The 56,529-nt window shown below is 63.9% G+C and carries 53 protein-coding genes and 2 tRNA genes (1 of these 55 running past the window's edge); 28 read left to right on the plus strand and 27 right to left on the minus strand.

The genetic code is table 11. The annotated features are described in order from the left end of the window. Positions 1-7: 7 nt before the first annotated feature. Together F0Q04_RS21205 and hrcA are read right to left on the minus strand one after the other, a co-directional pair. Positions 8-84: transfer RNA gene (locus tag F0Q04_RS21205), tRNA-Ile, on the minus strand. A 52-nt stretch (positions 85-136) separates the two neighbouring features. Then, positions 137-1,138 carry a heat-inducible transcriptional repressor HrcA gene (hrcA, locus tag F0Q04_RS21210; protein WP_116927030.1) on the minus strand — a complete coding sequence of 334 codons (1,002 nt, stop codon included), beginning with the start codon at positions 1,136-1,138 and terminating at the stop codon, positions 137-139. Positions 1,139-1,438: 300 nt separating this feature from the next. Between hrcA and F0Q04_RS21215 the strand changes: the two genes are divergently transcribed. Genes F0Q04_RS21215 through rapZ form a run of 3 tightly spaced genes read left to right on the plus strand, consistent with a single transcriptional unit; the run spans position 1,439 to position 4,879 of the window. Then, complete coding sequence (locus F0Q04_RS21215) at positions 1,439-2,341, plus strand: NAD kinase (RefSeq protein WP_116927031.1); 903 nt, start codon at positions 1,439-1,441, stop codon at positions 2,339-2,341. Next, entirely contained in the window at positions 2,338-3,996 is a 1,659-nt protein-coding gene (recN, locus tag F0Q04_RS21220; protein WP_116927032.1) for a DNA repair protein RecN, read from the plus strand. The genes F0Q04_RS21215 and recN overlap by 4 nt, the downstream gene beginning before the upstream one ends. Then, the gene (gene rapZ, locus F0Q04_RS21225) at positions 3,986-4,879 is read left to right on the plus strand and encodes an RNase adapter RapZ (protein ID WP_182343421.1); all 894 of its coding nucleotides are present in this window, start codon (positions 3,986-3,988) and stop codon (positions 4,877-4,879) included. Before recN ends, rapZ begins: the two co-directional genes overlap by 11 nt. Positions 4,880-4,891: 12 nt before the next feature. Here the strand turns inward: rapZ and F0Q04_RS21230 are convergent, their stop codons facing one another. The 3 genes from F0Q04_RS21230 to mutM all read right to left on the minus strand — a co-directional run bounded on the left by F0Q04_RS21230 (position 4,892) and on the right by mutM (position 7,156). Next, on the minus strand, positions 4,892-5,128 hold the full coding sequence (locus F0Q04_RS21230; RefSeq protein ID WP_182343423.1) for a DUF2789 domain-containing protein: 237 nt from the start codon (positions 5,126-5,128) through the stop codon (positions 4,892-4,894). 107 nt (positions 5,129-5,235) lie between these two features. Further along, positions 5,236-6,276 carry an A/G-specific adenine glycosylase gene (mutY, locus tag F0Q04_RS21235; protein WP_182345838.1) on the minus strand — a complete coding sequence of 347 codons (1,041 nt, stop codon included), beginning with the start codon at positions 6,274-6,276 and terminating at the stop codon, positions 5,236-5,238. A 67-nt stretch (positions 6,277-6,343) separates the two neighbouring features. Beyond that, positions 6,344-7,156 (minus strand): bifunctional DNA-formamidopyrimidine glycosylase/DNA-(apurinic or apyrimidinic site) lyase, encoded by an 813-nt coding sequence (gene mutM, locus F0Q04_RS21240; protein ID WP_182343425.1) that lies wholly within the window; start codon positions 7,154-7,156, stop codon positions 6,344-6,346. Between the two features lie 45 nt (positions 7,157-7,201). On the opposite strand from mutM, the gene F0Q04_RS21245 reads away from it, so the two are divergent. From F0Q04_RS21245 to pth, 7 genes are all read left to right on the plus strand, one after another. Next, complete coding sequence (locus F0Q04_RS21245; RefSeq protein WP_182343427.1) at positions 7,202-8,977, plus strand: tetratricopeptide repeat protein; 1,776 nt, start codon at positions 7,202-7,204, stop codon at positions 8,975-8,977. Further along, on the plus strand, positions 8,974-9,483 hold the full coding sequence (locus F0Q04_RS21250; RefSeq protein WP_116927038.1) for an outer membrane lipoprotein LolB: 510 nt from the start codon (positions 8,974-8,976) through the stop codon (positions 9,481-9,483). Before F0Q04_RS21245 ends, F0Q04_RS21250 begins: the two co-directional genes overlap by 4 nt. A gap of 19 nt (positions 9,484-9,502) precedes the next feature. Continuing rightward, the gene (ispE, locus tag F0Q04_RS21255) at positions 9,503-10,360 is read left to right on the plus strand and encodes a 4-(cytidine 5'-diphospho)-2-C-methyl-D-erythritol kinase (protein ID WP_116927039.1); all 858 of its coding nucleotides are present in this window, start codon (positions 9,503-9,505) and stop codon (positions 10,358-10,360) included. A 40-nt stretch (positions 10,361-10,400) separates the two neighbouring features. Beyond that, a tRNA-Gln gene (locus F0Q04_RS21260) sits at positions 10,401-10,477 on the plus strand. Between the two features lie 56 nt (positions 10,478-10,533). Continuing rightward, positions 10,534-11,499 (plus strand): ribose-phosphate pyrophosphokinase, encoded by a 966-nt coding sequence (locus F0Q04_RS21265; protein WP_021025016.1) that lies wholly within the window; start codon positions 10,534-10,536, stop codon positions 11,497-11,499. Positions 11,500-11,628: 129 nt separating this feature from the next. Then, complete coding sequence (locus tag F0Q04_RS21270; protein ID WP_116927040.1) at positions 11,629-12,219, plus strand: 50S ribosomal protein L25/general stress protein Ctc; 591 nt, start codon at positions 11,629-11,631, stop codon at positions 12,217-12,219. 104 nt (positions 12,220-12,323) lie between these two features. Beyond that, positions 12,324-12,932 (plus strand): aminoacyl-tRNA hydrolase, encoded by a 609-nt coding sequence (gene pth, locus F0Q04_RS21275; protein WP_116927041.1) that lies wholly within the window; start codon positions 12,324-12,326, stop codon positions 12,930-12,932. 41 nt (positions 12,933-12,973) lie between these two features. Here the strand turns inward: pth and F0Q04_RS21280 are convergent, their stop codons facing one another. Next, positions 12,974-13,231 carry a YfhL family 4Fe-4S dicluster ferredoxin gene (locus tag F0Q04_RS21280; protein WP_021025013.1) on the minus strand — a complete coding sequence of 86 codons (258 nt, stop codon included), beginning with the start codon at positions 13,229-13,231 and terminating at the stop codon, positions 12,974-12,976. A 200-nt stretch (positions 13,232-13,431) separates the two neighbouring features. On the opposite strand from F0Q04_RS21280, the gene F0Q04_RS21285 reads away from it, so the two are divergent. From F0Q04_RS21285 to F0Q04_RS21315, 7 genes are all read left to right on the plus strand, one after another. After that, complete coding sequence (locus tag F0Q04_RS21285; protein WP_116927042.1) at positions 13,432-14,394, plus strand: ABC transporter permease; 963 nt, start codon at positions 13,432-13,434, stop codon at positions 14,392-14,394. Between the two features lie 7 nt (positions 14,395-14,401). Beyond that, on the plus strand, positions 14,402-15,313 hold the full coding sequence (locus F0Q04_RS21290) for an ABC transporter permease (protein ID WP_116927043.1): 912 nt from the start codon (positions 14,402-14,404) through the stop codon (positions 15,311-15,313). Between the two features lie 9 nt (positions 15,314-15,322). After that, positions 15,323-16,348 (plus strand): ABC transporter ATP-binding protein, encoded by a 1,026-nt coding sequence (locus tag F0Q04_RS21295; protein WP_182343429.1) that lies wholly within the window; start codon positions 15,323-15,325, stop codon positions 16,346-16,348. Continuing rightward, a complete protein-coding gene (locus F0Q04_RS21300) occupies positions 16,345-17,196 on the plus strand; it encodes an ATP-binding cassette domain-containing protein (RefSeq protein WP_116927045.1) in 852 nt (283 codons plus the stop codon). The genes F0Q04_RS21295 and F0Q04_RS21300 overlap by 4 nt, the downstream gene beginning before the upstream one ends. Positions 17,197-17,291: 95 nt before the next feature. Further along, on the plus strand, positions 17,292-18,782 hold the full coding sequence (locus F0Q04_RS21305) for an ABC transporter substrate-binding protein (protein WP_182343431.1): 1,491 nt from the start codon (positions 17,292-17,294) through the stop codon (positions 18,780-18,782). A 106-nt stretch (positions 18,783-18,888) separates the two neighbouring features. Beyond that, positions 18,889-20,295 carry an amidase gene (locus F0Q04_RS21310; RefSeq protein ID WP_116927047.1) on the plus strand — a complete coding sequence of 469 codons (1,407 nt, stop codon included), beginning with the start codon at positions 18,889-18,891 and terminating at the stop codon, positions 20,293-20,295. Positions 20,296-20,312: 17 nt separating this feature from the next. Further along, positions 20,313-21,653, plus strand: coding sequence for a tetratricopeptide repeat protein (locus tag F0Q04_RS21315; protein WP_182343433.1), 1,341 nt, complete (start codon positions 20,313-20,315; stop codon positions 21,651-21,653). Between the two features lie 27 nt (positions 21,654-21,680). Here F0Q04_RS21315 and F0Q04_RS21320 read toward each other — a convergent pair whose 3' ends face one another. The 18 genes from F0Q04_RS21320 to F0Q04_RS21405 all read right to left on the minus strand — a co-directional run bounded on the left by F0Q04_RS21320 (position 21,681) and on the right by F0Q04_RS21405 (position 41,320). Further along, the gene (locus F0Q04_RS21320; RefSeq protein WP_116927049.1) at positions 21,681-22,340 is read right to left on the minus strand and encodes a LysE family translocator; all 660 of its coding nucleotides are present in this window, start codon (positions 22,338-22,340) and stop codon (positions 21,681-21,683) included. 68 nt (positions 22,341-22,408) lie between these two features. Further along, entirely contained in the window at positions 22,409-23,266 is an 858-nt protein-coding gene (locus F0Q04_RS21325) for a DUF429 domain-containing protein (protein WP_182343435.1), read from the minus strand. A 3-nt stretch (positions 23,267-23,269) separates the two neighbouring features. Then, entirely contained in the window at positions 23,270-24,160 is an 891-nt protein-coding gene (locus F0Q04_RS21330) for a DMT family transporter (protein WP_182343437.1), read from the minus strand. 91 nt (positions 24,161-24,251) lie between these two features. Beyond that, the gene (gene folE, locus F0Q04_RS21335; protein WP_116927052.1) at positions 24,252-24,983 is read right to left on the minus strand and encodes a GTP cyclohydrolase I; all 732 of its coding nucleotides are present in this window, start codon (positions 24,981-24,983) and stop codon (positions 24,252-24,254) included. Positions 24,984-25,439: 456 nt separating this feature from the next. Beyond that, on the minus strand, positions 25,440-26,195 hold the full coding sequence (locus F0Q04_RS21340; protein ID WP_116927053.1) for an endonuclease/exonuclease/phosphatase family protein: 756 nt from the start codon (positions 26,193-26,195) through the stop codon (positions 25,440-25,442). Further along, positions 26,192-26,677 (minus strand): dihydroneopterin triphosphate diphosphatase, encoded by a 486-nt coding sequence (gene nudB / locus F0Q04_RS21345; protein ID WP_116927054.1) that lies wholly within the window; start codon positions 26,675-26,677, stop codon positions 26,192-26,194. Before nudB ends, F0Q04_RS21340 begins: the two co-directional genes overlap by 4 nt. A 2-nt stretch (positions 26,678-26,679) precedes the next feature. Further along, complete coding sequence (locus tag F0Q04_RS21350; RefSeq protein ID WP_116927107.1) at positions 26,680-27,513, minus strand: CsgG/HfaB family protein; 834 nt, start codon at positions 27,511-27,513, stop codon at positions 26,680-26,682. 140 nt (positions 27,514-27,653) lie between these two features. After that, positions 27,654-29,462: an aspartate--tRNA ligase gene (gene aspS / locus F0Q04_RS21355; protein WP_116927055.1), complete on the minus strand. Its 1,809-nt coding sequence runs from the start codon at positions 29,460-29,462 to the stop codon at positions 27,654-27,656. A gap of 41 nt (positions 29,463-29,503) precedes the next feature. Further along, complete coding sequence (locus tag F0Q04_RS21360; RefSeq protein WP_116927056.1) at positions 29,504-30,142, minus strand: DUF502 domain-containing protein; 639 nt, start codon at positions 30,140-30,142, stop codon at positions 29,504-29,506. Positions 30,143-30,155: 13 nt separating this feature from the next. Beyond that, positions 30,156-30,458 carry an FmdB family zinc ribbon protein gene (locus F0Q04_RS21365; protein WP_182343439.1) on the minus strand — a complete coding sequence of 101 codons (303 nt, stop codon included), beginning with the start codon at positions 30,456-30,458 and terminating at the stop codon, positions 30,156-30,158. 103 nt (positions 30,459-30,561) lie between these two features. Beyond that, positions 30,562-32,043 (minus strand): sodium:solute symporter family protein, encoded by a 1,482-nt coding sequence (locus tag F0Q04_RS21370; RefSeq protein WP_116927058.1) that lies wholly within the window; start codon positions 32,041-32,043, stop codon positions 30,562-30,564. Between the two features lie 34 nt (positions 32,044-32,077). Beyond that, positions 32,078-33,649: a ubiquinone biosynthesis regulatory protein kinase UbiB gene (ubiB, locus tag F0Q04_RS21375; protein WP_116927059.1), complete on the minus strand. Its 1,572-nt coding sequence runs from the start codon at positions 33,647-33,649 to the stop codon at positions 32,078-32,080. Beyond that, positions 33,646-34,284: a hypothetical protein gene (locus tag F0Q04_RS21380; protein ID WP_232539429.1), complete on the minus strand. Its 639-nt coding sequence runs from the start codon at positions 34,282-34,284 to the stop codon at positions 33,646-33,648. The genes ubiB and F0Q04_RS21380 overlap by 4 nt, the downstream gene beginning before the upstream one ends. A 75-nt stretch (positions 34,285-34,359) precedes the next feature. Next, entirely contained in the window at positions 34,360-35,349 is a 990-nt protein-coding gene (locus F0Q04_RS21385) for a Tim44 domain-containing protein (protein ID WP_182343442.1), read from the minus strand. Positions 35,350-35,496: 147 nt separating this feature from the next. Then, complete coding sequence (ubiE, locus tag F0Q04_RS21390) at positions 35,497-36,228, minus strand: bifunctional demethylmenaquinone methyltransferase/2-methoxy-6-polyprenyl-1,4-benzoquinol methylase UbiE (RefSeq protein WP_116927061.1); 732 nt, start codon at positions 36,226-36,228, stop codon at positions 35,497-35,499. A 190-nt stretch (positions 36,229-36,418) separates the two neighbouring features. Continuing rightward, positions 36,419-36,835, minus strand: coding sequence for a gamma-butyrobetaine hydroxylase-like domain-containing protein (locus F0Q04_RS21395; RefSeq protein ID WP_116927062.1), 417 nt, complete (start codon positions 36,833-36,835; stop codon positions 36,419-36,421). A 103-nt stretch (positions 36,836-36,938) separates the two neighbouring features. Next, positions 36,939-37,412 (minus strand): HIT family protein, encoded by a 474-nt coding sequence (locus F0Q04_RS21400; RefSeq protein ID WP_116927063.1) that lies wholly within the window; start codon positions 37,410-37,412, stop codon positions 36,939-36,941. Continuing rightward, on the minus strand, positions 37,409-41,320 hold the full coding sequence (locus F0Q04_RS21405; protein ID WP_182343443.1) for a DUF3683 domain-containing protein: 3,912 nt from the start codon (positions 41,318-41,320) through the stop codon (positions 37,409-37,411). The genes F0Q04_RS21400 and F0Q04_RS21405 overlap by 4 nt, the downstream gene beginning before the upstream one ends. 503 nt (positions 41,321-41,823) lie before the next feature. On the opposite strand from F0Q04_RS21405, the gene ugpB reads away from it, so the two are divergent. From ugpB to ugpQ, 5 genes are all read left to right on the plus strand, one after another. Continuing rightward, positions 41,824-43,140 carry a sn-glycerol-3-phosphate ABC transporter substrate-binding protein UgpB gene (ugpB, locus tag F0Q04_RS21410; RefSeq protein WP_116927065.1) on the plus strand — a complete coding sequence of 439 codons (1,317 nt, stop codon included), beginning with the start codon at positions 41,824-41,826 and terminating at the stop codon, positions 43,138-43,140. Positions 43,141-43,250: 110 nt separating this feature from the next. Then, positions 43,251-44,132, plus strand: coding sequence for a sn-glycerol-3-phosphate ABC transporter permease UgpA (ugpA, locus tag F0Q04_RS21415; protein WP_116927108.1), 882 nt, complete (start codon positions 43,251-43,253; stop codon positions 44,130-44,132). Positions 44,133-44,134: 2 nt separating this feature from the next. Next, a complete protein-coding gene (ugpE, locus tag F0Q04_RS21420; protein WP_116927066.1) occupies positions 44,135-44,983 on the plus strand; it encodes a sn-glycerol-3-phosphate ABC transporter permease UgpE in 849 nt (282 codons plus the stop codon). Positions 44,984-45,037: 54 nt separating this feature from the next. Beyond that, positions 45,038-46,045, plus strand: a complete 1,008-nt coding sequence (locus F0Q04_RS21425) for a sn-glycerol-3-phosphate import ATP-binding protein UgpC (RefSeq protein WP_116927067.1) — start codon at positions 45,038-45,040, stop codon at positions 46,043-46,045. 114 nt (positions 46,046-46,159) lie between these two features. Then, on the plus strand, positions 46,160-46,933 hold the full coding sequence (gene ugpQ, locus F0Q04_RS21430; protein WP_182343445.1) for a glycerophosphodiester phosphodiesterase: 774 nt from the start codon (positions 46,160-46,162) through the stop codon (positions 46,931-46,933). 84 nt (positions 46,934-47,017) lie between these two features. On the opposite strand, the gene F0Q04_RS21435 is transcribed toward ugpQ, so the two are convergent. The 3 genes from F0Q04_RS21435 to F0Q04_RS21445 form a co-directional block, all read right to left on the minus strand. Beyond that, positions 47,018-47,992, minus strand: coding sequence for a Bug family tripartite tricarboxylate transporter substrate binding protein (locus F0Q04_RS21435; protein WP_182343447.1), 975 nt, complete (start codon positions 47,990-47,992; stop codon positions 47,018-47,020). 137 nt (positions 47,993-48,129) lie between these two features. After that, positions 48,130-49,569: a hypothetical protein gene (locus F0Q04_RS21440; protein ID WP_182343449.1), complete on the minus strand. Its 1,440-nt coding sequence runs from the start codon at positions 49,567-49,569 to the stop codon at positions 48,130-48,132. A 69-nt stretch (positions 49,570-49,638) separates the two neighbouring features. Next, the gene (locus tag F0Q04_RS21445; RefSeq protein WP_116927070.1) at positions 49,639-49,917 is read right to left on the minus strand and encodes a hypothetical protein; all 279 of its coding nucleotides are present in this window, start codon (positions 49,915-49,917) and stop codon (positions 49,639-49,641) included. Positions 49,918-49,996: 79 nt separating this feature from the next. Here F0Q04_RS21445 and hemA point away from each other — a divergent pair, with 79 nt between their 5' ends. From hemA to F0Q04_RS21475, 6 genes are all read left to right on the plus strand, one after another. Then, entirely contained in the window at positions 49,997-51,313 is a 1,317-nt protein-coding gene (hemA, locus tag F0Q04_RS21450) for a glutamyl-tRNA reductase (RefSeq protein WP_021027824.1), read from the plus strand. Positions 51,314-51,439: 126 nt separating this feature from the next. Continuing rightward, positions 51,440-52,525: a peptide chain release factor 1 gene (prfA, locus tag F0Q04_RS21455; RefSeq protein WP_116927072.1), complete on the plus strand. Its 1,086-nt coding sequence runs from the start codon at positions 51,440-51,442 to the stop codon at positions 52,523-52,525. 8 nt (positions 52,526-52,533) lie between these two features. Beyond that, the gene (locus F0Q04_RS21460; protein WP_232539430.1) at positions 52,534-54,558 is read left to right on the plus strand and encodes a PEP/pyruvate-binding domain-containing protein; all 2,025 of its coding nucleotides are present in this window, start codon (positions 52,534-52,536) and stop codon (positions 54,556-54,558) included. A gap of 29 nt (positions 54,559-54,587) precedes the next feature. Then, a complete protein-coding gene (gene prmC / locus F0Q04_RS21465) occupies positions 54,588-55,454 on the plus strand; it encodes a peptide chain release factor N(5)-glutamine methyltransferase (protein WP_182343451.1) in 867 nt (288 codons plus the stop codon). 109 nt (positions 55,455-55,563) lie between these two features. Further along, complete coding sequence (gene grxD, locus F0Q04_RS21470) at positions 55,564-55,884, plus strand: Grx4 family monothiol glutaredoxin (RefSeq protein ID WP_021027821.1); 321 nt, start codon at positions 55,564-55,566, stop codon at positions 55,882-55,884. A 348-nt stretch (positions 55,885-56,232) separates the two neighbouring features. Further along, positions 56,233-56,529, plus strand: the start of a protein-coding gene (locus F0Q04_RS21475; RefSeq protein WP_182343453.1) for a hemolysin family protein. It continues 1,044 nt past the right edge of the window; the window shows 297 of its 1,341 coding nt (coding positions 1-297); its start codon is at positions 56,233-56,235; its stop codon lies off the right edge, out of view.

Below are 56,529 nucleotides of genomic sequence, written 5' to 3' on the forward strand. Positions count from 1 at the left end.
ATGAATCTGGTAGGGCGTGAGGGACTTGAACCCGCGACCAAAGGATTATGAGTCCTCTGCTCTAACCAACTGAGCTAACGCCCCGGTACCACCACCTGCCAGAAGCCCTGGCGAGTGAAGCTGTGCATTCTAGCGTCTATTTCGGATGGCTCAGTGCGTTGGATACGAGCTTGGAGGTGATTCCAACGATCTGGATCATCTTCTCGTAGGGCATGCGTTTGGGGCCGATGACGCCCAGGGTGCCGACCACCTTGCCGTTGACCTGGTACGGCGTGCTGACGACCGACAGCTCCTCGACGGACAGCAGCTGGCTCTCGCCACCGATGTAGATTTGCACACCTTCTGCGCGGTTGGAGTTCTCCAGCAGGTGCAGGATCTGGGTCTTTTGCTCGAACAGGTCAAAGGCCCGGCGCAGGTTGGTCATGTCGTTGCTGAAATCGCTGACGGCCAGCAGGTTGCGCTCGCCAGCAATCACCAGTTCATGCGGCGCTTCTTGGGCGCCTTCATCCACATTCACGGCCGCCAGCATCAGTGCGGCGATCTCGTCGCGCAGGCTGTCCACTTCCTTGCGCAGCAGCTGGCGCACCTGCTCCATCGCCAAACCGGCGTAATGGGCGTTGAGGTAGTTGGCCGTCTCAATCAGCTGGCTTTGCGAGTAGTCCGACTCAGTGAAGATCACCCGGTTCTGCACATCGCCTTCGGGCGAGACCAGGATCAGCAGGATGCGCTTTTCCGACAGGCGCAAAAACTCGATATGGCGGAACGACGAGCTTTTGCGCGGCGCCTGCACCACGCCCACGTACTGCGACAGCTCCGAGAGCACGCCAGCAGCGCTGGTGATGACCTTTTGCGGCTGCTCGGGTGCAATCTCGGCCGACACCACCTGGTCCGGGTCTACGGTCAGCATGGTGTCGACAAACAGGCGGTAGCCCTTGGCCGTGGGGATGCGGCCGGCGGACGTATAGGGGCTGGCGATCAGGCCCAGGCCTTCGAGGTCGGCCATCACATTGCGGATGGTGGCCGGCGAAAAGTCCAGCCCGGGCGCCTGCGTGAGCGCGCGCGAGCCCACTGGGTGGCCATCCGCTATATAGCGTTCCACCAAGGTTTTGAGCAGCAGCCGGGCGCGGTCATCGAGCATGGGCGCATTTTATCCGTGTCCTTGGCGCCAGCAGCCGCGTTCGGGCCAGAACCAGGGATACCCAGAGGATTCCAGCCAGCAGCCGGACGCCAGAGATGGCTACCACGTACCCGACTTATGGCGCCCATGCAACAATGAAGCCGTAGCTACCCCGCGTGCCTGCCTGCAGGCGCCCGGCCAGCTCCAGGCCCAGTCCCGGCCACCGGCGCAGCCCGCCTTTGCAGGGCAGGCGGCAGCCGCCAACTGGGGCTGCTCAAGAAATTCAAAAAGATTACGCCACTTTGGTGATGTAATTTGCGTATGCAGTCTCGCTTCCAACACATTGCCCTGATCGGCAAACACCATGCGCCGCCCACTGCCGAGGTGCGCCAGCAGTCCTATGCGGCTTTCAGCCAGATCGCCTGCTATATCGAGGCCCAGGGCGGCACTGCATTCCTGGAGAAGGAAACCGCCGCCTTCACCGGCATGGAACACTACCCGACGCTCAGCATGCAGGAGATCGGTGAGCGCTGCGACCTGGTCATTGTGCTGGGCGGTGACGGCACCATGCTGGGCGTGGGACGCGAGCTGGCGCAGTACAACACGCCCCTGGTCGGCATCAACCAGGGGCGACTGGGCTTTGTGACCGATGTCCCGCTGCAGACCTTCATGGGACCGCTCTCGGCGATTCTGGCCGGCGAGTACGAAGAAGAAGTGCGCTCGATGATCCATGCCCGCGTGATGCGCGAAGGCCAATGCGTCTTCGAGGCGCTGGCCTTCAACGATGTGGTGGTCAACCGGGGCGGCACCTCGGGCATGGTCGAGCTGCGGGTCGAGGTCGATGGCCAGCTGGTGGCCAACCAGCGCGCAGACGGTTTGATCATTGCAACGCCGACGGGCTCGACGGCCTATGCGTTGTCGGTCGGCGGGCCCATCGTGCACCCGACGGTGCCCTGCTGGGTGATGGCGCCGATTGCGCCGCATATGCTGTCCAACCGGCCCAGTGTGATTCCTGACTCGCAGGAAATTTCGATCGAGGTGATTGGCGGGCGCGATGTGGCCGCCAATTTCGACATGCAGTCGCTCGCCTCCATCCTGCGTGGTGACAAGATTTTGGTGCGCAGCGCGCCGCACAAGGCGCGCTTTCTGCACCCCCGGGGCTGGAACTACTACGCCACTCTGCGCAAAAAGCTGGGCTGGAACGAAGGGGGCATTACGCCATGAGCCTCAGACGCATTGGCTTGCGTGATTTCGTCATCGTCGAGCAGCTGGAGGTGGATTTCCAGCCCGGCTTCACGGCACTGACCGGCGAGACGGGTGCCGGCAAATCGATCCTGATCGATGCTTTGCAGCTGGTGCTGGGACACCGTGCCGACACCGGTTTTGTGCGCCAGGGCGCCAGCCGCGCCGAGCTGATGGCCGAGTTCGATACGCCCGCCACGCTCGAAGGCTTTCTGGCCGACAACGACATGCCCGGCGAAGAAACGCTGCTGCTGCGCCGCGTGATCGACGCGCAGGGCAAGAGCAAGTTCTGGATCAATGGCGTGCCCGCCACCGCCACGCAGCTGCGCAGCATTGCGGGCGACTTGGTCGATATCCATGGCCAGCATGCCTGGCAGGGGCTGACCCAGCCCGAGTCGGTGCGCCAGCTGCTGGACGCCTACGCCGGTACCGACAGCACTCCCACGCAGCGCGCCTATGCGCTCTGGCGCAGTGCCGACAAGGCCTTGCAGCAAGCGCGCAGCATGGAAGAAACCCACCAGCGCGAGCGCGAACGCCTGCTCTGGCAGATCGCCGAAATCGACAAGCTCGCGCCCGGACCGCAGGAATGGGAAGAGCTCAACACCCAGCATGGGCGCCTGTCCAATGCCCAGGCCTTGATGGATGCGGCCAACAACGCGATTGCCAGCCTGGAAGGCGAAGACGGCGGCGCGCTCACCCATGTCAACCGCAGCCTGCATGCGCTGCAGGCCCAGGCCCATGTGGAGCCCGGTTTCTCCGCGATGGCCGAGTCGCTGGAATCGTGCCTGGCCCAGCTCGAGGATGTGGTGCGCTCGCTCAACGGCTACCTGCGCCATGCCGAGCTGGACCCGGACAAGCTCGAGCAGCTGGACCAGCGCCTGGGCAGCTGGATATCGCTGGCACGTCGCTACAAGCGTGCGCCCGAAGACCTACCCGCACTGCTGCAGGGCTGGCATGCCGAGCTGCTGGCGCTCGAAGCCTCCTCCGATATGGTGCAGCTGGCCAAGAACGCCCAGCAGGCGCAGGAGGCCTACCAAAAGGTCGCCACGACGCTCAGCCAGGCGCGCCAGCAGGCGGCCAAACGCTTGTCCAAAGCGATCACCGCAGCGATGCAGGACCTGGGCATGGCCGGCGGCCGTTTTGTCGCGCAGGTCAGCCCCGCACGTGAGCCGCGCAGCGATGGTATCGACGATGTGGAACTGCTGGTCGCTGGCCACCCGGGCACCGACCCCAAGCCAATCGCCAAGGTGGCCTCGGGCGGCGAGCTCTCGCGCATCTCGCTGGCCATTGCAATATCGACCAGCCAGCTCGGCCAGGCGCCCACCCTGATCTTTGACGAGATCGACTCGGGCATTGGTGGCGCGGTGGCCGATGCGGTGGGCCGCGTGATGCGGGCACTGGGGCGGGACCGCCAGGTGCTGGCCGTCACCCACCTGGCCCAGGTGGCCGCACGTGGCGACCACCACCTGCTGGTGGCCAAGCAGCGCAGCAAAAGCGGCACCACGAGCCATATCTGTACCGTGGCCGATGACGAGCGGGTCAATGAAATTGCCCGCATGCTGGGCGGCGAAAACCTCTCGGCCACGAGCCGCGCCCACGCCCAAGAGATGATTGCCGGAGGAATGAATGACCGATAAGACATCCGCCCCGCAGCCACTGGAAGTGGTGGTCATCACCGGCATGGCCGGCTCGGGCAAATCCGTGGCGCTGCATGCGCTCGAAGACGTGGGCTACTACTGTGTGGATAACTTTCCGCCTGAACTGCTGCAGGCACTCGTATCACTGGAGCACTGGCAGCACGGCAGCCGCGTGGCCATTGCGATGGATGCACGCAGCGCCAAGGGCCTGTACCTGGTGCCCGAGCAGCTCGAGCGGCTGCGCGACGCCGGGGCCCAGGTGCGACTTATCTACATGGATGCGCAGCGCGACACGCTGATGCGCCGTTTTTCGGAAACCCGCAGGCGCCACCCGCTGACCAACGAAAAACTGCAGCAAGGCCCCCGCGCGCTGGCGCAGATGATTGATGAAGAACGCGCGCTGCTGGCCGACCTGCGCGAGCAGGCCCATGTGATCGACACCAGCAACCTGCGCGGCTCCCAGCTGCAGGCCTCTATCAAGGAGTGGATCCAGGCGCCGCAATCGAGCCTGACCCTGCTGTTCCAGTCCTTTGGCTTCAAGCACGGCATCCCCATCGACAGCGACTACATGTTCGATGTGCGCATGCTGCCCAACCCCTACTACGAGCCCGAGTTGCGCCCGCACACCGGGCTGGAAGCACCGATCGCCCACTTCCTGGCGCAGCAGCCCAAAGTGCTGCAGATGCAAAACGACATCATCCGTTTTCTGGACAACTGGTTGCCCGAGCTGGTGAAGAATCACCGCAGCTATGCCACGGTGTCGGTGGGCTGCACCGGCGGCCAGCACCGCTCGGTCTACCTGGTCAATGCACTGGCCCAGCACTTTCAAGGCCGCTGGACCACCTTGCAGCGCCACCGCGAGCTGAGCGCCAAAAAAAGCTGATGCCCGCGCTGATTACTCGGCGCGCAAGGCGACGCTGAGCTGGTCGACCACGTTCGCCCAATCGGCATCGGCGGTAATGCTTTCACGCAAGAAGCGCGCTTGCGCGGGCGACCAGAATGCGGCATCTGCCAGCAGCACCTTGTGGGGCAGCGGGCGGTGGGATTCTATGAACTGGCGGATCGACGCATCATCATCGGGCAGGCCCAGTTGCTGGAAGAGCGACGAGAAGGAGTGAACCGTGGGCTCCATGGCGTACTTTCAAAGCAAGAAGATGGCTGCAGTCTAAGCGCCGTGCAGCGGCGCCCTTTGCAGGACAAGCCCGGTAAAGGACGCCAGTGCCGGTAGCCGAGCCCGCCTCAAAACCCGCGCTGCAGCAGGCTGCGAATCGGCGCGGGCAGCCCCAGATCGGGCCACTGCGCAGGCAGGCACCACTGGCCCGAAGGCGTGGGCACACCATCGCCCGAAACGGACACCCGCACCGGGTGCAGGTGCAGATCCTTGTGGGTGAGCACATGCAGGAATGGCTGGGCATGCACCGCCTCCGAGGTATCACCGTGCTGTGCCGACTGCGCAAGCAGCGCCTCTTCACTGTCGTAGACCGGCAGGCAGAACAGGCCGGCCCAGATGCCGGGCGCGGGGCGCTTTTCCAGCCAGATGGCACCGTCGGGCCGCTGCCAGCACAGCAGCCACCAGCTGGCGGCGCTGCGCTTGAGTTTCTTGGTCTTGACCGGATAGCGCTCGGGCTGGCCCTGGCGGTGGGCCACGCAATCGCCGTGCACCGGGCACAGCAGGCAGCTGGGCTTTTTGGCGGTGCAGATGGTGGCGCCCATGTCCATCATGCCCTGGGTGTAGCGCGGCATATTGCGCGCCAGGTCGGTGGTGGGCAGCAGCTCTTCGGCCAGCGCCCAGAGCTTTTTCTCGGCGGCGCTGCTGGCCAGGTCGTCCTCAAAGCCCAGCACGCGGGTGAGCACCCGTTTGACGTTGGCATCAAGTATGGCGGCGCGCTGCGCAAAGCAGAACGAGGCGATCGCGCCGGCGGTCGAACGGCCAATGCCGGGCAAGGACGAGAGTTCTTCGACCGTGTGCGGGAACGCGCCGCCAAAGCGTTCCATCACCTCCTGGGCACAGCGGTGCAGGTTGCGCGCGCGGCTGTAGTAGCCCAGGCCACTCCACAAGGCCATCACCTCTTCATCGCTGGCCGCAGCCAGATCGGCCACGGTGGGGCAGCGCTGCAAAAAGCGCTCGTAGTAGCCCAGCACGGTGCTGACCTGGGTTTGCTGCAGCATGATCTCGGACAGCCAGACGCGGTAGGCATCCTGGGTGTTCTGCCACGGCAGATGGTGTCTTCCGTGGACTGTCTGCCAGGCCACGATCTGTTCGGAAAATCGACTCACAATCGCTGTTCTCGGGGGGAGTAGTTATCGGTGGGCCTGGCCGCTCTGGGGCGGCCCGCCAGGCCCGCGTTTATTTCTGGCAGCGCTTGCAGTAATAGGTGCTGCGCTGCCCTTGCTTGATGAGCTGCACCGGCTGGCCGCATTGCGGGCAGGGCTCTCCGGCCCGGCCATAGACGCTGGCCTGCGCCTGGAAGGCACCGGCATAGCCATTGACCTGGACAAAATCGCGCAAGGTGCTGCCACCCAGCGCAATGGAGCGGGTCAGCACCTCCACAATCGCCGCATGCAGGCGTTTCGCCTGGGGCCGCGTGGTCTGGTTGGCCGGTTTGGTCGGCGAGATGCCGGCCAGGAACAGCACCTCGCTGGCGTAGATATTGCCCACGCCCACGACCACCTGGCCGCCCAGCAGCAGCTGCTTGATCGGCGTGCGCGACTTTTGCAGCCCGGCCCAGAGGTGCTCCACGTTGAAGCCGGCGCCCAAGGGCTCCACGCCCAGATTGGACAACAGCTTGGCGGCCATGCCGGAGTCGGCATCGGGCGACCAGACCACCGCCCCAAAACGGCGCGGGTCATGCAGGCGCAGCAGGTGCTGGTCGGTGAGCAAGTCAAAATGGTCATGCGGGCCCGCTGGCGCATCCATGGGGCTGACCTGCAGGCTGCCGGACATGCCAAGGTGGATCAGCACCACGCCCTGGTCCAGCACCAGCACAATGTATTTGCCCCGGCGCTGCACCTCGGTGATGGTGCGCCCGGCCAAGGCGGCGGTATCGATGCCCAGCGGCCAGCGCAAAGGTTTTCCCATGCGCACGGAGGCAATGCGCGCGCCTTGCAGCGGCGCAACCAATCCCCGCCGCGTGACTTCCACTTCTGGTAACTCTGGCACTTTCTTCCTTCTGCAAGGCCCTTGGGCATCGTTTATTATGGGCCGATGACGCAAAAACTTCGTTTACTGGCTTATTTTCTGGCCGCTGGCCTGATGACACCCGCCTTTGCAGCGCCTGCCAAAGCACCGCAGCAAGGTGCAGCCCATCGTCAGCTGTCTCTGGCGGCGGCCGAGCGGGCCGATGATGCCAGAGTGGAGCTGGATGCGGAGCTTTTTTACGAGCTGCTTCTGGGCGAAATGTATGCCTACCGCGGCGATGCGGCCACCAGCGTGGAGTTGCTGCTCGACGCCGCGCGCCGCTCGGGCGATGAGAAGGTCTACCAGCGCAGCGCGCAGCTGGCGCTGCTGTCGCGCTCGGCCACCCGTGCCACCCAAGTGGCCCAGGCCTGGAAAAGCGCCTTTCCGCAATCGCGCGCGGCCAGCCGCTACATGCTGCAGGTGATGCTCTCGACCAACCAGGGCGAGGAAACCGGCCCGCTGCTCAAGCAAGAGATCGCGCTGGCCAAGCCCGATGAAAAACTCGACTGGATCCGCGCCATCCCCAGCATCTACCGGCGCCTGAGCGACCAGGAGCTGGCCGCCCGCATTGTGCGCGAAGCGCTGACCCCCGAGCTGGAAAACCCCGCCACCGGCCCCGAATCCTGGGCTGCCATTGGCCGTATGGAGCTGGCCGCCGACCAGAAGAGCCAGGCGCTCGCGTCCGCCCGCCGGTCGCTGCAACTCAATCCCGACAATGAAAGCGCAGCCAAGCTGGCCGCAGACCTGGTCAACGCCGGCGTGCCCGGGGCTGAGGCGCTGGTGGTGGATTTTTTGGACAAGTCCAAGAGCGGCGAGGCCCACCTGGCCTATGCACGCAGCCTGATGAACGCCGAGCGCTTTACCGAGGCCAAGGCCCAGCTGGACAATGCCACGCGCCTGAGCCCCGAATCTGCCGACGCCTGGATGCTGAAGGCCGCGCTGGAGGCCCAGCTCAAGCAGTACACCGAGGCCGATGTCTCGCTGCTCAAGCTCGACACCTTGATCGACAAATTCCCCTCGGCCGTGCTGCAGCGCGAAGTGCGCATCCAAAGCCTGATGCTGCGCGAGCAGATGGCCGAGGCCCAGCAGAAATGGGCCGAGGCCGACCGCTGGGCCGATGAGATCGCCAAGGCCGGCAATATCGCGCTGGCCACCTTGCGCAAGGCCTCCATCCAGATGCAGCAAGGCAACTACGACGCCGCAGCGGCCCTGCTGGAGCAACTGCCCGAGGGCAATGCCGGCGAGGCGCGCGCCAAGCTGGCCGCGCAGGTGCAGCTGCAAAAGACGGCCAAGAACTATGCGAAAGCGCTGGAGCTGCAAGGGCGCCTGGTTGCGCTGCAGCCGCAAGACCCCGATGCACTGTATGAGCAGGCCATGCTGGCTGAACGCATGAACAACATGGAACTGGCCGAGACCCAGCTGCGCCGGCTGATCGAGCTGCGGCCCGATTTTCACCATGCCTACAACGCGCTGGGCTACTCGCTGGCCGACCGCGGCCTCAAGCTCGATGAGGCCAAAAGCCTGATCGAGAAAGCGCTGAGCATGTCGCCCGGTGATCCCTTCATCACCGACAGCCTCGGCTGGGTGGAGTTCAAGCTGGGCAACCTCGAGCGCGCCGCCGAGCTGCTGGAGCAGGCCTACACCAAGCAACCCGATGCCGAGATTGGCGCCCACCTGGCCGAAGTCTGGTGGAAACAGGGCAAGACCCGGCCCGCCGAAGAGCTGCTGCGCACGGTTCTGAAGACCGCACCCAATAACGACATGGTCAAGAAGACCTTTGAGCGCCTGGGAATCAAGCCATGATAGGTGTGCAGCGCAGGCAGCTCTGCCTGGCCACCATCGGCGCCGGCCTGCTGCCCCTCCTCTCGGCCTGCAGCACGGCTGCGCGCCAGCTCGAAGCGGCCCCGGGCAAGACCTACTGGTCAGGCCGCATGTCGGTGCAGGTGCTGGACAGCCCTCCGCAAACCACCAGCGGCAGCTTTGAGCTGTCGGGCAGCCCCGACTCGGGCGAGCTGGTGCTGCTCAACCCGCTGGGCAATATCGTTGCGCGCGTGCAATGGTCACCCGGCCAGGCGAGCGCACAGCAAGGCACGCAAACCCGCCAGGCCAGCTCGCTCGATGAGTTGACGCAGACCTTGCTGGGCACCAGCTTGCCGATTGCCGCGCTGTTTGACTGGCTGCAGGGCCAGCCCACGGTGGCCGCGGGCTGGCAGGCCGATCTGGAAGCGCGCAGCGAAGGCAAGATTCTGGCCCGCCGCCTCGACCCGCTACCCGAAGCCAACCTGCGCATCGTGCTCGACGCGCCATGATTTTTTTGTGAGACGATCCATGCGTACGCTGTACGACGTTCCTGCGCCTGCCAAGCTCAACCTGTTCCTGCACATCACCGGCAGACGCGCGGATGGCTACCACCTGCTGCAGTCGGTCTTCATGCTGATCGACTGGGCCGACACGCTGCACCTGGAGCTGCGCAGCGGCGGCCAGATCAGCCGCGAAGACCTGAACACCCCCCTGCCCGCCGATGACCTGATCACCCGCGCCGCGCGGGCCTTGCAGCAGGCCACCGGCTGCAGCCAGGGCGTACACATTGGCGTGCATAAAAACCTGCCGGCCCAGGCGGGCATGGGTGGCGGATCATCGGATGCTGCCAGCACCTTGCTGGCCCTGAACCAGCTCTGGGATTTGAAGCTCTCGCGCAGCGAACTGCAGCGCATCGGCTTGACGCTGGGCGCCGATGTTCCGTTTTTTATTTTTGGAAAATCGGCTTGGGTCGAAGGAATCGGTGACATAATACGTCCACTCGAAAACGAGCAGCAACTAGCAGACACCGCGCTGGTAGTTGTGAAGCCGCAAGAGGGTCTGGATACGAAACTTATTTTTTCAAGTCCGAACCTAAAACGCGATTCAGAAGCTGCTACAATGACGAGCTTCGCTGCAGAGAACTTTGACTTCGGTCGAAACGACTTGCAGCCGGTCGCAGAAAGCCTGTGCCCTTCGATAAAAAAAGTTTCTGACTTTTTGAAATCACAAGGATTACATGCTAGAATGACGGGCTCAGGTAGCGCAGTTTTCGCAGTGAAGAAAATGCAAGCTAATAGCTGCCAGAGCAGTTTTTCACAAGACTGGACAGTGAAAGATTGCACAAGTCTGATGGAACATCCTCTCAGAGGCTGGACCCAAGACTGAAAGTTTCAAAGGATTGGTGATGCTTAGCACCAATTCTTGTAGGGGAGTCGCCAAGCTGGTTAAGGCACCGGATTTTGATTCCGGCATGCGAAGGTTCGAATCCTTCTTCCCCTGCCATATTTCTTACCGCGTACAAGCAACGCACACAGCTAACCCATACCCACTGGGACGCTATGCAAGACCATCATCCAGACTTCATGGTTTTCACTGGCAACGCCAACCGCGAACTTGCCTCTGAAATTGCACAACACCTCCATACCTCACTGGGTAACGCCGACGTAGGCCGCTTCTCTGACGGTGAAGTCACCGTTGAGATCAAGCAAAACGTGCGTACCCGTGATGTGTTCGTGGTGCAACCCACCTGTGCGCCCACCAACGACCATCTGATGGAACTGCTGGTGATGGTCGACGCCTTGAAGCGTGCATCGGCTGAGCACATCTGCGCGGTGATCCCCTATTTCGGCTACGCCCGCCAGGACCGCCGTGTTCGCTCGACCCGCGTGCCCATCACGGCCAAGGTCGTGGCCAACATGCTGCAAGCCGCTGGAGTGAGCCGCGTGCTGACGATGGACCTGCACGCCGACCAGATCCAGGGCTTCTTCGATATTCCGGTGGACAACATCTATGCATCGCCTGTGCTGCTGGGTGATCTGCGCCAGAAGAACTACGAAGACCTGATCGTTGTGTCCCCGGACGTTGGTGGTGTGGTGCGTGCACGCGCGCTGGCCAAGCAACTCCATTGCGATCTGGCCATCATCGACAAGCGCCGCCCCAAGGCCAATGTCTCCGAAGTCATGCATGTGATCGGTGACATCGACGGCCGCAACTGCGTGATCATGGACGACATGATCGATACCGCAGGCACCTTGGTGAAGGCGGCGGAAGTGCTCAAGGAACGTGGCGCCAAGAAGGTCTACGCTTACTGCACGCACCCCATTTTCTCGGGCCCGGCCATCGAACGTATCGGCAACGGTGCGGCTCTGGACGAAGTCGTGGTGACCAACACCATCCCGCTGTCGGCCGAAGCGCGCAACTGCAGCAAGATTCGCCAGTTGTCGGTGGCACCGCTGATCGGTGAGACCATCCACCGCATCGCCACCGGCGAATCGGTGATGAGCCTGTTCCAGGAAGCCGACTGATCAAAGGGCCCGCAAGGCCCTTTTTCTGCTTTCTGCTAAAATAGATAGTTTTCGCTGGCCGCTGCAATTTGTAGCGGCCTTTTTAACCGGGTGAACTGGTCGCGGTTCATCCCACATTGGAGTAATAAAATGAACGTTGTCGCTTTTGCGCGCGCTAAGCAAGGTACGGGTGCGAGCCGCCGCCTGCGTAATTCTGGCCGTACGCCTGGCATCATCTACGGTGCCGCTGCTGAGCCTCAGTTGATCGAAGTGGACCACAACAGCCTGTGGTACGCCCTCAAGAAGGAAGCTTTCCACGCATCCGTGCTGGAACTGGACCTGGACGGCGCCAAGAGCCAAGTGCTGCTGCGCGACGTGCAATACCACCCCTACAAGCAGCTGGTGCTGCACATCGACTTCCAACGCGTCGATGCCAACACCGCGCTGACCATGAAGGTGCCCGTCCACTTCAGCGGTGCTGAAGAGTCCCCAGCAGTGAAGATCGACAAGTGCCTGGTGACCCCAGTTGTGACCGAAATCCAAGTGATCTGCATGCCCAAGGACCTGCCCGAATTCATCGCGGTGGACCTGAGCAAGCTGGAAAAGGGTTCGACCGTCCACCTGAAGGACATCGCTCTGCCCAAGGGCGTGAAGCTGGCTGCACAAACCAACCCTGCGCTGGTGTCCGTGGCTGCTCCTGCTGCTGCTGAACCTGCAGAAGGCGAAGCGCCTGCTGCTTAATCGCACAGCAAGCTGCTGACGCCTCTGGCGTCTGCAAGCCAGAGGCTGCATTGCTGGTCAATGCAGCCTTTTTTCATTCTTCCCCTACTTCACTCCATCCGCCCATGATCAAGCTGTTTGTTGGCCTCGGCAACCCCGGCCCTGAATACGAAGGCACGCGCCACAACGCCGGCTTCTGGTGGATTGATGCGCTGGCCCGGGATTTGCGCCTGCAGCTGGTGCCTGACCGCAATTACTATGGCCTGGTCGCACGTACTTCGGTGCAGGGTGAGTCGGTCTGGCTGCTCGAGCCGCAGACCTTCATGAACCTGTCGGGCAAGTCGGTCGGCGCGCTCGCACGCTTTTTCAAGATCCAGCCCGAAGAGATTCTGGTGGTGCACGATGAGCTCGATCTGCCGCCCGGCCAGGTCAAGCTCAAGCGCGGCGGTGGCCACGGCGGCCACAATGGCCTGCGCGATATCCATGCCCAGCTGGGCTCGTCCGATTACTGGCGCCTGCGCATCGGCATTGGCCACCCCGGTGACAAGCAGGAGGTGCCCAACTGGGTGCTGCGCAAGCCAGCGCCCGACCAGCGCAAGCTGATCGAGGACAGCATCATCCATGCGCTGCAGGCCTCGCCTGAGCTGCTGGCCGGCGACATGGAAAAGGCCACGCTCAAGATCCACACCACCAAGCCCCAGCGCCCCAAGCCGCCACGCCCAGAGGCCCTCTGAGCGCACCGGGCTACACGCCCATCCCCCCGATCACCCCGCAGTCACAGGCCCTTGTCGGCCTGCAGGCGCACATAGCGCTGCATCAAGGTGGGCTTGTCTTCCTGAAAATCGGGGTGCACCGGAATGCAGGCGACCGGGCAGATCTGCACGCACTGGGGCTCATCGAAATGGCCCACGCATTCGGTGCAGCGGTGCGGATCGATCTCGTAGTAGTCCTCCCCCATCGAGATGGCATCGTTGGGGCACTCGGGCTCACACACATCGCAGTTGATGCACTCATCGGTAATCATCAAGGCCATGGATGCGTCTCCAAGATTCCAGCACGGGGGAAGAAGTGTGACATGAGCGACATTATCCCGCGACCTCCTTAGCCATACTCGTGGCACTGCGAGTAAGCATGTATGGTGTGTCGGAATTGTTCGCGTTATGCTTGCCGCTGCGAAAAAATACAACAAGCACCAGCAGGTCTGCGCGCCTTTCCTAACCACGACGGCTACCCATGGGTCTTTTCATTCTCAAGCGCACACTCACCTTGCTGCTCACCTTGTTGGGCACCTCGATTGTCGTCTTCCTCGTTCTGGAGATCCTGCCGGGCAACGCCGCCCAGATGTTGATGGGGCCCGATGCCGCGCCCGAAGCAGTCGCTGAACTGGCCGAGCAGCTCGGGCTCAACCAGCCCGCCTGGGAGCGCTATGTGCACTGGATCTGGGGCCTTGTGCACCTGGACCTGGGCAACAGCTACAGCTACGGCACCCCTGTCATCGAACTGATTGCCGAGCGCATGGCGCTCACCTTGCCGCTGGCCTTGATGGCGATGGCCATCACCACCGTGGTGGCGCTGGCCGCCGGCATCTATGCCGCCAGCCGCCACAACAAGCTCGGTGATGTCAGCGTCATGGGCATGGCTCAGCTGGGCATTGCCATCCCCAATTTCTGGTTCGCCATCTTGCTGATCCTGCTGTTTTCGGTGCACCTCAAATGGTTCTCGGCCGGCGGCTTTCCGGGCTGGAGCGAGGCCTCGGGCGGCTCGCCCTGGGCCGCGCTCAAGTCGCTGATGCTGCCGGCCTTGTCGCTGGCCGTGGTGCAGGCGGCCATCCTGGCGCGCATCACGCGCTCGTCGGTGCTGGAGGTGCTGCGTGAGGACTTTGTGCGCACCGCCCGGGCCAAGGGCCTGTCGCAACGCGCAGCGCTCTACGGCCATGTGCTGCGCAATGCGCTGGTTCCGGTGGTCACCGTCATGGGCCTGCAGTTTGCCGAACTGATGGCCGGCACGATCGTGGTCGAGAACGTGTTCTACCTGCCCGGCATGGGCCGGCTGATCTTTCAGGCCATTGCCAACCGGGACCTGATGGTGGTGCGCAACTGCGTGATGCTGCTGGCCGCCATGGTGGTGATCGTCAATTTCGTGGTGGACCTGCTCTATGCCTGGATCGACCCCCGCACCAAAGCCAGCGATATCTGAGCACGCCATGCAACCGCCTACCTCCGTCGCCCCTACCTTGCCCACGCCCGCTGCCAGCGCAGCGCCTGGCCACACGGCATCCCGCAACGCACTGTGGCGCCGCGCCCTGCGCAACCCCAGCTTCATGATTGGACTGGTGCTCACGGCCCTGCTCTTGCTCGCCGCTGGCCTGTCCTATGTCTGGACGCCGCACTCGGCCTTCGAGATGAACATGGAGGCCAAGCTGCAAGGGCCGTCGCTCGCCCACTGGCTGGGCACCGATGCCTATGGGCGCGATGTCGCCTCGCAGCTGCTGCTGGGCGCGCGCGCCTCCATTTTGGTGGGCGTCATTGCCGTGGGCATCGGCGTGGTGGTGGGCACGGCGCTGGGCCTGCTGGCCGCTGCCAAACGCGGCTGGGTCGAAGAGGCCATCATGCGCCTGGCCGATTTCTCGCTGGCCTTCCCCGCCATCCTCTCGGCCATCATGCTGACCGCTGTGTTCGGCCCGGGCATCATCAATGCCATTGTGGCCATCGGCATCTACAACATCCCGATGTTCGCCCGCATCGCGCGCGGCTCGGCCAACACCATCTGGGGGCGCGAATATGTCACCGCCGCCCGCGCCTGCGGCAAGGGTGCCTGGGCCATTACCTGGCAGCATGTGCTGCCCAATATCTCGGCCACCTTGATCGTGCAGAGCACCATCCGCTTTGCGATTGCGATCCTGGCCGAGGCCGCACTGTCCTACCTGGGCCTGGGCACGCAGCCGCCGCAGCCGTCCTGGGGCCGCATGCTGAGCGAGGCGCAGACCTTGATGTTCCAGGCGCCGCTCTTGGCCGTGTTCCCGGGCGTGGCGATTGCGTTGTCGGTGCTGGGCCTCAACCTGCTGGGCGACGGTCTGCGCGACCTGCTTGACCCGCGTCTGGCCCGCAAGCGCTAAGGAGTCGCCATGGCACTGATCGATGTACAGCACCTGGAAATCGTGCTGCAAACCCACCGAGGCCCCGCCCGCGCCGTGCGCGATGTCAGCTTCCAGATCGAGCGCGGCCAGGCCCTGGGCCTGATTGGCGAGTCGGGCTGCGGCAAGTCCATCACGGCCATGGCCTTGATGGGCCTGCTGCCCGAATCGGCCCAGGTCAACGGCAGCGCCCAGCTCGACGGCCAAAGCCTGGTGCAGCAGCCCGACCACTGGTGGCGCAGCGTGCGCGGCAACCGCATTGCGATGATCTTCCAGGAGCCGATGACGGCGCTCAACCCGGTGCACACCATTGGCCGCCAGATCAGCGAACCGCTGCGCCTGCACAAGGGCTGGAGCGCGCGCCAGGCCCGTGAAGAGGCGATTGCGCTGCTCGACCGCGTCGGCATCGCCCAACCGGCGCAGCGCTTTGATGCCTATCCGCACCAGTTCTCGGGCGGGCAGCGCCAGCGCATCACGATTGCAATGGCGCTGGCCTGCGGCCCCGATCTGCTGATCGCCGATGAGCCCACGACGGCGCTGGACGTCACCATCCAGCAGCAGATCCTGGATCTCATCAACGGGCTGGTGCAGGAGCGCCAGATGGCCTTGCTGCTGATCTCGCACGACCTGGGCGTGATCTCGCAGAATGTCGACAAGATGGTCGTGATGTATGGCGGCACGGTTGTCGAATCGGGCAGCACCGAGGCCGTGTTCGAGCACATGGCCCACCCCTACACCCGAGGCCTGCTGGCCGCGCGCCCCAGCATGCAGCCGCGCATCCAGGGCCAGCCCCAGCGCCTGCACACCATTGCCGGCTCGGTGCCCGAGCTGGTCGACCTGCCCGCCGGCTGCACCTTTGCCGGGCGCTGCAGCTTTACCCAGCCGCCCTGCTTTGTGCAAAGGCCGCCCAGCGTGGCGCTGCCATCGACCCATCCGCAGGAGACTCACCAGGTGCACTGCCTGCGCCCCGAGGCCTACGCCATCGCCACCCAGACCCCTGACGAGACCCCCGCATGACGGCAGCCCCCCACGACACCCCCTTGCTGCAAGTGCGCGACCTGGTGCGCACCTACACCCTGCCCCGCGAAAAGCTGTTTTCCGCGCCCCCCACGGTGCAGGCTCTCAAGGGAGTGAGCTTTGAGCTGCATGCCGGCCAGAGCCTGGGCATCGTTGGCGAGTCGGGCTCGGGCAAGTCCACCTTGGCGCGCCTGGTGATGGCGCTCGACCAGCCCACCGCCGGCCAGGTGCTGCTCGAGGGCCAGGACCTGCACCGCATGGAGGCGGCCGCACTGCAGCGCGCGCGCAAGGATTTCCAGATGGTGTTCCAGGACCCCTATGGCTCACTCGACCCGCGCCAGACGGTCGAGCGCATCGTCAGCGAGCCGCTGCAGGCGCAAAAGACCGCCTCGCGCGCCGAGCAGCGCGAGCGCGCCAGCCAGGTGCTGCAGCAGGTGGGCCTGCGCGCGCAGGATGTGGACAAGTACCCGCATGAGTTCTCCGGCGGCCAGCGCCAGCGCATTGCCATCGCCCGCGCACTGATCACCAAGCCCCGGCTGATCATTGCCGACGAGCCCGTCAGCGCGCTGGACGTGTCGGTGCAGGCCCAGGTGCTCAATCTGATGCAGGACCTGCAACGCGAGCACGGCATCACCTACCTGCTCATCAGCCACGACTTGGCTGTCATCAACCACCTCTGCGACGCCGTGGTGGTGCTCTACCAGGGCGAGATCGTCGAGCGCGGCGCGCCCAGCCAACTGTTCCAGCATGCCCAGCATCCCTATACGCAAAAACTGGTGCAGGCCGTGCCCCAGGTGCGGCCACGCCGACACCGCATGCCAGCAGGGATTGGCGCAAGTCCTGTATAACCGTGCTTGAGCTTCTCGGCGCGCTCCGCAAGGGCGTCGCCACTCCGCAGCTTTCCCCCATAAATTGAATAAAACCCTATCCAAGGAGTACCCGGATGCTGAACCGTAGACACCTGCTTGCCGCAGGCACTCTGGCACCGCTGCCACTGTGGCTGCCTGGCATCGCCCAGGCACAGGCCAAGAAAGACACCGTTGTGCTGGGCATGACGCTGGAGCCGCCAGGGCTGGACCCAACCGCCGGCGCCGCCTCGTCGATTGCCGAGATCACGCACTACAACCTGTATGAGACGCTGACCAAGATCAACTCGGACGGCAGTGTCTCGCCGCTGCTCGCCGAGAGCTGGGAAGTCTCGCCCGATCTCAAGAGCTACACCTTCAAGCTGCGCAAGGGGGTGACTTTTCACAACGGCGAGCCCTTCAACGCCAACAGCGTCAAGTTCTCCTTTGACCGCGCAGCCGGCGAGAAAAGTACCAACAAGGACAAGCGCACCTTCGCCAACCTGACGGCCCAGGTGGTGGACGAGCACACGGTGGTGATCCTGAACAAGGAGATCGACCCGGACCTGCTGTTTGTGCTGGGCCAGGCCACATCGATCATCGTCGAGCCCAAGAGCGCCGACAGTAACGCCACCAAGCCCATCGGCACCGGCCCCTACAAGCTGGGCAACTGGAGCAAGGGCGCCTCCATCACCCTGGAGGCCTGGCCGCAGTACCGCAACCCCGGCAGCATCCGCATCCGCCGCGCCACCTTCCGCTTCATCTCGGATGCGGCTGCGCAAGTCGCTGCGCTGCTGGCTGGTGATGTGGACATCTTCCCGCGCGTCTCGGCCCGTGGCATCGACCAGTTCAAGACCAACCCGCGCTACCAGGTGGTCATCTCCGGCTCACGCGCCAAGACCATCGTCGCCATCAATGAGCGCCGCAAGCCACTCGACGATGTGCGTGTGCGCCGCGCGCTGTCTGCCGCCATCGACCGCAAGGCCGTCATCGCCGGCGCCGCCGAAGGCCTGGGCGTGCCGATTGGCAGCCACTATGTGCCCGGCGCCTATGGCTATGTGGACACCACTGGCATCAACCCCTTTGATGTGGAAAAGGCCAAGAAGCTGTTGGCCGAGGCCGGCGTGAAGACCCCGCTGAGCCTGAGCATGACCCTGCCCCCCACGCCCTACGCGCGCCAGGGCGGCGAGATCATTGCCGCGCAACTGGCCAAGATCGGGGTCGAGGTCAAGCTGCAGAACGTGGAATGGGCGCAGTGGCTCTCGGGCACCTACACCAACAAGAACTACGACCTGTCGCTGATCTCGCATGTCGAGCCTTTTGATCTGGAGAACTACACCCGGCCCGATTACTACTGGGGCTACAAGTCCGAGAAGTTCAACAAGCTGTTCGAACAGATCAAGCTCGAAGCGCGCCCGGCCGACCGCTCGCGCCTGCTGGGCGAGGCACAGCGCCTGCTGGCCGAAGATGCCGCCAACGTCTACCTGTACCAGCCGCAGTGGGTGACGATTGCCGCCAAGAACGTGCGAGGTCTCTGGAAGGACATGCCGATCTTCATCAACGACCTGTCATCCATGTACTGGGCTTGAACCCGGTCTTGCGCTAGGCTTCAAACCAGCACACCGCCCATCTACGGCTCTGCCCGGATGGGCTTTTTTCATTGAACACCTACTCCACTCCCGCCCTCTGCCCGATATGACCGCGTTGCACGATTGGCCCGCCACAGCGCTGCTGGCCGCCTACCAAAAGCAAGAACTCTCCCCTGTCGATGTCATGCAATCCGTCATCGACCATGTCGCGCAGTGGGAGCCGCACCTCTGCGCCACCTACCTGTACCGGCCCGAAGAGGCACTGGCGCAGGCACGGGCCAGCGAAGCGCGCTGGCACAAGGGCGCACCCGCCGGTCTGCTCGATGGCCTGCCGGTGACCATCAAGGAAAACATCGCCACCCAGGGTGACCCACTGCCCGCCGGCACCGCTGCCGTCACGCTGGTGCCCGCAGCCGCCGATGCACCGCCCGCCGCCCGCCTGCGAGAGGCCCATGCCATCTGCTTCAGCAAGACCACGATGCCCGACTACGGCATGCTGTCGTCGGGGCTGTCGAGCTTTCACCCGCTGGCGCGCAACCCCTGGGACCTGAGCAAAGGCCCGGGCGGCTCCAGCGCGGGCGGCGGTGCGGCAGCGGCTGCCGGCTACGGCCCGCTGCACATCGGCACCGACATCGGTGGCTCGCTGCGCCTGCCGGCCAGCTGGTGCGGTATCTACAGCCTCAAGCCCAGCCTGGGCCGCATCCCTATTGACCCGCCTTACCAAGGCCGTGCCGCAGGCCCGATGACCCGCAGCGTGGACGATTCGGCGCTGATGATGCAGGTGCTGTCGGCCCCCGATGCGCGCGACACGATGAGCCTGCCCGCACAGGACATTGCCTGGAGCACGGTGGCCACCACCGGCGTGGACTTTATCCGGGGAAAACGCATTGGCCTGTTGCTCGATGCCGGCTGCGGCCTGCCGCTGCAGCCCGAGGTGCGCGCGGCCATCGAGCAGGCCGCAGCGCTGCTGGAAGCCGCTGGCGCGCAGATCACGCCAATGCAGCCCTTCATGACGCCTGCGATGCTGGACGGCATGGACCGCTTCTGGCGCATGCGCTCGCTGAGCGATCTGCAGGCGCTCAGCAGCGCGCAGCGCGACAAGGTGCTGCCCTATATCCGCGCCTGGGCCGAGAGCGCCGAGGGCATGAGCGGCAGCGCGGTCTTCCAGGCCAGCCAACAGTTCCACCAGGTACGTCTGGCCACCGTCAAAGCCTGCAGCGCGTTTGACTTTGTGATCTCGCCCGTCGCGCCGCATGTTGCGTTCGATGCCCAATGGCCCTCGCCCACCAACGACCCCTTGCGCCCGCTCGAGCACATCGGCTTTACCGTGCCCTACAACATGTCGGAGCAGCCGGCCGCATCCATCAACTGCGGCTACACCGCCTCCGGCCTGCCTATTGGCCTGCAGATCGCCGGTGCGCGTTTTGACGACCTGGGCGTGTTGCAGCTGTCGCGCGCTTTCGAGCAGATCCGCGGCCCGCAAAAGCCCTGGCCCCAGCCGCCCCAGGCATGAGACAAGGAGGGCAGCGCATGGGCACGCAGCAGGACCTGTATGGCAACCCGGTCAGCAGCGATGCAGCCGCCCTGCCCTACCTGAACGACTTTGCCGAAGGCTTTGTTGCCTGCGAGATGCGCGTGCTGCGCATCCTGGACATCGCAGCGCAGGACCCCAGCCCGCTGGTGCAAACCTGGTGCGCCGCGCTCCATCTATTTGCCGAAGATGCGCAGGCCGCCCGGCAGGCGCGGCCCTTTTTGCAGCGTGCCCGCGCCCAGCTGGCGCAGGCCCATGAGCGCGAAGCACAGTGGCTGGCCGCCGTCGAGGCCTGGGCCGATGGCGACACGCCCTTGGCTGCGCAAAGGCTCGAAGCACTGCTGCAGCACTACCCGCGCGATCTGGCCGCGCTCAAGCTCGCGCACTACCATGCCTTCAACCTGGGCGACTCGCCCGCCATGCTGCGCATGGCGCTGGCGGCCCAGGCGCACTGCGCCGATATCCCCTACTTCCACGGCATGCTGGCCTTTGCCTATGAGCAATGCCATCTGCTGGGCCAGGCCGAGCGCGCGGCGCGCCAGGCGCTGCAGTTGCGCTTCAAGGAGCCCTGGGCCCACCATGCGCTGGCCCATGTGCTGCTGACCCAAGGCCGTGTGGACGAGGGTCTGGCCTTCATGCAAAGCGCGAGCAGCAGCTGGACGGGGCTCAACTCCTTCATGCAGACGCACAACTGGTGGCACCTGGCGCTGTTCCTGATGGAGGATGCGCGCCATGACGAAGCGCTGCAGCTGCATGACAGCCAGGTCTGGGGCGTCGTGCCGGCCTATTCGCAGGACCAGATCGGCTCCATATCGCTGCTGGCGCGGCTGGAGCTCGAAGGCGTCGATGTCGGCCCGCGCTGGCAGCAGCTCAGCCCCTACCTGCTGCAGCGCCAGCATGACCATGTGCTGCCTTTTCTGGACCTGCAATACCTCTACGGCCTGGCACGCGCCGGGCAATGGGAGGCCGCGCAGCAGTTGCTGGTCAGCATGCAAGGCCATGCCGATGCGCAGGTCCAACCCCGGCTGCGCACGGCCTGGCAGGATGTCTGCCTGCCCGCCGCGCAGGGCCTGCTGGCCCATGCCCAAGGCCAGTACGGCCAGGCCGCCCATCAGCTGGGGCCCTTGATTGCACGCCTGGTCGAGGTCGGCGGCAGCCACGCCCAGCGCGACCTGTTCAACCAGCTGTACTGGAGCGCCTTGCGGCACAGCGGCCAGTGGACGGCCTTGCAAAACCTGGTGCAGCCCTGGCACAACCAGCAGCCCCAATCCAAACGGCTGGCAGCGCATATGCGGCGCATTTACCAGGGGCTGGGCTTGCCGCCCTCCCTGGCGGCTTGAACTGCCATTTCGCCCTGTTGGACGGCCTCAGCGCTGCGCGGTCGCCAGCTTGACCGCCAGGCCCACAAACACCACGGCGGTGATCTTGTTGAGCCAGAACTGCGCGCGTGGCGAGCGCAGCAGCAGATTGCCAAAGGCGCCCGAGAACAGCGCAATGGCGCCAAACACCAGGAACGCGGCCAGGATAAACACGGCGCCAAAGACAAAGATCTGCGGGCCGACCGGGCCGATGGCCGGGTCGGCAAACTGCGGCAAAAAGGCCAGGAAGAAGATCAGCACCTTGGGGTTGGTGAGGTTCATCACCACGCCCCGGCGAACCATCACCAGCAAGTCCTTGCCCGCCATCTCGGTACGCAAGCTTGCGCTATCGGCCGCGCCAGCACCGGATTTTTCTGCAGCCACCGGTGCCCGCCATGCGCCCCAGGCCAGATAAGCCAAGTAGGCCGCGCCACACCACTTGAGCACCGTGAACGCGATGCTGGACGCCGCAAACACTGCTGCCAGCCCCAGCGCCACCGCCGCGGTGTGCACCACCACGCCCAGGCACAGGCCCACCACCACGGCAATCCCCACCCGCCAGCCGCGCTGGATCGATTGCATCAGCACAAACAGGTTGTCCGGCCCGGGCGACAGCGCCAGCAGCACAGCAACACCAAAAAAGGCCAGCAGGGATTGGAGAGTAGGCATGGCAAGGTCTTTTAATCAAGGACCGGCACATTATGGCCTGCCGCCCAGTGTGCAGTCTCAGGCCCCGCCTACGCGCGCGACAGCGGTGCCGTCACAATCCAGCCTTCCAGCGGATCAGTGCCCGGCGGCAGGCCATAGAGCGCATCGCCCTGTAAATGGCAGCGCAGGCCCCAGGCCGCCTGCAACATGCAGATGGCGGCATCGAGGTGGTCGCCGCTGGCGTCATCGCGCATGCTACCCAGTTGCGCCGGGCTAGCCAGCAGGCGCAGCTGCAGCGAATGGGCACCCTGCAGCAGGGCATCCAGCACCTGCTGGCGGGCAGCAGTGCGCTCGGGCGTCTGGCGCTGGCGGTCATCGCTTTTGTAGCTGCGCCGGCCGATCAGCTCGCGCGCCAGCATGCCGGGGTAGGCCTCCAGCGCGACGCGGCTACTTTCTCTGCGCAGCAGACCGGGGAAATCCGCGCCCACCGCCAGCAGTCGGGGCAGACCAGCATGCAGCATCCAGGCGACGGGCGGGTTAACCCATTTCATCGACGGGCTGGAGCCTGCGGGCCAATCGGTGGCGCGGTGGGCAAATTTGCCGCCGGCGGGCCGGGCGTCACAAAAGGCTTTGAACAGCGCGCGGATCTCGCTGCGCTCCAGGCCAGCATAGTGCTGCATGCAGGCCTGCCAATCGCGGGGCCAGCCCAGGTGCATCACCAGCTCGCGCGGCAGCGCAAACGGCAGGTCAAAGCCGCCGACCCAGGCCGGCTGCTGCTGCAAAAAGTCCTGCCACTGCGCCAGCGTGGCAAAGCGCTCAAAGCCCCGCAGCGCCACCGTGCCCGCCTCGGCATCCAGATGGCCCCAGGCCACAACCACGGGCTTGCGCCGGCTCGGGCTGCTGCTGAAATCGCAGCCCAGCACCGGTGGCAGCGCAGCGCCTGGCATCGCTCAGCCCAGTCCCAGCGCGACCACGCCCACGCCAATCAGCAGCGCGCCAGCAATGCGCAGCAGGCGGTCACCCTCGCCCAGCAGCTTGCCGCCAATCAGCGCGGCAAACAGCATCGAGACCTCACGCGCAGGCGCCACATGCGAGATCGGCGCAGTCTGCACTGCATACAGCACCAGCACATAGGCCATGGGGCTGAAGATGGCGACAACCAGCGCAAAGCGCCATTGCTGCAACCACAGGCGCCGGGTCTCAGCCCAGTTCATCATGCCCAGCGGCGCGAGCATCACCACGCGCACCAGGTTGCCCATATAGTCGAGCAGGATGGGCGAGAGCAGCATCACCTTGACGGCATAGCTGTCCACCACCGTATAGGCGGCAATGAACAGGCCCGTGAGCAGCCCGTAGTACAGGCCCTTGATGGTGCGATCGCGGGCCTCGCCGGGACCGGGCCGGGTGGCGGCGCGCAGCATGGCCGGGCCGCCGGCAATCAGGAATACGCCCGCAACCACCGCGGCAATGCCTACCGCGCCCAGGCTGGACAGGTGCTCGCCCAGAAACAGCACCGCCACCATCGACGAGATCAGCGGCCCGCTGCCGCGCGCCAGCGGGTAGACCACGGTGAGATCGGCCACGCGGTAGCCGCGCAGCAAGGTGACGAAGTAAAAGATATGCAGCAAGGCGCTGGCCGAGACAAAGGCCCATTCGGTCATGCCCCACTGGGGCACCACATCCTTGCCCACCCACCAGCCCACCGGCAGCCACACCAGCGCATTGAGCACCGAGGTAAACAGCGAAAAGCGAGCATCGCCCCCGGCTTTCTTGGCGACGATGTTCCAAAAAGCGTGGATGATGCCGGCCGCGATGATGAGCGTGAAAGCGTGGAGCGTCATGGCTGGGGAGGCGGTGGAAGCGAGGCGAAAGATGCGAGACGGAAAAAAATAACCCGGGTCGGGCCCGGGTGTCACACCGTCAGGGTGCGGATCAGTTGCCTGCGCGCTGCGGAATCAGCGACAAAAACTCGCGCCGCAGATTCGGGTTTGTGAGGAACTCGCCCCGCATGACCGAGTTGAGCATCTTGGAGTCCATCTCGCGCACACCGCGCCAGGACATGCAAAAGTGCGAGGCCTCCAGCACCACGGCCAGGCCGTCGGGCTGGGTCTTCTTCATGATCAGATCGGCCAGCTGCACGATGGCCTCTTCCTGGATCTGGGGGCGGCCCAGCACCCAGTCAACCAGGCGCGCGTATTTGGACAGGCCGATCACATTGGTGTTCTTGTTGGGCAGCACGCCGATCCAGACCTTGCCGATGACCGGGCAGAGGTGGTGGCTGCAGGCACTGCGCACGGTGATCGGACCGACGATCATCAGCTCGTTCAGGTGCTCGGCATTGGGGAAGGCCGTGACCACGGGCTGGGGCACATAGCGGCCCTTGAACACCTCGGTCAGATACATCTTGGCAACACGGCGCGCGGTGTTGCGGGTGTTGTGGTCGTCCTTGGTGTCGATGACCATGCTGTCGAGCACGCCCTGCATCTTGTGCTCGACTTCGTCGAGCAGCAGCTCGAGCTCACCGGGCTCGATGAACTCGGAGATGTTGTCATTGGCATGGAAGCGCTGCTGGGCTGCCACTATCCGCTCACGGATCTTGACGGACACCGGCGTGCCTTCGTCGCTGGCGGGTGCTTTATTCGGATCGGATAGTTCTGTAAACATAGCGGGGATGGTAGCAGCGATTGCAGACCCGCAAGCATACGGTGTTTCTCCCCCTTAGAACCTGTTCAGAGTCTCTACGCAGCCGCGTTGGAGTGCAATCGGGATGAGTTCGAAGGGATGGAACGCAGCTTGCACCGGGGTGCAAGCAAGGGCCAGCGCGCAGAAATCGCCCGATTTCACTTCAACCCGTAGGGACAGTGGCTTTGCGCTGCCCGGGAAGGGGCGCCCGGCTAGGGCCGCCCGGGCAGGGGCGGACTGCGTCGTTGCAAATCCTCGCAATAGCACAGCTATTACTGCGGTGTTGCGCGGCTGGGCGCCCCCTCGCATCCCATCCCGCAAAGACACTGTCGCGGCGCGAGGAGACTTTGAACAGGTTCTTAGGCCAGCGCAAGAAAAGGCGAAAAGCTATGGATTCGATAGCATCCAGCGCCCCAAAGCCGAAAAGCGCTTGCGGCCTCAGTCGCGCAGCCTGAACTCGGCAATCAACGGCAAATGGTCGGACATGCGCCACCAGATGCGACCCCGGGGCACAAACAGGCCGCAGGGGGTCAAACCCCGGGCATAGACATGGTCCAGCTGCACAACGGGCAGACGCGAGGGGTAGGTCATCAACGGCTGCTCGTCGTACTCGAACAAGCCAAAGCCGGCCAGCATGCGCTTGACCTGAAAGCCCCAGTCATTGAAGTCGCCCGCGACAATCACCGGCTCGTCATCGGGCACATGGGCCTTGATGAATTCATGGATCAACGCGGTCTGGCGCAGGCGGCTGCCATGCACCAGGCCCAGATGCACAACGATGGTGTGGATGCGCTGGCCGGCAATCTCCATAGCCACATGCAACAGGCCGCGCTGCTCGAAGCGGTGGTCGGAGATGTCGCGGTGGTTGGATTCCAGAATCGGCCAGCGGGTGAGCAAGGCATTGCCGTGTTCGCCCCAACGCGTCGTGGCATTGGTGCGGTAGGCGGCGGTGTAACCCAGCGGGGTCAGAAAATCTGCCTGGTTCTGCTCGGGCCAGTTGTTGAAGAAGCTCTCTTCCTTGCGGTTGTCCTTGCGCACTTCCTGCAGGCAGATGATGTCGGCATCCATCTGCTCGACCGCCAGCCCCAGGTTATGGATCTCCAACCTGCGCACGGGTCCCAGGCCCTGCACCCCTTTGTGGATGTTGTAGGTGGCCACCCGCAGTATCGGTAAATCGTCGTGAGTATCGGTCATGCAGCTATGAACCTCGGCAGCCACAGAATGGCTTCGCTGTTCGATATGGAATAGCAGCGCTGTGCTGCTTCATGCCAATGATGCCACGCATGGGCGGTGTGCTCCCTCGGGCTGAGCACGATCTTGGTGTAGGACGGCACCTGCAGGCTAAAGACATGCTCGGTGTTCATGCAGACATCGGGCGCATAGCGGTGGCGCCAGGCCGGGTAGATCGGGTAGGTGTTCTCCAGGCCCCAGTCGCGCAGTACGCAGCCGTGCTGCTCGGCATCGATGCCGGTCTCTTCAAAAACCTCGCGTACCGCCGTCTCCTGCCAGGTTTCGCGATCGCTGTCCTGGCTGCCGGTCACGGGCTGCCAGTAGTCCTGGCCCTCCATCTGGCTGGCGCGGCGCAGCAGCAGCACCTGCAGATCGGCGGTGTGGATGATGACCAGCACCGAGCGGGGCAGTTTGTAGGGCAGGCTTTCGCTCCTGGTGTCTTGCATCGTCAACGCCGGGCCTCCGGCTTGCGGGTGGCCACGGCCGGTGGCAAGGCTTTGGCCTGCAACAGGCGCACCTGCTGCACCATCAGGTTGTGGGCGTTCAGAAAGGCGGCGGCAATCACCTTGCCCTCATTGGTATTGCTCCAGCCCATGCCGGCGCCGCCCCCCAGGCGGCCCAGCAGCACACCGCCCACGCCCAGGTCGGTCGCGCGGGCCGAGCCGGTGGCCGCGGCAACCTGCTCGGTGGTTTCGTTGTCGGTCAGGAACAGGGCCGTTTGCGCCTCCTTGAACTTGACCTGCTCAGCCACACCGGCCAGGCCCGCGATATCGCGCAGCACCGGGATCATCGCGATGATGCCCGCCAGGCCCCGGCCGGCATCCTGCTCGCTGAAGGTGAGGTTGGGCACCATCGTGTACTGGGCCTCATAGCCCTTGCGCTTTTGCACCGTGCCATTGGGGCGCAGCACGCCGGCATCCTGCAGCTCGCCCTCGCGGATCGTGCCCTGCAGGCCACCGGCCCGGTCCACCACGCGAAAGCAGCCGCTTTGCTGCATCAGCAAGCGCACCAGCGGCACGGGGGTGGGCGGAAGGTTCACACTGCTGGGCATCACATAGCCGCGCGGGTTCTCCAGCAAGGCCACCGTGGCGATCGGCTCGTCGCAGCGCTCCAGGCTGGCATGCGCGCCCTGGCCGCCTGCCGGCCCGGCCGAGCCAGAGACTTCGGAGCCACCCTGGCCCAGCTCGGTCTTTTTCTCACCGCAGCCGGCCAAGGCCAGCGCGATGGCGGCCAAGGCCATACCGTGCACCCAGCGCCCGGTTCGGTTGGAAGTCGCAGTCATCGCTTGCATGGGCACCCTTTGCAATCTGTCAGTCACGCCGAGCATAGCGCCCCACAATGACAAAAAAAGGCCAAAGCCCGGGGGCTTTGGCCTTGTGGCGGCGCGGTGCATCAGGCAGGCCCATGCAGCGCGCGGTCCGCTTACTGCGCGCCGGCAGGGTTGCGCAGCTTGATGTGCAACTCGCGCAGCTGCTTTTCGTCCACTGGCGATGGGGCCTGGGTCAGCAGGTCCTGGGCGCGCTGGGTCTTGGGGAAGGCGATCACGTCACGGATTGACTCGGAGCCGGTCATCAAGGTAATCAGACGGTCCAGACCAAAGGCCAGGCCACCGTGGGGAGGCGCGCCGTACTGCAGCGCATCCAGCAGGTAGCCGAACTTGGCACGTGCATCTTCGGCGCTGATCTTGAGCGCGGTGAACACCTTGGACTGCACATCGGCGCGGTGGATACGCACCGAGCCACCGCCCAGTTCCCAACCGTTGAGCACCATGTCGTAGGCCTTGGCAATGCACTTGCCAGGATCGGTGTCCATCAGGTCCTCATGGCCGTCCTTGGGCGAGGTGAAGGGGTGGTGCACGGCCGCCCACCGGTCGTTTTCCTCGTCGTGTTCGAACATCGGGAAGTCCACCACCCACAGCGGTGCCCAACGGTCTTCAAACAGGCCGGTGCTCTTGCCAAAGGCGCTGTGGCCGATCTTGATGCGCAGCGCGCCGATGGCGTCGTTGACGATCTTTTCTTTGTCGGCGCCAAAGAAGATCAGGTCGCCGTCTTGCGCTTCGGTGCGCTTGAGGATCTCGGCAATCGCGGCGTCATGGATGTTCTTGACGATGGGCGACTGCAGGCCGTCACGGCCCTTGGCCAGCTCGTTGACCTTGATGTAGGCCAGGCCCTTGGCGCCATAGATCTTGACGAAGTCGGTGTAGGCATCGATGTCGCCACGCGACAGACCGCCCTGCTCGCGCGCACCACCTGGCACACGCAGGCCCACCACGCGGCCGCCCTTCATGTTGGCGGCGCCCGAGAAGACCTTGAAGTCCACGTCCTTCATCACGTCGGTCAGCTCGGTGAACTCGAGCTTGACGCGCAGGTCAGGCTTGTCCGAGCCAAAGCGGAAGGCCGCATCCTGGTAGGTCATGATCGGGAACTCGCCCAGGTCCACATTCAGCTGGGTCTGGAACACTTCCTTGATCATGCGCTGGAAGATGGCGCGGATCTCTTCCTCGTTCAGGAACGAGGTTTCGCAGTCGATCTGCGTGAACTCGGGCTGGCGGTCAGCACGCAGGTCTTCGTCGCGGAAGCACTTGGTGATCTGGTAGTAGCGATCGTAGCCGGCCACCATCAGCATCTGCTTGTACAGCTGGGGCGACTGGGGCAGCGCGAAAAATTCGCCATCGTGCACGCGGCTGGGCACCAGGTAGTCACGCGCGCCTTCGGGCGTGCTCTTGCCCAGCATCGGCGTTTCGATGTCGATGAAGCCTTCCTTGTCCAGGAAGTTGCGCACCTGGATCGCCGTCTTGTAGCGCAGCATCATGTTGCGCTGCATCGTGGGGCGGCGCAGGTCCAGCACGCGGTTGGTCAGGCGCACGGTCTCCGACAGGTTCTCGTCGTCGATCTGGAATGGAGGCGTCACCGAGGCGTTGAGCACGGTCAGCTCGTGGCACAGCACTTCGATCTTGCCGCTCTTGATCGAGTCATTGGTGGTGCCTTCAGGACGGGCACGCACCAGGCCCTTGACCTGCACGCAGAACTCATTGCGCACGTCTTCGGCCACCTTGAACATCTCGGCGCGGTCAGGATCGCAGACCACCTGCACATAGCCTTCGCGGTCACGCAGGTCGATGAAAATCACACCACCGTGGTCACGGCGGCGATTGACCCAGCCGCACAGGCTCACGGTTTCGCCCATTTGGGCTTCGGTCACTTGACCGCAGTATTGGGAACGCATTGCCATAGCCAATCTTCCTGCACCGATGAAGGTGCCTTAGTTCTCAGTTATTTAGACCCCGTGGGGACATCGGGCGCAGCCACGACCCCCATCGAGACGATGTATTTAAGCGCAGCATCCACGCTCATGTTCAATTCAATGCAGTCGCTCTTGCGCACCATCACCAGGTAGCCGCCCGTCGGATTGGGCGTGGTGGGCACGTAGACGCTGACAAAAGCGGTATCGGCGCTGTCCGGCCCCTGGTGCAGGTGCTGGTCCAGCTCACCGCTGGGCGCGCCCGTCACAAAGCCAATGGTCCACATGCCCGGATGGGGCCACTGCACCATGACCGCAGTGCGAAAGGCATTGCCGCTCTCGGAAAACAAGGTGTCGGAGACCTGTTTGACGCTCGAGTAGATCGAGCGCACCACCGGAATCCGGCTGACCAGCGCATCGCCCCAGGCCACCAGCTTGCGGCCGACAAAATTGCTGGCAATGCCGCCGACGATCAGCAAGATCGCCAAGGTCAGCACCACGCCGAAACCGGGGATATGGTAGCCCAGGACCTCGTCGGGCTGCCAGTGCTGCGGCAGGATCAGCAAGGTCTGGTCGAGCGTGCCGATGATCCAGTTGAGCACCCAGACCGTGATGACGCCCGGCACGATGACCAGCAGCCCAGTCAGCAACCATTTACGCAGGGACGCCATCACCTCTCAGCCCTCAGACCGCCGAGCCGCCGCTCGCAGCCGGTGCAGATGCAGATGCGGGTGCGGGCGTTGCTGCCGCTGCGGGCGCAGCCGCGTCGGCCGCAGGTGCGCTGGCCGGTGCCGCAGCAGCCGACTTGCCACTGAAATCGGTGGCGTACCAACCCGTTCCCTTGAGCTGGAACCCCGGGGCCGTCAGTTGCTTGGAGAAGCTGGCTTGCTTGCACTCGGGGCAGTCCGTCAGCGGTGCATCCGATATTTTTTGCAAAACATCCTTGGCATAGCCGCAGGCACTGCACTTGTAGGCGTAAATAGGCATCGCGCGTGTAAGAAAACGGAGGAAAACCCTTGATTATAGGCGGGTTGCAAAACCGATCCGGGGCGTAGGCTTAGCACTACGCCCCGCATTCAGCGCCGTTCGCTCAGCGCCCCGCCACTGCTGCGCCGCTGGCGGCGGGGGCGGTATCGGCCACAAAGGCCTGCACGTCCGTCTTCTGGTTGCGGATGGCTTGCGGCGCCAGCGAGCCGACAATCATGCCCGTAAAGGCGGCCAGCACACCCGCGAGTTGGGCCGGGAAGGCCGCGCCCCAGGCCATGTTCAAACCGGCCAGCCAGATGCCGATGCCCAGGAACACCGCCAGCAGCGCCCCCTGGGTGGTCGCGCGCTTCCAGTACAGGCCCATCACCAGGGGCACAAAGGCGCCGACCAGCGGCACCTGGTAGGCGCCCGAGACCAGTTCATAGATGGGGGTGCCCTGCATGCGGATGGAGTAGGCCAGCACGCAGGCGCTGAACACGAGCACGCTGATGCGCATGGTCTTGAGGTTCTCGCGGTCGCTCACCCTGGGGCGGAACTGGCGCCAGATGTTCTCGGTAAAGGTCACGCTCGGGGCGAGCAAGGTGGCCGATGCGCAGGACTTGATGGCAGACAGCAACGCGCCAAAGAACAGCACCTGCATCACAAAAGGCATCTTCTCCATCACCAGGGTGGGCAGCACTTTTTGCGGATCGTCCTTGAGCAAGGCCGAGGTGGCCTCGGGCATGATGATCAGCGCGCTGGCCACCAGGAACATCGGCACAAAGGCGAACAGGATGTAAGCGGAGCCACCGATGATGGTGCCGCGCACGGCCGACTTTTCGGTGTTGGCCGACATCACGCGCTGGAACACGTCCTGCTGCGGGATCGAGCCCAGCATCATCGTGATGGCAGCGGCAAAGAAGAACACGATGTCATGCCAGGTGGGCTCGGGCCAGAACTGGAACAGATCGCGGCTGGTGGCCAGGTCGATCACCTTTCCGGCGCCGCCGGCCATGTCCGAGGCGAAGAAGGCCAGCACCATGAGGCCCACCACCAGGATGATCATCTGCACAAAATCGGTGACCGCCACCGACCACATGCCGCCAAACAAGGTATAGGCCAGGATGGACACCACACCGATCACCATGCCCATGGGGATGCTGACCGCGCCGCCCGAGAGCAGGTTGAACACCAGGCCCAGCGCGGTGACCTGGGCGGAGACCCAGCCCAGGTAGCTCAGCATGATGATCAGCGAGCAGATGATCTCGACCGCGCTGCCGTAGCGCTTGCGGTAGTAGTCGCTGATGGTCAGCAGGTTCATGCGGTAGAGCTTGGCCGCAAAGAACATGCCCACCAGGATCAGGCACATGCCAGCACCAAACGGGTCTTCGACCACATTGCGCAGGCCGCCTTCGATGAACTTGGCCGGCACACCCAGCACAATCTCGGAGCCAAACCAGGTCGCAAACGTGGTGGTGATGATCATGAACAGCGGCAGATGGCGGCCGGCGACGGCGAAATCTGCGGTGTTCTTGACCCGTTTGGCGGCCCACAGACCCACGCCAATGGTTACAAATAGGTAGGCGATCACCATGTAGAGCAGCACGTTGTCACTCCTGCAAAGCGTAAGGGTTAGGGGTTTAAAAAAGTCGGATGCGGATGAGCACTTGCAGCACCACCAGCCCCAGGACAAAACCAATGCCTCCACAAATGATGATCTGCAGCAGCTTGTTCGTCAATTTCTGCTGCACCAGCAGCTCCTTGAGCGTCTCGTCGTGGTGGCTGCCACCGCCATTGCGCGCCAGGTACTGGTGCACCAGGCGGGGCATGTCGGGCAGCAGCTTGGCGTAGCGCGGCGCCTGGGATTTGAGCTCGCGCCACAGGCGCTGGGGGCCCATCTGGTCGAGCATCCATTTCTCGAGAAATGGCTTGGCCGTGCTCCACAGGTCCAGATCGGGGTCGAGCTGGCGGCCCAGGCCTTCGATGTTGAGCAGCGTTTTTTGCAGCAGCACCAGCTGGGGCTGGATCTCGACCTGGAAGCGGCGCGAGGTCTGGAACAGGCGCATCAGCACCATGCCCAGCGAAATTTCCTTGAGCGGGCGGTCAAAGTACGGCTCGCAGACCGCGCGGATGGCGGCTTCGAGCTCGTCGACCCGGGTATCGGGCGGCACCCAGCCGCTTTCGATGTGCAGCTCGGCCACGCGCTTGTAGTCGCGGCGGAAAAACGCGGTGAAGTTCTGCGCCAGGTACTCTTTGTCGAATTCGGTCAAGGTGCCGACAATGCCAAAGTCCAGCGAGATATAGCGGCCAAAACTCTCGGGCTCCAGGCTGACCTGGATATTGCCGGGGTGCATGTCCGCATGGAAAAAGCCATCGCGGAACACCTGGGTGAAGAAGATGGTCACGCCATCGCGGGCGAGCTTGGGGATATCGACACCCGCAGCGCGCAGGGTATCGACCTGGTTGATGGGCACGCCATTCATGCGCTCCATCACCATCACCTCCTGGTGGCAGAAATCCCAGAACACCTCGGGGATCAGCACCAGGTCCAGGCCTTCCATGTTGCGGCGCAGCTGGGCAGCGTTCGAGGCCTCGCGCATCAGGTCCAGCTCGTCGTGCAGATAGGTGTCGAACTCGGCCACCACCTGGCGCGGCTTGAGGCGCTTGCCATCGGCAGAGAACTTCTCGACCAGCTCGGCCATCGTGCGCATCAGCGCCAGGTCGCTGTCGATCACCGGCAGCATGCCCGGGCGCAGCACCTTGACGGCGACATCGCGCAGCTCGCCCGCACGGGTGCGGATGGTGGCAAAGTGCACCTGGGCAATCGAGGCGCTGGCAATGGGCTTTTCATCAAAGCTGACAAAGACCTCGGCCAGCGGCTTGCGGAACGCCCGCTCGATGGTCTGCACCGCAATGCGCGGGTCGAACGAGGGCACGCGGTCCTGCAGCAGGGACAGCTCTTCGGCGATATCGGGGGGCAGCAGATCGCGCCGGGTCGACAGCACCTGGCCGAACTTGACAAAGATCGGGCCCAGTTGCTCGAGCGCCTCGCGCAGGCGCTGGCCGCGCGGCTCGGTCCATTTGCGGCCTATGCGCAGTACCCGGGTGATGCCTTTGAGCCAGGGGTGGTTGAAGCTGGACAGCACCATGTCGTGCAAGCCATAGCGCCAGACCACCCACAAAATGGTGAAGCCGCGAAAAAAGCGCTTCATGTCGTAGTGCGCTCGCTGGCCGGGTCGCTGTCCGCAGCGTAGCCGGGGGGCGTGGGCGGGGCAGGCGGCTGGGCCTGCGCGCCAGAGCGGCCGGCGCCAAAGCGATCCGCCGTGCGCACGCCCATGCTGACGAACTGGCGCAGCGCAGCCGCTACGCGCTGGCCCAGCTGGGCCAGCCAATGCGCGGGGGTATCGCCCACCAGGCGGGCCAGGTCTTCTTCCACATCCCAGCGCACATGGTCGACCAGCCACTGGATCTCGGCGGCAAACTGCACATCGCCATCGATGCGGATGGCGGGCTTCTCGCCCTGGATGACGCCGCGCGCCAAAGCCAGCGGCGAGTCATCGACCACCTGCACGCGCAGGTCGGGGGTTTCCTGGGCGCCTGCCAGGTCCAGCAGGCCAGCGGGCGTGATCTTGAGCGCCAGCACAATGCTGCGCCACTGCACCTGGACGACGCGCCCGCTTTGGCGCACCAGACGCTCCATGGCCGCACTTTCCTGCATCAGCACGTGATTGAGGAACAGCACCACGCGGTGCTGTACCTCCGACACCAGCCACTGCGGGGGTTGGGCCGACTCCAGAATGCGCGCAAAAATGCCGCCCGGAAAAGAAAAAGGGGACTGTGTTGCCATAGTCCCCAATTATTCCCCAAGTCCGCTGCCCGTCGTCAGGATTAACAGGCAAAGCGGTGGAGTTTTACGGTTTGCTTACTGCAAGGCTTGCAAGCCTGCTACGAGCCAACCACTGGTGCCATCCTTGGGCTTGGTCATGTTCCAGACTTCGCGGAAGGGGCTGGGGCCGGCATGGGCTTCTTCGCGGATCATGCCCGAGAACTCGACGCTGGCCATGTAGGCATTGCCGACATCCTCGATACCCAGCAGCTGGGCTTCGAGCATCACCACATCGGTCTGGTTGGGCTGCGCGCCTTCACGGTGCTGCTCGCGGTCCTGCAACTGGCCCTTGACTTCGCCGAGCATCTCGTCGGTCATCATCGAGCGCAAGGTGTTGATGTCCGAGCGGTCCCAGGCGGACTGCAGGGTCACGAAGTTGCGCTTGGCCGCTTCCAGGAAGCCATTGGCATCGAAGCCTTCAGGCACGCCCCAATTCTGCGCGCCAGCCAGGCCAGCGCCAATCATGCTGCCACCCGCAGCAGCGGCAGGCGCTGCACCCTGCTCCCAGGGGCGGGCCGAGGCGTCGTTGCCGACCTTCTCGGGGTTGTACTGGGGCGCAACAGGGGCCGAGACCGGCGCTTGCGGCGCGGCGTTGCCAGCACCCTGGAAGGCGAAAGGCGACTGCGCAGGCTGGGCCGCAGCAGCGCCCTTGCGGCGCATCACAAAGCCGACGATGGCCAGCACCGCCATGATGCCCAGGCCGATCAGCAGCATGTTGGCAAAGGCTTCACCAAAGCCCAGCGAATGGGCGAGCCAGGCCAGGCCCAGACCAGCGGCCAGACCGCCGAGCATCGCGCCCCAAGGCTTCTTGGGCGCCGCAGGGGCGGCGTTAGGGGTAGCGGGGCGCTGGGCTTGCGCAGGCGCGGTGGCATTGTTGCCAGGCGCTTGCGCAGGCGTCGCCTGCCGCTGGGTTACATTGCCGGACTGCTGGCCCATGGACTTGCCACCTCCCATGCGCTTGGCATCGGCATCGAGGTGCACAAATGCCAGCAGTACCACCAAGACCACTGACCACAGTTTTGTCATATTTGCTCCGTTTTGTTAGGGCCGGTACGCCTTTGCGCCGGCTATTACATCCACGCCCGCTTCTCAGCAACCCCGGTCTGTTGTGTTGTATTGCGCTGGGCACTGGGCAGGCGCCTGGCTTTGCGACCGGTATCGCGTCTCACTCTTTCAGCATTTGATCCCGACATGCAAGGCGGTAATCCCTGCCGTCATATTGTGGTAGTCCACATGGCCAAAGCCTGCTTTTTGCATCATGGCCTTGAGTTCTGCCTGACCAGGATGCATGCGAATCGATTCGGCCAGGTAGCGGTAGCTGTCGGCGTCCCCCGCCACCATCTTCCCTATACGTGGTAGCACCTGGAAGGAATACAAGTCATAGGCCTTCTCCAGCGGCTTGGCCACCTTGGAAAACTCCAGCACCAGCAGCTTGCCGCGCGGCTTGAGCACGCGGCACATTTCCTTGAGCGCCTGGTCCTTGTTGGTCATGTTGCGCAGGCCAAAGGCCACGCTCACCAGGTCAAAGTGCTGGTCCGGGAAAGGCAGGGCTTCGGCATCGCAGACCGTGGTGGGCAGGTTCAGGCCCTTGTCGATCAGACGGTCGCGGCCCACGCGCAGCATGGCTTCGTTGATATCGGTGTGCACCACCTGGCCGCTGTGGCCCACCTTTTTGGCAAAGGCCAGGGACAGATCACCGGTACCGCCTGCGATGTCCAGCACGCGCTGGCCTTCCTTGAGGTTGGCGACCATGACGGTGTAGTGCTTCCAGACGCGGTGCAGGCCACCGGACATCAGGTCGTTCATCACGTCATATTTGCTCGCAACCGAGTCGAACACACCGCGCACCTTGCGCGCCTTGTCCTTCTCGTCAACGGTCTCAAATCCAAAGTGGGTGGTACTCATGGTGTGAATGCTAGCAAGCTCTGTAACGTCCGACCCCCATACCCCGAATTATTCGAGGGTATGCAGTTCAATGCATAAAACATTCAGAGCCAATGATGACGAATATTCAAAGCTATCATTTTAATAGCTTTAAATACAAAATTTTTCCGAATAACAGTGCCCTTACCCGGGCCTGGTGGCCAGCGCTGGCTCAGTGCTGGTGCCCGCAGGCGCTGCCGGCCTTGCCGGGCATGGGCTGGTCGCGGTCGGCACCTGCGGCCTGCAGGCGGTCCAGGTAGGCCTGCCACAGCTCGCTTTGGCGGCTGCCCAGCTCGTAGAGGTACTGCCAGCTGTAGAGGCCGCTTTCATGGCCATCCGAGAAGATAGGCTTGATGGCGTAGTTGCCCACCGGCTCCACCGCGACGATGGACACCTCGCGCTTGCCGGTCTGCAGTACTTCCTGGCCCGGGCCGTGGCCCTGCACTTCGGCCGAGGGCGAGTACACACGCAGCAGCTCGAATGGCAGGCGAAACGCCGCGCCATCGGCGTATTGCACTTCCAGCACACGGCTTGCGCCATGCACCGTCAGTGCCGTGGGGGTGGGGGTATCGTGGTTCAAGCCAGCCATGTCAATCCTTTGCAAACCAGGCCCAGCGGCCCGATGGCCGCAGTCTTGGCGGATGCAGGGCGGGCCCTCTGCGCCAGCGCCATGCTATCAAAAACAATAGCAATTATGCCGTACGCAGGCGCTCCAGCGCCGCAAGCATACGCGCCTCCGCTGCGGGCAACTGGGCAGCCAGCGCCGCTTCCAGCCCGGCATTGCGCGGGCGCTGGGCCGAAGCCCAGACGGGTGCGGGGAAATGGCTGTCCTCCGCGAAGCGCGCAATCACATGCCAGTGCAGATGCGGCACCATATTGCCCAGGGTCGCCAGGTTGATCTTGGCCGGTGCGGGCTCCAGCGCACGCAGCGCCAGCTCGACCGCCATCACCGCGTCCATGCACCACTGGCGCTCAGACTCGGACAGATCCGAGAGTTCAGCCACATGCGCGCCCCAGACCACGCGGTAGAACGCGGGAAAACCGGCCTCGTCGGCATGGATGACGCGCAGCAGGGCGCCGCCCCAGGCGCCCTGCCAGACCAGGCGTCCACCCTCGGTCTGGCACAGCGGGCAGTCGGAGTCGGAGTTGCCGTTGGCGGCCGTCATACCAGCACCCGTTCGATGCCGCCCTGGTTGGCACGCTGCACGTACTCGGGCATCCAGTTCTCACCCAGGATCTCGCGCGCCATCTCGACCACGATGTAGTCGGCTTCGAGCAGGCCGTTTTGCAGATCGTCCTGGTAGCGGTTGAGGCCCTGCAGGCAGCTGGGGCAGCTGGTGAGGATCTTGACGTTCTCCTTGGCCTGCACCTGGCCGGACTCGCGCAACTGCGCTTCGCCCTTGCGGATTTCCTCGGTCTTGCGGAAACGGATCTGCGTCGAGATATCGGGACGCGTAACCCCCAAGGTGCCCGATTCGCCGCAGCAGCGCTCGCTCTTCAAGACGTTGTCACCCACCAGCGCCTTGACGGTCTTCATCGGGTCCTGCTGCTTCATCGGCGTGTGGCAGGGGTCGTGGTACAGGTAGGAGCTCTTGCCTTGCAGGGTCACACCCTTTTCCAGCAGGTACTCATGGATGTCGATGATGCGGCAGCCTGGGAAGATCTTGTCGAACTGGTAGCCCTGGAGCTGGTCGTAGCAGGTGCCGCAGCTCACCACCACGGTCTTGATGTCCAGGTAGTTCAAGGTGGTGGCCACGCGGTGGAAGAGCACCCGGTTGTCGGTGATCATCTTCTCGGCCTTGTCAAACTGGCCCGAGCCGCGCTGGGGATATCCGCAGCACAGGTAGCCCGGCGGCAGCACAGTCTGCACGCCGGCATGCCAGAGCATGGCCTGCGTGGCCAGACCGACCTGGCTGAACAGGCGCTCGGAGCCGCATCCGGGGAAGTAGAACACCGCCTCGGTCTCGGAGGTGGTGGTCTTGGGGTCCCGGATGATGGGCACGTAGTCCTTGTTCTCGATATCGAGCAGCGCACGCGCCGTCTGCTTGGGCAGGCCACCGGGCAGCTTCTTGTTGACGAAGTGGATCACCTGCTCCTTGAGCGGCGCGGTGCCCACGCTGGCGGGCGGGTGCGCGGTCTGGCGCTTGCCAAAGCCCTTGAGCACATCGACCGCCAGGCGCTGGGCCTTGAAGCCCACGCCCACCATGGTCTTGCGCAGCAGCTTGATGGTGTCCGGGTTGGTCGCGTTGAGCATGGCCATGGCCACCTTGTTGCCCGGACGGAAGCTCTTCTTGCCCATCTGGCGCAGCAGGTTGCGCATGTTCATCGTCACATCGCCAAAGTCGATCTTGACCGGGCAAGGCGTGGCGCACTTGTGGCAGACCGTGCAGTGGTCCGAGACATCCTCGAACTCCTGCCAGTGGCGGATCGACACGCCGCGGCGCGTCTGCTCTTCGTAGAGGAAGGCCTCGACCAGGAGCGAGGTCGCCAGAATCTTGTTGCGGGGCGAGTACAGCAGATTGGCGCGCGGCACATGGGTGGCGCAGACCGGCTTGCACTTGCCGCAGCGCAGGCAGTCCTTGACCGAGTCGGCAATCGCGCCGATATGGCTTTGCTGCATGATCAGCGACTCATGCCCCATCAGGCCAAACGATGGCGTATAGGCATTGGTCAGGTCGGCATACATCAGCGACTTGCGCGATTTGTCGCCCGCATAGGTCTGCTCCAGCAGCAGACGGCGCTCTTCGGGGCGCAGCAGCTTGCCCTTGTTGAAGTGGCCGTGCGGGTCGATCTTGGCCTTGTACTCGGCAAAGGGGCGCAGCTCGTCGTCGCTCAAGAACTCCAGCTTGGTGATACCGATGCCGTGCTCTCCCGAGATCACGCCATCGAGGCTACGCGCCAGCGCCATGATGCGGGCCACGGCGGCATGCGCGGTGGTCAGCATTTCATAGTCGTCGCTGTTGACCGGCAGGTTGGTGTGCACATTGCCATCGCCCGCATGCATGTGCAGCGCGACAAACACGCGGCCCTTGAGCACGCGCTGGTGGATGGCCACCACCTCGTCCATGATCGGCTTATAGGCCGAGCCACCAAAAATCGCGGCCAGCGGCGCGCGCAGATCGCTCTTCCAGCTGGCGCGCAGGCTGTGGTCCTGCAGCTGGCGGAACTGCTCGGCCACGCCATCGAGCCAACCCTGCCAGCGGTTGCGCACCTCGGTGACCAGCACCAGCGCCTGCGCGACGCGGTCTTCGAGCAGCTCGGCGGACGGGATGTCGTTGGCGTCATCCTGCTTACCCAGCGGCAGCTTGCCCTTGGCAAAAAAGTCGTGCAGCGCGTCGCAGAGCTTGATCTTGTTGTTCAGCGACAGCTCGATGTTGATGCGCTCGATGCCATCGGTGTACTCGGCCATGCGGGGCAGCGGAATCACCACGTCTTCATTGATCTTGAAGGCATTGGTGTGGCGGCTGATGGCGGCGGTGCGCTTGCGGTCCAGCCAGAATTTCTTGCGCGCCTCGGGGCTGATGGCGATAAAGCCTTCGCCGCTGCGCGAGTTGGCGATGCGCACCACTTCGCTGGTCACGCGCGCCACTTCATCGGGGTTGTCGCCGACGATGTCGCCAAACAGCACCATCTTGGGCAGGCCGCCGTGCTTCTTGCTCTTGGTCGCATAGCCCACCGCCTTCAGGTAGCGATCGTCGAGGTGCTCGAGCCCGGCCAGCAGCACGCCGCAGCGCTTTTGCTCGCCAAACATATAGTCCTTGATCTCGACGATCGAGGGCACGGCATCCTTGGCATTGCCAAAGAACTCCAGGCAGACGGTGCGGGTGTGCGAAGGCATGCGGTGCACCACCCAGCGCGCGCTGGTAATGAGGCCGTCGCAGCCCTCTTTCTGGATGCCCGGCAGGCCCGAGAGGAACTTGTCGGTCACATCCTTGCCCAGGCCTTCCTTGCGGAACTTGTAGCCCGGTATGTCCAGGCGCTCGGTGCGCACCAGGGTCTTGCCGTCGGCCTCCAGGTATTTCAGCTCGAAGCTGGCCATCTCGGCGTCGTGGATCTTGCCCAGGTTGTGGTCCAGGCGCGTGACTTCCAGCCACTGCGCATCGGGCGTGACCATGCGCCAGCTCGCCAGGTTGTCCAGCGCCGTGCCCCAGAGCACGGCCTTCTTGCCGCCGGCATTCATCGCGATATTGCCGCCGATGCACGAGGCCTCGATCGAGGTCGGATCGACCGCAAACACAAAGCCGCCGCGCTCGGCCGCATCGGCTACGCGCTGGGTCACGACACCGGCCTGCGACCAGACGGTGGGCACCAGGTGGTCGATGCCCGGCAGCGACACCATCTCCACCTCGGACATCTTCTCGAGCTTCTCGGTATTGATGACGGCACTGCGCCAGCTCAGCGGAATCGCGCCGCCGGTGTAACCGGTGCCGCCGCCGCGCGGCACAATCGTCAGCCCCAGGCCGATACAGGCCTTGACCAGCACGGCCATTTCCTCTTCGGTATCGGGCGTCAGCACGACAAACGGGTATTCGACGCGCCAGTCGGTCGCATCGGTCACATGGCTCACGCGCGAGAGGCCGTCAAACTTGACGTTGTCCTTGGCGGTGAGCGGTTTGAAGGTGCGCTGCACCTTGCGGCGCAGCTCGGTCGCCTCCTGCAAGGTGGTGTCGAACTCGGACACCGCCACCTGCGCTGCGGCAATCAGCTGCCCCACCAGTGCATCGCGCGCCGGGTCCTCGGCGGGCGCGCGGCGCTTTTGCACTTCGGCCAGGCGGTGCTCCAGCGCTTCCACCAGCTGCTTGCGGCGGCCCGGGTTGTGCAGCAGGTCGTCTTGCAGGTAGGGGTTGCGCTGCACCACCCAGATATCCCCCATGACCTCGTAGAGCATGCGCGCCGAGCGGCCCGTCTTGCGCTCCTGGCGCAGCTGGTCGAGCAGATCCCAGGCCTGAGCGCCCAGCAGGCGAATGACGATTTCGCGGTCAGAGAACGAGGTGTAGTTGTAGGGGATCTCGCGGAGACGGGCGGGCCCGTCAACCTGTGCTTGCAAGCTTGCCAGCGCAATCGGTGCGTTCATGTGTGGGGACCTGTACGGGAGCGGGCGCTCCCTTTTATGGGTAAGCAGTGGGGCCACCGATTTTATGACACCGGGCTTGCACCCATGGCTGCCCGTTTTAAAACATGGTACGCCGCAGTCTGGCTTTGCCGCACTGCACCAGACGGTCTTGAGCCCATCCCAGTACCCGCCGGCGTCAGCGCGTACTTTTTCCTATTTTTTCTTATTTGATCGAAATTGAGCATTTCGAACCCCGCACCCGCCTCTACCACAACTGTTTGACAGTCCCATGTGACAACCCCAAAGCGCTGTCGCGTCTAAACCCCTAAGGTTACACTTTTCTCTCGAATACGAATGGCGGCTGAACTACAATCGTAACGCCTTGTATTTGTTGACGCTGTGCGGACGGGCGCTGGCTTTCCCCAGTTGCCTAAAACCAGCGGATATGCCACAACGTCACAGAACATTCACAAACGCCACATACGATTCGTTTTTGAGCGTTTTATAAACCCCTAGGAGCATTCATGCACTTCAAGCGTTTGGTCATCGCTGCCGGTATTGCAGCCACTACCAGCCTGTCCGCCCATGCCGTCACCGAGATCCAATGGTGGCACTCCATGACCGCCGTGAACAACGAATGGGTCAACGACCTGGCCAAGGAGTTCAACGACAGCCAGAAGGAATACAAGGTTGTGCCAACCTTCAAGGGTGTGTACGACGAGTCGATGACGGCAGCGATTGCAGCCTTCCGCTCGGGCAATGCGCCCCACATCCTGCAAGTGTTTGAAGTGGGCACCGCCACGATGATGGCCTCCAAGGGCGCCACCGTGCCCGTGGGTAAGGTGATGTCCGACGCCGGCGTGTCCTTCGACCCCAAGGCCTACATCCCAGCCGTGGCCGGTTACTACACCGCACCTAACGGCCAGATGCTGAGCTTCCCGTTCAACAGCTCGACGACCATCTTCTACTACAACAAGGACGCCTTCAAGAAGGCCGGTCTGGACGCGGAAAAGGCGCCCACCACCTGGCCTGAAGTGTTCGCTGCTGCCAAGAAGCTCAAGGAAAGCGGCCACAGCTGCCCGATGACGCTGGCCTGGCAAGGCTGGACCCAGCTGGAGTCCTTCTCCACCTGGCACAACGTCGAGTTCGCGACCGAACAAAACGGTTTGAGCGCCAACGGCTACAAGGCCCGCCTGAAGCTCAACTCGCCCCTGCACGTCAAGCACATCGACAACCTGGCCGCTGCGGCCAAGGCCGGTGAGTTTGTCTACAAGGGCCGTGCCTCCACCGCCCAGGCTTCGTTCACCGCGGGTGAATGCGCGATGATCCAGACTTCGTCCGGTTTCTACGGCGACGTGGCCAAGAACGCCAAGTTTGCCTATGCGCTGGCACCCCTGCCTTACTACCCTGACGTCAAGGGCGCGCCTCAGAACACCGTGATCGGTGGCGCATCGCTGTGGGTGATGGCTGGCAAGAAGTCCGAAGAATACAAGGGCGTGGCCAAGTTCTTCGAATTCCTCTCGCAAACCAAGGTGCAGGCCGCTTCGCACCAGCGCACCGGCTACCTGCCTGTGACGATGGCCGCGTATGACCTGACCGAGAAGTCCGGCTTCTACCAAAAGAACCCTGGCACCGACACCGCTGTGACCCAGATGATCCGCAAGGTGACCGACAACTCGCGTGGTATCCGCCTGGGCAACTACGTACAGATCCGCACCATCGAGGACGAAGAACTCGAACAGGTCTGGGCTGGCAAGAAGACCGGCAAGGAAGCCCTGGACTCCATCGTGTCCCGCGGCAACGAACTGCTGGCCCGCTTCGAAAAGTCGTACAAGCCTTAATCCTTTCATCACATGCGCCCACCCTGCACGCGTAGGGCGGGCGCAGTCGATGAGCCATCGCCCGGCGGCTGCCCTCAGCCCCGGCGGTTTTTTTGTTTTTGAGCTCCATCATGGAAAAACGCGTACTTTTCCGCTCTAAATGGCTGCCCTGGGTGTTGATTGCACCGCAGTTGCTGATCATTGGCATTTTCTTTTTCTGGCCCGCTGGCCAGGCTGTGCTGCAGTCCTTCCAGATGGAAGACGCCTTCGGCATGAGCACCGAATGGGTGGGGCTGGATAATTTCCGCAACCTGTTCGCCGACCCCACCTACCTGAATTCCTTCAAGCGCACCGCCATGTTCTCGGTGCTGGTCGCAGGCGCGGGCATTGCCATCTCGCTGGTGCTGGCCATCTTTGCCGACCGCATCGTGCGCTTTGCGATGGTCTACAAGACCTTGCTGATCGTGCCCTATGCCGTCGCACCTGTCATTGCCGGCGTGCTGTGGGTGTTTCTGTTCTCGCCATCCATCGGCGTGGTCACCTATTACCTGGGCAAGCTGGGCTACAACTGGAACCACATGATGAATGACAACCAGGCGATGGCGCTGATCGTCATGGCCTCGGTGTGGAAGCAGATTTCCTACAACTTCCTGTTCTTCCTCGCGGGCCTGCAGTCCATCCCCAAGGCGCTGATCGAAGCGGCATCGATCGATGGTGCCAGCCCCTGGCGCCGTTTCTGGAACATCCAGCTGCCGCTGCTCTCGCCCACCACCTTCTTCCTGCTGGTGATCAACATCGTGTACGCGTTTTTCGACACCTTCGGCATCATCGATGCGGCAACGCAAGGCGGCCCTGGCCAATCGACCTCGATCCTGGTCTACAAGGTCTACCAGGACGGCTTCAAGGCGCTGGATCTGGGCGGCTCTGCAGCGCAGTCCGTCGTGCTGATGCTGATCGTCATTGTGCTGACCGTGGTGCAGTTCCGCTACGTTGAAAAGAAAGTGCAGTACTGATCATGGTTGACCGCAATCCCTGGCTCAATTTCTTCTCGCACGCCGTGCTGGTGCTCGGCGTGGCGATTGTGGCATTCCCGCTGTACCTGGCCTTCATCGCATCGACCCACACGGCGGACGCGATCGTGCAGTCCCCCATGCCGCTGCTGCCTGGCGCCCACCTCTGGGAGAACTACCAGGCCGCGCTGTTTGGTTCGGGCAAGCTGGGCTCCAACACCAACGTCATGCACATGATGTGGGTGAGCTTCTGGGTGGCGATGATCATCACCGTCGGCAAGATCGCGATCTCGCTGCTGTCGGCCTTTGCCATCGTCTACTTCCGCTTCCCCTTCAAGATGATCTGCTTCTGGGCGATTTTCCTCACGCTGATGCTGCCCGTTGAAGTGCGGATTCTGCCCACCTACAAGGTCGTGGCGGAACTGGGCCTGCTCAACAGCTATGCCGGCCTGACCTTGCCGCTGATCGCCTCGGCCACCGCCACCTTCCTGTTCCGCCAGTTCTTCCTGACGGTACCCGATGAGCTGGTGGAAGCCGCACGCATCGATGGCGCGGGCGCGATGCGCTTTTTCAAGGACATCCTGGTGCCGCTGTCGCGCACCTCGATCGCTGCGCTGTTCGTGATCCAGTTCATCTACGGCTGGAACCAGTACCTGTGGCCCTTGCTGATGACCACCTCGGAAGACATGTACCCTGTGGTGATCGGCATCAAGCGCATGCTGGCCGGTGGCGAAGCCGCTGTGGACTGGAATATCGTGATGGCCACGGCCATCCTGGCCATGCTGCCACCGACCCTGGTGGTGATGCTGATGCAAAAGTGGTTTGTCAAAGGTCTGGTGGATACCGAAAAGTAACCCCTCGCCATCTTGTCCCTCCACCATCTTTGACCGATACAACGAAACCTTCTTATGGCTTCCATCTCTCTCAAGAATATTGTCAAACGCTACGGCACCGGCAAATCGGCCGTGCCCGTGATCCATGGCGTCAATGCCGAAATCAAGGACGGTGAATTCATCGTTCTGGTGGGCCCCTCGGGCTGCGGCAAGTCGACCCTGCTGCGCATGATTGCCGGCCTCGAAGAAATCACCGGCGGTGACCTGATGATTGGCGACAAGATCGTCAACAACCTCGAGCCCGCCAAGCGCAACATCGCCATGGTGTTCCAGAACTACGCGCTCTACCCGCACATGAGCAACTACGAGAACATGGCCTATGGCCTGAAGCTCGCCAAGGTGCCCGAGGACGAGATCAAGCGCCGCGTGGACAAGGCTGCCAAGATCCTGGAGCTGTCGCACCTGCTGGACCGCAAGCCGCGCCAGCTGTCGGGCGGCCAGCGCCAGCGCGTGGCCATGGGCCGCGCCATCGTGCGCCAGCCCCAGGTCTTCCTGTTTGACGAGCCGCTGTCCAACCTGGACGCCAAGCTGCGCGGCCAGACCCGCATCGAAATCCAGAAGCTCCACGCCGAGCTGGGCATCACCAGCCTGTTCGTGACCCACGACCAGGTCGAAGCGATGACGCTGGCCCAGCGCATGATCGTGATGAACGGTGGCAATGTCGAGCAGTTCGGCACGCCCGAAGAGGTCTACCACACCCCTGCCTCGACCTTTGTGGCCGGCTTCATCGGCTCGCCGCCGATGAACCTGCTGAAAAATTCTGCCAATGGCAAGGCCGGCCAGATCCTGGGCATCCGCCCTGAGCACATCGACCTGGTGGACTCGGGCGGCTGGGAATTCCAGGTGGAAACCGTGGAACTGCTGGGCGCCGAGCGCCTGCTGTACGGCAAAGTGGGCGGCGAGCAGGTCACCGTGCGGGTGGAAGAAGGCACGCCCTTCCCCAAGCCCGGTGAAGTGGCGCGCATCAGCGCACGCGAAGACCGCCTGCACTGGTTCAATGCGGATACCGGCAAGCGCATCTGAGCGTGGCAAGGCGATGAGCACAACGGCCACGCCTTGGCTCCCGACCTGAACGCTTGAACACCAGCGCCCAAGTGCAGCACTTGTGGCGCTTTTCTTTTTCTCATCGAGATTGATATGACGCTTTCTAGCAACTGGCCCTATCCACGCTGGGTGGCCCACCGCGGCGCAGGCAAACTGGCGCCTGAGAACACCATGAGCGCCTTCCGCCTGGGCGCCGCGCACGGCTACCGCATGTTCGAGTGCGATGCCAAGCTCAGCCGCGACGGCGTGCTGTTTCTGATGCACGATGCGGACCTGAAACGCACCACCAATGCCCAGGGCACGGGCAGCGACCTGAGCATGGGTGAGCTCGCCCAGCTCGATGCCGGCAGCTGGCATTCGCGCAGCCATGCGGGCGAGAACCTGCCCACCCTCGAGGCGCTGGCCCGCTGGTGCCTGGCCAACCAGCTCTTTCTCAATGTCGAGATCAAGCCCACGCCCGGCCAGGAGCTGGAAACAGGCCGTGCCGCCGGTGCGCTGATGAACCGCATCTGGCCGCAAACCGTGGTGCCGCCGCTCTTTACCTCGTTCAAGGCCGATTCGCTGCGCGGCGCCCGCGAAGTGGCAGCGCATATCCCACGCGGCCTGCTGGTCGACAAGCTGGCCGATGGCAGCGGTGACGCCGAGCTGCAACTGGCGCTGGAACTGGGCTGCCAGGCGCTGGTGCTCAACCATGCGCTCTGGGATGCCGCGTTGGTGGCCAAGGTCCATGCCGCAGGCCTCTACTGCAGCAGCTACACCGTCAACGACGAATGGGCCGCGCAGCGCCTGATCGACCTGGGCACCGACGGCATCATCACCGACCGGGTGGACCTGTTCAGCCCGGCCCAGGATGGCCCACGGCTTTGAAACACTAAGTGCGCTAGATGCTATATTTTTTATAGCTATACAAAAGCCCGGTCATACCGGGCTTTTTGCGATGGGCCTGCTGTGTCAGTCCATCTTGGTGCCCGAGGCCTTGACCGCCTCGGCCCAGCGCGGCATCTCGCCAGCCAGGAACTGGCTGAACGCCTCGGCACCGAGAAAGGCGGGGTCCGCGCCCTGCTCCACCATGCGCCCGCGCACATCGGGCATCTGCATCACCTGGCCAAAGGCGGCGCTGAGCTGGTTCACCACCGCTTTGGGCGTACCTGCGGGTGCGAGAAAGCCATAGAAGCCCACGACCTCAAAACCCTTGAGCCCGCTTTCAATAGCAGTGGGCACCTCGGGCAGCGCCGGGTTGCGCTCCTTGCTGGTGACGGCCAGCGCACGCACCTTGCCCTGCTTGTGGTAGGCAGCGGCCTGCGGAATGCTCTCGGCCATGAACTGCACCTGGCCGCCCACCAGATCGGTAAAGGCCGGCGCACTGCCCTTGTAGGGGATATGCACCAGGTCCAGTCCGGTGGCGCTCTTGAACATCTCGGGCACCAGGTGGCTGATGCCGCCATTGCCGGCCGAGCCAAAGTTGACCTTGCCCGGGTGGGCCTTGGCGTAGCTGATGAACTCCTGCAGGTTCTTGGCCGGCACCTTGTTGTTGACCAGCAGGGCCAAGGGCTGCATGGCCGTGCGCGCCACCGGTGTGAAATCGCGCAAGGTGCTGTAGGGCAACTTGGGGTAGAGCGCAGGGTTGATCACCATCACACCGGTATTGGCCAGCATCAAGGTATAGCCATCGGCTGGCGCCTTCATGACATCCTGCGCCCCGACTGCGCCACCGGCACCAGGCTTGTAGTCAACGATGATGGGCTGGCCCAGCACGCCCTGGAGCTTGTCGGTCAGCAGGCGGGCATGCTGGTCCAGCGGGCCGCCAGCGGGAAAGCCGATGACCACGCGCACGGGCTTGGTCGGAAAAGGCTGCTGCGCCTGGGCCGCGGCGCTGAACGCCAGCCCCGTGATGGCTGCCAGGCAGGCGTGTGCAATGTACTTCATGGTCTGTCTCCTTGGGTTTGTTATCGGTAGAGAGGCAGGCCGTGCGAACGCAGCCTGCACAGACCCATCATGACCGGCACACCCCGCTTCTACAACCAGCGCCTGTCTCTCATTTTTTCGGATTGACGCCGCACCCGTCAGGCGGTAGTTGCAGTCGCCTCGGCAGCGCGCGCTGCCTTGCGCCGCCACCACAGCCCCAGCCAGCCCAGGCCTTGCACGGCCACGAGCAGCACCAGCATGTCCAGCGCCAGCTGCGCGGCCCACAGGTGCTTGCTCATATCGCGCACGCCTTCGCCCAGCATCACGATGATGACCTGCGAGACCACCAGGAGCGCCAGCAGCAAGCTGCCCACCGCCAGAGGCCGCAAGCGGCCGGCCTGGCGGCTGCGGCTGGCCGCAAACAGTGCCAGTGCCGCCAGCAGGAAGAGGGGCGCCAGCGGCGTGACGATGCGGTCGCGCTGCGCGCTCATGCGCAGCAGCAGGTCGGTGACTGGTTGGGCACCGCCGTCGTGGCGATGGAGGTAGAAGTTACCGGGAAACACATGGAAGTACTGCACGGTGAAATGGCTGGGCAGCGCAAAGCGGGCCAGGCGCCACAGGGTCAGCGGATAGTGCAGATAAGGCCGCAGCACATCGCCCTTGCCCAGCTTGGGCGTGACGGGGTAGCAATCGCGATCTGTGTGCTGCACCTGGGTGCCGCCGAGGCCCGAGAGTGCATTGCCCCAGGCATCGACACCGATGCAGTCCCGGCGCTCGGCCGGCACGCCCAGGCCATCGAGCTGCCCGGGTGTGAGCACCATGTACGAGCCCAGGTAGACGCCATGGTAGGCATTGAGGCTCGCATTCTTGCCGATCAGCAAGGGCACCAGGCACAGCACCTGTACCGCCAGCAGCAGCTTGAGCAGCCCCTTGTCGGGCAGCATGCGCTGCCAGCGGGCGCCCGCCCAGACGCACAACAGCGCCAGCAGCGGCACATAGAAATACTGCACCTTGGCCAGGCCGCACACCAGCGCCCCCAGGCCCAGTCCGACCATCCGCACAGCCCGGCGCGAGGCCAGCAGGCCCAGCAGCAGCAGCGGCAGCGCGATCAGACAGGCGTATTCGGCATAAAAGGATTGGGCCATGCCGATGTTGTGTGCCATGAAGAACACGGCCAGCCAGGCCAGCGCCATGGCCGACCAGCCCAGCGCGCCACGCTGCAGCGCCGCCGCGCATTGCCAGGCCAGCACAGCGGCACAGGCAAGCAGCAGCAGCTTGGCCGCCAGCGCCGTGCGCGCGAGGTCAAACATATTCCCGGGCATAAAGCGCTGCACCCAGCCGGCAAAAGTGAACATGTGCGAGGCCAGCTCCGGATTGCCCGGTGTGCGAAAGGGCCGATCGGGCAGCGCCCAGTGGATGCCATCACCCATGGGCGTCAGGTAGAGGTGGCCCACCACGCGCTGGAAATCATTGGTATCGGCAAATAGCAAGGCCTGCGAGCCCCAGACCAGCACCGCAGCTGCCGCGCCCACCACGAGGCAGCAGATACAGAAAAGCCACCGGGAGCGGTGGCCAGACAAAGGCGTTGTGGTGGTCATCCCACAATTATGTCTGAATTGTAAAGAAACGTATAGCAAGCGCCGCAGAAAATAATAAGAGCCTCGGTATCAACGCCGCCAGCCACCCAGCACCACCCACTGGCTGCTGGCCAGTGCCATCACCAAAAGCGCATAGCCCATCAGGCTGCCGTCGCGGCCCTGCCACAGCAGCGCGACAAAGAGCGCAGCGCAGCCGACCAGAAAATGCAGCGCCAGCTGGCCATACCAGGGCAGCAGCGGCGTGGCCTTGTGTGCAAACAGCCAGCGGGCAAGCACCAGCAGCAGCGCCAAAAAGGCGGCCGGGGCACAGAAGTTCAGCAGATGCCAGAGGCTGGTGGTGGCAAGCATGGAGCGGACAGGTTGATATAAGTCAAGCTGGTACTGATACGACAAGCAATGGATTTACAGAGATTTTATAATCCCTGGCATGGCAGTTTGGGCCCTGGGCATCAACCACACGACGGCACCGGTCGACATTCGCGGCCGGTTTGCATTTGCACTCGACAAGATTGCGCCAACTTTGCAGAGTTTGCGCAGCACGATCTCGGGTGTGCATAGCCACGCCGGTGTGGAAACCGCCATCCTGTCCACCTGCAACCGCACCGAGATCTACTGCGCCGCCCAAGAGCCGGCGCTTGACCACACCCTGCGCTGGCTGGCCCAAAGCGGCGACCTGCCCGCCGAGGCGCTGAAAAACTACACCTACACCCTGCAAAACGACCTGGCCGCCCGCCACGCTTTTCGCGTCGCCAGTGGGCTGGACTCGATGGTGCTGGGCGAGGCCCAGATCCTGGGCCAGATGAAGAACGCCGTGCGTGCGGCTGAAGAAGCCGGCTCGCTGGGCACCACGCTCAACCAGCTGTTCCAGCGCAGCTTTGCCGTCGCCAAGGAAGTGCGCAGCGCCACCGAAATTGGCGCGCACAGCATCAGCATGGCCGCTGCTGCCGTGCGCCTGGCCGGCCAGCTGTTTGAAGACCTCACCAAGATCCGCGTGCTGTTTGTTGGCGCTGGCGAGATGATTGAGCTGTGCGCCACCCATTTCGCGGCCAAGCAGCCGGCCCACATCACAGTGGCCAACCGCACCTTGGAGCGCGGCGAAAAACTGGCGGGCCACTTTGGCGCCAGCACCATGCGCCTGGCCGATCTGCCCGACCACCTGCACGAATACGACGCCATCATCAGCTGCACCGCATCGAGCCTGCCGATCATCGGCCTGGGCGCGGTCGAGAGCGCGCTGAAAAAACGCAAGCGCCGCCCGATCTTCATGGTGGACCTGGCCGTCCCCCGCGATATCGAGGGCGAGGTCAAGAACCTGGGCGATGTCTACCTCTACACCGTGGACGACCTGGCCCATGTGGTCAAGGCCGGCCAGGAGCAGCGCCAGGCGGCCGTCGTGCAGGCCGAAACCATCATCGATGCAGGTGTACAGCGCTTCATGCACTGGATGGACCAGCGCGCCCCGGAAGGCGGCGCCGTGCCCTTGATCCAGCAGATCAATGCGCAGGCCGACGTCTGGCGTGCGCTGGAGATCGAGCGCGCAAAAAAGCGCCTGGCCAAGGGCGAAGACATGGACGCGGTGCTCGATGCACTGACACGCGGCCTGTCGCAAAAGATTCTGCACGGCACCATGGCCGAGCTGCACGCGGGCGACGCCCAGGCGCGTGCCCAGACGGCTGACATGGTCTCGCGCCTGTTCCTGCGCAGCCAACGCGGCGGCGGCAACGGCCACCAATCGGGTTTGTAGCGACGCTGCGCGGCTTGGCCGCCCTTTGCTCGCCCTCCTCGCCCCTCTTCTCCTTACTCGGCCTGCACTTTTTTTGATCTCTGCTTTTTTGCAGCGCATGCGCAGGCCCTGCCTTATCAGGTCGCCATGAAAGACTTTCTCCGCCAACAGCTGGAACGCTATGCCGAGCGCCTCAATGAGCTCAATTTTCTGCTCTCGCGCGAGGACATCATGGCCAACATGCCGCAGTTCCTCAAGCTCTCGCGCGAACACACCGATGTCGCCGCCGTGGCCGAGCGCTTTGCGCGCTACCAGCAGATCGAATCCGATATCGAAGGCGCCAAGGAAATGCTGGCCGACCCGGACATGGCCGACATGGCGCGCGAAGAGATCAGCAGCGGCGAGGCCGAGCTGCAACAGTTGGCCGCGCAGCTGCAGCGCATGCTGCTGCCCAAGGACCCCGACGATGCCCGCCCCGCTTTTGTCGAAGTGCGGGCCGGCACCGGCGGTGATGAATCGGCGCTGTTTGCCGGCGATATCACGCGCATGTACACGCGCTACGCCGAGCGCATGGGCTGGCGCGTCGAGATCATGAGCGCCAACGAGGCCGAGCTGGGAGGCTACAAGGAAGTGGTGCTGCGCATTGACGGCGGCGACAACGTCTATGGCACCTTGCGCTTTGAATCGGGCGGCCACCGCGTGCAGCGCGTGCCCGCCACCGAAACCCAGGGCCGCATCCACACCAGCGCCTGCACCGTGGCGGTAATGCCCGAGCCCGATGAGCAGCAGGCCATCACCCTGAACCCGGCCGATCTGCGCATCGACACCTTCCGCGCCAGCGGCGCCGGTGGCCAGCACATTAACAAGACCGACTCGGCCGTGCGCATCGTCCACTTGCCCACCGGCATCGTCGCCGAATGCCAGGACGGCCGCAGCCAGCACAGCAACAAGGCCAAGGCGTTGCAGGTGCTGCAGGCCCGTATCCAGGAAAAAGAGCGCAGCGAGCGCGCTGCCAAGGAAGCGGCGATGCGCAAGGGCCTGATCGGCTCGGGTGATCGCTCAGACCGCATCCGCACCTACAACTTTCCCCAGGGCCGGGTCACCGACCACCGCATCAACCTGACCTTGTACAAGCTGAGTTTCATCATGGACGGTGACCTCAGCGAACTGATGGAAGCGCTGCAGTCCGAACGCGAGGCCGAATTGCTGGCCGAGCTGGAAGTCAACCAATAAGGCCTGCGATGCCCAGCCACCACCCCGGTTTTGCAGGGCGCGCGGCCTGGCGTGCTGCGGGATACATGGCGCTGGCCTTGGCCGCGAGCAGCGCCTCGGCGCAGCTGGCGCGCAAGCCTTCGATGTACGAGGATGGCCGCGCGCCGCAAGAGCTGATCGCCAGGCCAGGCAGCCCCTCACCGGCGCAGGCCATGGGAAACCACAGCAGCCAGCCCTTTGCCGCTGATCTGATGAGCCATGCCGCCTTTGACCAGCTGGCGCGCGTCTACAACGCCGGCACGCCGCTGGCCCAGCCCCATGTGATCTTTGTGATCGACCGCCAGGCACAGCCTGCAGCGCGGCTGTACTTCATCAACACCCCACGCTTTCAGCTGCACGACCGCTTTTTGCGCGAGCAAGGCCTGCTGCGTGGCGGCAGGGAGGCGCTGAACCGCAATTACCGCGATGCAGGGCGCCGCTTTATCCTGGGCACCCTGAGCTGGCAGCCGCAGATCAACGGCTTTGTCTATGAATTCTGGGAAGGCGACCAGCTGACCGCCAGCCTGCTGCGCGAAACCGAGGCCCAGCTGCGCAGCCACTTTTTTGCAGCGGTGCAGTTCAAGGCCAATGCCAGCGCGCAAGAGCAGGTGGCGGTCGCCGCAGGCATCCCCGCAGTGACGCAAAGCGCGCTGATCGGCCAGCAACGCTTTTTGCCGCTGAACACAGGCCAGGCCGTGGGCCACCTGCGTTTGGTAGACGATATCGACCAAGTCCATGACCTGCTGCCCAGCGACATCGTCGTGCTGCGCCAGGTGCCCATCGCGCTGCCGCCTGTGGCAGGCGTGCTGACCGAGCAGCCCTCGACCATGGTCTCGCACGTGAACCTGCTGGCCAAAGGCTGGGGCGTACCCAACGCCTATGTGCGCGATGCCAGCCAGCTGCTGGCGGCGTACAACGGCCAATGGGTGCACTTGGCGGTCAGCGCCAAGGACTACCAGCTGCGTGCCGCCACCGATGCCGAGCGCGACCAAGCCATAACGCGATCAAAAATCAAACGCAGCATCGCCGGCGCCAGCATCCAGAAAGACACCCACAGCACCGCACTGCAGCCTCTGGCCGCCCTGCGCGCTGCCAACCGCCGCCAGTGCGGGGCCAAGGCTGCCAACCTGGGAGAAGTGCGGCATGCGGGCATTGCCGGGGTCAGCGTGCCCCATGGTTTTTGCCTGCCCTTTGGCGCCTATGCCACCGCGATGCAGCGTTTTGGCCTGGCCGAAAAAGTCGCGCGCATGCAGCAGCAGCCGGGCTTTGACAGCGACGCCGCCGTGCGCCGCAATGCGCTGGCTGCGCTGCGCGCCGAGATCGAACAGATGCCGCTCGATGCCGCATTTGCCAGCAGCCTGCAGGCGCGCTGGACCAGCCAGCTGCAGCAGGCCGGCGTGTTTGTGCGCAGCTCGTCAAGCTCAGAGGATTTGCCCGGCTTCAGTGGCGCGGGCCTCTACACCACGGTCCCCCATGTGAAGGGCGAAGCAGCCTTGCTCGATGCCGTGCGCAAGGTCTGGGCCTCGGTCTTCAACTTCGAGGCCTGGGAGGCGCGCCGTGCCGCTGGCATTGCGCAGGATGCCGTCGCGATGGCGGTGCTGGTGCAGCAGGCGGTGGACTCCGAGGCCTCGGGCGTCATGGTCACGCGCGACCCGCTGGGCAGCACCCCGCACAGCATCTTTATCGCCGCCAAGCGCGGCATTGGCATCCGCGTGGTGGAAGGCCGGCGCGTGGCAGAGCAGGTGCTGTACTCGCGCCGCAGCCAGGCCGTGCAGGTGCTCAGCCGCTCGGCCGAGGACACCGAGCTGCGCCTGGCGCCCGGCGGCGGCGTGCAGGAGGTGGCCGTGGCGCAGCGCCAGGTGCTCAGCGATGCGCTGGTCAAACGTCTGGCCCATGCCGGCGCTGCGATCGAAAAGCAGTTTGGCGGCCGCACCCAGGATATTGAATGGGCCATTGCCGGTGACCAGATCCTGGTCCTGCAATCTCGGCCCTTAGTGCAGGCCGCCCGCCCATAAGCGGCAGCAACAGCGAATCGCGTATCGACATGAATGCCTCCACCCCCGACACCCCCATCACGCTCACCCAGGCGCTGGCGCAAGCTGCTGCGCTGGGCATCGCCCGTATCGATGCGCAGATGCTGCTGCTCCACCTCTGCGGCCAGCCCACCCATGCGCGCGCCTGGCTCATCACCCATGATGGCGATCGCCTGAGCAGCGCGCAGACTGCGCAGTGGCAGCAGTGGCTGCAGCGCCGCGCCGATGGCGAACCGGTGGCCTACCTGACGGGCCACAAATGCTTTTACGGGCTGGACCTGGCCGTGGACGGCCGCGTGCTGGACCCGCGCCCCGATACCGAAACCCTGGTGGACTGGGCGCTGGAGCTGCTGCCCGATGCCGCCCCGGGCCAGCCGGCCTTGCGCCTGGCCGACCTGGGCACCGGCAGCGGCGCGATTGCACTGGCCTTGCAGCATGCGCTGCCCGCCGCCGAGGTCTGGGCGGTCGATGCCAGCACCGATGCGCTGGCCGTTGCCCAGGCCAATGCGGCGCGGCTGCAGCTGCCGCTGCGCTTTGCGCACAGCCACTGGCTGTCGGCGCTGCAAGGACCGTTTGATGCCCTCGTCAGCAACCCGCCCTACATCCGCGACGACGACCCGCACATGCCCGCGCTGCGCCATGAGCCGCGCCAGGCGCTCACCAGCGGGGCCGATGGCCTGGACGACATCCGCCATATCGTCGATGCGGCACCCGCATACCTGCGCGTGGGCGGCTGGCTGCTGATCGAGCATGGCTGGGACCAGGCAGAAGCGGTGCGTTCACTGCTGGCCCAGCGCGGTTTTGCCCAGGTGCAAAGCCGCAAGGACCTCGCAGGCATCGAGCGCGCCAGCGGCGGACAATGGCCTTCCGTGAAATAATAGTGACCATGCCCGCGCTTGAACTGCGGCAAAACGCCCGCATTTGGGTAGCTCATCCAAGCGCTGACCCGATTACATTGCAACCCACACGCCCCGACGGAGCCCATCCATGAGCGATACCCAACAACGCATCGACCAGCTGGTCAAAGGCCATGACATCGTGCTGTTCATGAAGGGAACGGCCAGCTTTCCGCAATGCGGATTCTCCGGCCGTGCCATTCAGATTCTCAAAGCCAGTGGCGTGGAGACCCGTGGTCTGACCACCGTCAATGTGCTCGAAGACCCCGAGATCCGCCAAGGCATCAAGGACTACAGCCAGTGGCCCACGATCCCGCAGCTGTATGTCAAAGGTGAATTCATCGGCGGCTCGGACATCATGATGGAAATGTATGAATCGGGCGAGCTGCAGCAACTGGTGGCCACGCTCTGATCGTCTAGCGCCCGAGTTGGCCAGCCGCAACCAAGCCGCCTTGTGAGGCGGCTTTTTTGTGCCCGGCTAGCGCCGCAGACCCGCGTGCAGGGCGGTGCGATGGCAACACACAATGGCCTTGCCCGCAGCCATAGCCGGTCGGCTGGGGTAAGCTTGACACCCGCAGCACCACCGCGCATCGCCCGCCCGCTATGGGCCTCCAGCGCCTGCTGCCAAAAGCACTTGCCAGTCTCCAGACGGGCATGCGAACATTGAACACCGATTCAAACCGGTGGCGCACCGCGCGCCACCACCGCTTTTGCCGAAAAATGTGAGCAGCCGGTCTGCACTGCTCCCACATGGATGTCTATGAATCTTACGCAGAGTCTCTTTGTCATTGCCTTGCTGATCAGCTTGAGCGCCTTTTTCTCCATGGCGGAGATATCGCTGGCCGCCTCGCGCCGCCTGCGATTGCGGCAGATGGTCGATGACGGAGACCCGCGTGCAGAGCGTGTGATGAAGGTCCAGGAGCAGCCCGGTGAGTACTTCACCGTCGTGCAGGTGGGCCAGAATGCGGTGGCCATTCTCGGCGGTATCGTTGGCGAAGGGGCGCTCAGTCCCTTTGTCTCAGGCATCGCCAGCCGCTGGCTGGAGCCGGCCACCGCG

Source organism: Comamonas koreensis (assembly GCF_014076495.1).
Taxonomy (GTDB): Bacteria; Pseudomonadota; Gammaproteobacteria; order Burkholderiales; family Burkholderiaceae_C; genus Comamonas; species Comamonas squillarum.

Bases quoted from the DNA above. Each gene is read 5' to 3' on its own strand.
- hrcA (WP_116927030.1), bottom strand. From the start codon at position 1,138: ATGCTCGATGACCGCGCCCGGCTGCTGCTCAAAACCTTGGTGGAACGC.
- F0Q04_RS21215 (WP_116927031.1), top strand. From the start codon at position 1,439: ATGCAGTCTCGCTTCCAACACATTGCCCTGATCGGCAAACACCATGCG.
- recN (WP_116927032.1), top strand. From the start codon at position 2,338: ATGAGCCTCAGACGCATTGGCTTGCGTGATTTCGTCATCGTCGAGCAG.
- rapZ (WP_182343421.1), top strand. From the start codon at position 3,986: ATGACCGATAAGACATCCGCCCCGCAGCCACTGGAAGTGGTGGTCATC.
- F0Q04_RS21230 (WP_182343423.1), bottom strand. From the start codon at position 5,128: ATGGAGCCCACGGTTCACTCCTTCTCGTCGCTCTTCCAGCAACTGGGC.
- F0Q04_RS21245 (WP_182343427.1), top strand. From the start codon at position 7,202: ATGACGCAAAAACTTCGTTTACTGGCTTATTTTCTGGCCGCTGGCCTG.
- F0Q04_RS21250 (WP_116927038.1), top strand. From the start codon at position 8,974: ATGATAGGTGTGCAGCGCAGGCAGCTCTGCCTGGCCACCATCGGCGCC.
- ispE (WP_116927039.1), top strand. From the start codon at position 9,503: ATGCGTACGCTGTACGACGTTCCTGCGCCTGCCAAGCTCAACCTGTTC.
- F0Q04_RS21265 (WP_021025016.1), top strand. From the start codon at position 10,534: ATGCAAGACCATCATCCAGACTTCATGGTTTTCACTGGCAACGCCAAC.
- F0Q04_RS21270 (WP_116927040.1), top strand. From the start codon at position 11,629: ATGAACGTTGTCGCTTTTGCGCGCGCTAAGCAAGGTACGGGTGCGAGC.
- pth (WP_116927041.1), top strand. From the start codon at position 12,324: ATGATCAAGCTGTTTGTTGGCCTCGGCAACCCCGGCCCTGAATACGAA.
- F0Q04_RS21280 (WP_021025013.1), bottom strand. From the start codon at position 13,231: ATGGCCTTGATGATTACCGATGAGTGCATCAACTGCGATGTGTGTGAG.
- F0Q04_RS21285 (WP_116927042.1), top strand. From the start codon at position 13,432: ATGGGTCTTTTCATTCTCAAGCGCACACTCACCTTGCTGCTCACCTTG.
- F0Q04_RS21290 (WP_116927043.1), top strand. From the start codon at position 14,402: ATGCAACCGCCTACCTCCGTCGCCCCTACCTTGCCCACGCCCGCTGCC.
- F0Q04_RS21295 (WP_182343429.1), top strand. From the start codon at position 15,323: ATGGCACTGATCGATGTACAGCACCTGGAAATCGTGCTGCAAACCCAC.
- F0Q04_RS21300 (WP_116927045.1), top strand. From the start codon at position 16,345: ATGACGGCAGCCCCCCACGACACCCCCTTGCTGCAAGTGCGCGACCTG.
- F0Q04_RS21305 (WP_182343431.1), top strand. From the start codon at position 17,292: ATGCTGAACCGTAGACACCTGCTTGCCGCAGGCACTCTGGCACCGCTG.
- F0Q04_RS21310 (WP_116927047.1), top strand. From the start codon at position 18,889: ATGACCGCGTTGCACGATTGGCCCGCCACAGCGCTGCTGGCCGCCTAC.
- F0Q04_RS21315 (WP_182343433.1), top strand. From the start codon at position 20,313: ATGGGCACGCAGCAGGACCTGTATGGCAACCCGGTCAGCAGCGATGCA.
- F0Q04_RS21320 (WP_116927049.1), bottom strand. From the start codon at position 22,340: ATGCCTACTCTCCAATCCCTGCTGGCCTTTTTTGGTGTTGCTGTGCTG.
- F0Q04_RS21325 (WP_182343435.1), bottom strand. From the start codon at position 23,266: ATGCCAGGCGCTGCGCTGCCACCGGTGCTGGGCTGCGATTTCAGCAGC.
- F0Q04_RS21330 (WP_182343437.1), bottom strand. From the start codon at position 24,160: ATGACGCTCCACGCTTTCACGCTCATCATCGCGGCCGGCATCATCCAC.
- folE (WP_116927052.1), bottom strand. From the start codon at position 24,983: ATGTTTACAGAACTATCCGATCCGAATAAAGCACCCGCCAGCGACGAA.
- F0Q04_RS21340 (WP_116927053.1), bottom strand. From the start codon at position 26,195: ATGACCGATACTCACGACGATTTACCGATACTGCGGGTGGCCACCTAC.
- nudB (WP_116927054.1), bottom strand. From the start codon at position 26,677: ATGCAAGACACCAGGAGCGAAAGCCTGCCCTACAAACTGCCCCGCTCG.
- F0Q04_RS21350 (WP_116927107.1), bottom strand. From the start codon at position 27,513: ATGACTGCGACTTCCAACCGAACCGGGCGCTGGGTGCACGGTATGGCC.
- aspS (WP_116927055.1), bottom strand. From the start codon at position 29,462: ATGGCAATGCGTTCCCAATACTGCGGTCAAGTGACCGAAGCCCAAATG.
- F0Q04_RS21360 (WP_116927056.1), bottom strand. From the start codon at position 30,142: ATGGCGTCCCTGCGTAAATGGTTGCTGACTGGGCTGCTGGTCATCGTG.
- F0Q04_RS21365 (WP_182343439.1), bottom strand. From the start codon at position 30,458: ATGCCTATTTACGCCTACAAGTGCAGTGCCTGCGGCTATGCCAAGGAT.
- ubiB (WP_116927059.1), bottom strand. From the start codon at position 33,649: ATGAAGCGCTTTTTTCGCGGCTTCACCATTTTGTGGGTGGTCTGGCGC.
- F0Q04_RS21380 (WP_232539429.1), bottom strand. From the start codon at position 34,284: ATGGCAACACAGTCCCCTTTTTCTTTTCCGGGCGGCATTTTTGCGCGC.
- F0Q04_RS21385 (WP_182343442.1), bottom strand. From the start codon at position 35,349: ATGACAAAACTGTGGTCAGTGGTCTTGGTGGTACTGCTGGCATTTGTG.
- ubiE (WP_116927061.1), bottom strand. From the start codon at position 36,228: ATGAGTACCACCCACTTTGGATTTGAGACCGTTGACGAGAAGGACAAG.
- F0Q04_RS21395 (WP_116927062.1), bottom strand. From the start codon at position 36,835: ATGGCTGGCTTGAACCACGATACCCCCACCCCCACGGCACTGACGGTG.
- F0Q04_RS21400 (WP_116927063.1), bottom strand. From the start codon at position 37,412: ATGACGGCCGCCAACGGCAACTCCGACTCCGACTGCCCGCTGTGCCAG.
- F0Q04_RS21405 (WP_182343443.1), bottom strand. From the start codon at position 41,320: ATGAACGCACCGATTGCGCTGGCAAGCTTGCAAGCACAGGTTGACGGG.
- ugpB (WP_116927065.1), top strand. From the start codon at position 41,824: ATGCACTTCAAGCGTTTGGTCATCGCTGCCGGTATTGCAGCCACTACC.
- ugpA (WP_116927108.1), top strand. From the start codon at position 43,251: ATGGAAAAACGCGTACTTTTCCGCTCTAAATGGCTGCCCTGGGTGTTG.
- ugpE (WP_116927066.1), top strand. From the start codon at position 44,135: ATGGTTGACCGCAATCCCTGGCTCAATTTCTTCTCGCACGCCGTGCTG.
- F0Q04_RS21425 (WP_116927067.1), top strand. From the start codon at position 45,038: ATGGCTTCCATCTCTCTCAAGAATATTGTCAAACGCTACGGCACCGGC.
- ugpQ (WP_182343445.1), top strand. From the start codon at position 46,160: ATGACGCTTTCTAGCAACTGGCCCTATCCACGCTGGGTGGCCCACCGC.
- F0Q04_RS21435 (WP_182343447.1), bottom strand. From the start codon at position 47,992: ATGAAGTACATTGCACACGCCTGCCTGGCAGCCATCACGGGGCTGGCG.
- F0Q04_RS21440 (WP_182343449.1), bottom strand. From the start codon at position 49,569: ATGACCACCACAACGCCTTTGTCTGGCCACCGCTCCCGGTGGCTTTTC.
- F0Q04_RS21445 (WP_116927070.1), bottom strand. From the start codon at position 49,917: ATGCTTGCCACCACCAGCCTCTGGCATCTGCTGAACTTCTGTGCCCCG.
- hemA (WP_021027824.1), top strand. From the start codon at position 49,997: ATGGCAGTTTGGGCCCTGGGCATCAACCACACGACGGCACCGGTCGAC.
- prfA (WP_116927072.1), top strand. From the start codon at position 51,440: ATGAAAGACTTTCTCCGCCAACAGCTGGAACGCTATGCCGAGCGCCTC.
- F0Q04_RS21460 (WP_232539430.1), top strand. From the start codon at position 52,534: ATGCCCAGCCACCACCCCGGTTTTGCAGGGCGCGCGGCCTGGCGTGCT.
- prmC (WP_182343451.1), top strand. From the start codon at position 54,588: ATGAATGCCTCCACCCCCGACACCCCCATCACGCTCACCCAGGCGCTG.
- grxD (WP_021027821.1), top strand. From the start codon at position 55,564: ATGAGCGATACCCAACAACGCATCGACCAGCTGGTCAAAGGCCATGAC.